The 55,790-nt window shown below is 66.7% G+C and carries 51 protein-coding genes, 2 tRNA genes, 2 rRNA genes and 1 riboswitch (2 of these 56 only partly in view); of the genes, 24 read left to right on the plus strand and 31 right to left on the minus strand.

Going from position 1 to position 55,790, the window contains the following annotated elements:
- The 5 genes from O5M90_RS12885 to ptsP all read right to left on the minus strand — a co-directional run.
- Window positions 1-932: ribosomal RNA gene (locus O5M90_RS12885) — 23S ribosomal RNA — on the minus strand (it extends 1,949 nt beyond the left edge of the window).
- Window positions 933-1,267: 335 nt separating this feature from the next.
- Window positions 1,268-1,343 (minus strand) — tRNA-Ala (locus O5M90_RS12890).
- Window positions 1,344-1,361: 18 nt separating this feature from the next.
- A tRNA-Ile gene (locus tag O5M90_RS12895) sits at window positions 1,362-1,438 on the minus strand.
- A gap of 195 nt (window positions 1,439-1,633) precedes the next feature.
- Window positions 1,634-3,157, minus strand: a 16S ribosomal RNA gene (locus O5M90_RS12900).
- The 16S and 23S rRNA genes sit together here with 2 tRNA genes alongside, the layout of an rRNA operon.
- 446 nt (window positions 3,158-3,603) lie before the next feature.
- On the minus strand, window positions 3,604-5,385 hold the full coding sequence (gene ptsP / locus O5M90_RS12905) for a phosphoenolpyruvate--protein phosphotransferase (protein WP_137944124.1): 1,782 nt from the start codon (window positions 5,383-5,385) through the stop codon (window positions 3,604-3,606).
- 111 nt (window positions 5,386-5,496) lie between these two features.
- Here ptsP and O5M90_RS12910 point away from each other — a divergent pair, with 111 nt between their 5' ends.
- The gene (locus O5M90_RS12910; RefSeq protein ID WP_269839074.1) at window positions 5,497-6,330 is read left to right on the plus strand and encodes a GNAT family N-acetyltransferase; all 834 of its coding nucleotides are present in this window, start codon (window positions 5,497-5,499) and stop codon (window positions 6,328-6,330) included.
- A gap of 21 nt (window positions 6,331-6,351) precedes the next feature.
- Here the strand turns inward: O5M90_RS12910 and O5M90_RS12915 are convergent, their stop codons facing one another.
- Genes O5M90_RS12915 through O5M90_RS12925 form a run of 3 tightly spaced genes read right to left on the minus strand, consistent with a single transcriptional unit; the run spans window position 6,352 to window position 7,572 of the window.
- Window positions 6,352-6,621 (minus strand): HPr family phosphocarrier protein, encoded by a 270-nt coding sequence (locus O5M90_RS12915; protein ID WP_137944126.1) that lies wholly within the window; start codon window positions 6,619-6,621, stop codon window positions 6,352-6,354.
- 5 nt (window positions 6,622-6,626) lie between these two features.
- Complete coding sequence (locus O5M90_RS12920) at window positions 6,627-7,040, minus strand: PTS sugar transporter subunit IIA (protein WP_137944127.1); 414 nt, start codon at window positions 7,038-7,040, stop codon at window positions 6,627-6,629.
- 43 nt (window positions 7,041-7,083) lie between these two features.
- Window positions 7,084-7,572, minus strand: coding sequence for a hypothetical protein (locus O5M90_RS12925; protein WP_269839075.1), 489 nt, complete (start codon window positions 7,570-7,572; stop codon window positions 7,084-7,086).
- 38 nt (window positions 7,573-7,610) lie between these two features.
- Between O5M90_RS12925 and O5M90_RS12930 the strand changes: the two genes are divergently transcribed.
- The 8 genes from O5M90_RS12930 to mdoH all read left to right on the plus strand — a co-directional run bounded on the left by O5M90_RS12930 (window position 7,611) and on the right by mdoH (window position 17,626).
- The gene (locus tag O5M90_RS12930) at window positions 7,611-8,855 is read left to right on the plus strand and encodes a CaiB/BaiF CoA transferase family protein (protein ID WP_440402071.1); all 1,245 of its coding nucleotides are present in this window, start codon (window positions 7,611-7,613) and stop codon (window positions 8,853-8,855) included.
- A 198-nt stretch (window positions 8,856-9,053) separates the two neighbouring features.
- Window positions 9,054-10,211, plus strand: a complete 1,158-nt coding sequence (locus tag O5M90_RS12935; protein WP_269839077.1) for a hypothetical protein — start codon at window positions 9,054-9,056, stop codon at window positions 10,209-10,211.
- A gap of 36 nt (window positions 10,212-10,247) precedes the next feature.
- Window positions 10,248-10,757, plus strand: a complete 510-nt coding sequence (locus O5M90_RS12940; protein ID WP_269839078.1) for a TlpA disulfide reductase family protein — start codon at window positions 10,248-10,250, stop codon at window positions 10,755-10,757.
- Between the two features lie 18 nt (window positions 10,758-10,775).
- Window positions 10,776-12,200, plus strand: a complete 1,425-nt coding sequence (locus O5M90_RS12945; RefSeq protein WP_269839079.1) for an ATP-binding protein — start codon at window positions 10,776-10,778, stop codon at window positions 12,198-12,200.
- Window positions 12,201-12,225: 25 nt separating this feature from the next.
- Entirely contained in the window at window positions 12,226-12,735 is a 510-nt protein-coding gene (locus O5M90_RS12950) for a hypothetical protein (RefSeq protein WP_269839080.1), read from the plus strand.
- A complete protein-coding gene (locus O5M90_RS12955) occupies window positions 12,732-14,099 on the plus strand; it encodes a sigma 54-interacting transcriptional regulator (RefSeq protein WP_262969141.1) in 1,368 nt (455 codons plus the stop codon). The genes O5M90_RS12950 and O5M90_RS12955 overlap by 4 nt, the downstream gene beginning before the upstream one ends.
- A 159-nt stretch (window positions 14,100-14,258) precedes the next feature.
- On the plus strand, window positions 14,259-15,770 hold the full coding sequence (locus O5M90_RS12960) for a glucan biosynthesis protein G (protein WP_269839081.1): 1,512 nt from the start codon (window positions 14,259-14,261) through the stop codon (window positions 15,768-15,770).
- Window positions 15,743-17,626 (plus strand): glucans biosynthesis glucosyltransferase MdoH, encoded by a 1,884-nt coding sequence (gene mdoH, locus O5M90_RS12965; protein WP_440402072.1) that lies wholly within the window; start codon window positions 15,743-15,745, stop codon window positions 17,624-17,626. The genes O5M90_RS12960 and mdoH overlap by 28 nt, the downstream gene beginning before the upstream one ends.
- Here mdoH and lipA read toward each other — a convergent pair.
- Window positions 17,602-18,591 (minus strand): lipoyl synthase, encoded by a 990-nt coding sequence (gene lipA, locus O5M90_RS12970; protein WP_269839083.1) that lies wholly within the window; start codon window positions 18,589-18,591, stop codon window positions 17,602-17,604. The two genes, mdoH and lipA, sit on opposite strands and share 25 nt — an antisense overlap.
- Before the next feature lie 17 nt (window positions 18,592-18,608).
- Window positions 18,609-19,277: a lipoyl(octanoyl) transferase LipB gene (lipB, locus tag O5M90_RS12975; RefSeq protein ID WP_269839084.1), complete on the minus strand. Its 669-nt coding sequence runs from the start codon at window positions 19,275-19,277 to the stop codon at window positions 18,609-18,611.
- 93 nt (window positions 19,278-19,370) lie between these two features.
- Here lipB and O5M90_RS12980 point away from each other — a divergent pair, with 93 nt between their 5' ends.
- Complete coding sequence (locus O5M90_RS12980; protein ID WP_269839085.1) at window positions 19,371-20,006, plus strand: tetratricopeptide repeat protein; 636 nt, start codon at window positions 19,371-19,373, stop codon at window positions 20,004-20,006.
- On the opposite strand, the gene O5M90_RS12985 is transcribed toward O5M90_RS12980, so the two are convergent.
- Genes O5M90_RS12985 through O5M90_RS13015 form a run of 7 tightly spaced genes read right to left on the minus strand, consistent with a single transcriptional unit; the run spans window position 20,003 to window position 24,938 of the window.
- Window positions 20,003-20,290, minus strand: a complete 288-nt coding sequence (locus O5M90_RS12985) for a DUF493 family protein (RefSeq protein ID WP_269839086.1) — start codon at window positions 20,288-20,290, stop codon at window positions 20,003-20,005. The two genes, O5M90_RS12980 and O5M90_RS12985, sit on opposite strands and share 4 nt — an antisense overlap.
- A gap of 14 nt (window positions 20,291-20,304) precedes the next feature.
- On the minus strand, window positions 20,305-21,180 hold the full coding sequence (locus O5M90_RS12990; protein ID WP_137944141.1) for a D-amino acid aminotransferase: 876 nt from the start codon (window positions 21,178-21,180) through the stop codon (window positions 20,305-20,307).
- 38 nt (window positions 21,181-21,218) lie between these two features.
- Window positions 21,219-22,367, minus strand: a complete 1,149-nt coding sequence (locus tag O5M90_RS12995; RefSeq protein WP_262969135.1) for a D-alanyl-D-alanine carboxypeptidase family protein — start codon at window positions 22,365-22,367, stop codon at window positions 21,219-21,221.
- 29 nt (window positions 22,368-22,396) lie between these two features.
- Window positions 22,397-23,014 (minus strand): alpha/beta hydrolase, encoded by a 618-nt coding sequence (locus tag O5M90_RS13000; RefSeq protein WP_137944143.1) that lies wholly within the window; start codon window positions 23,012-23,014, stop codon window positions 22,397-22,399.
- 4 nt (window positions 23,015-23,018) lie between these two features.
- Window positions 23,019-23,345, minus strand: coding sequence for a (2Fe-2S) ferredoxin domain-containing protein (locus O5M90_RS13005; RefSeq protein ID WP_137944144.1), 327 nt, complete (start codon window positions 23,343-23,345; stop codon window positions 23,019-23,021).
- 25 nt (window positions 23,346-23,370) lie between these two features.
- On the minus strand, window positions 23,371-24,510 hold the full coding sequence (locus tag O5M90_RS13010; RefSeq protein ID WP_269839087.1) for a VanZ family protein: 1,140 nt from the start codon (window positions 24,508-24,510) through the stop codon (window positions 23,371-23,373).
- Entirely contained in the window at window positions 24,510-24,938 is a 429-nt protein-coding gene (locus O5M90_RS13015; protein ID WP_137944145.1) for a CopD family protein, read from the minus strand. Before O5M90_RS13015 ends, O5M90_RS13010 begins: the two co-directional genes overlap by 1 nt.
- A 294-nt stretch (window positions 24,939-25,232) precedes the next feature.
- On the opposite strand from O5M90_RS13015, the gene hemB reads away from it, so the two are divergent.
- Window positions 25,233-26,249: a porphobilinogen synthase gene (gene hemB / locus O5M90_RS13020; RefSeq protein ID WP_269839088.1), complete on the plus strand. Its 1,017-nt coding sequence runs from the start codon at window positions 25,233-25,235 to the stop codon at window positions 26,247-26,249.
- Window positions 26,249-27,313, plus strand: a complete 1,065-nt coding sequence (locus O5M90_RS13025) for a magnesium transporter CorA family protein (RefSeq protein WP_269839089.1) — start codon at window positions 26,249-26,251, stop codon at window positions 27,311-27,313. The genes hemB and O5M90_RS13025 overlap by 1 nt, the downstream gene beginning before the upstream one ends.
- 3 nt (window positions 27,314-27,316) lie before the next feature.
- Here the strand turns inward: O5M90_RS13025 and ybeY are convergent, their stop codons facing one another.
- Both ybeY and O5M90_RS13035 read right to left on the minus strand, forming a co-directional pair.
- The gene (gene ybeY, locus O5M90_RS13030) at window positions 27,317-27,763 is read right to left on the minus strand and encodes an rRNA maturation RNase YbeY (RefSeq protein WP_269839090.1); all 447 of its coding nucleotides are present in this window, start codon (window positions 27,761-27,763) and stop codon (window positions 27,317-27,319) included.
- Window positions 27,760-28,728, minus strand: a complete 969-nt coding sequence (locus O5M90_RS13035; RefSeq protein WP_269839091.1) for a PhoH family protein — start codon at window positions 28,726-28,728, stop codon at window positions 27,760-27,762. The genes ybeY and O5M90_RS13035 overlap by 4 nt, the downstream gene beginning before the upstream one ends.
- Before the next feature lie 95 nt (window positions 28,729-28,823).
- Here O5M90_RS13035 and O5M90_RS13040 point away from each other — a divergent pair, with 95 nt between their 5' ends.
- The 4 genes from O5M90_RS13040 to ruvB all read left to right on the plus strand — a co-directional run bounded on the left by O5M90_RS13040 (window position 28,824) and on the right by ruvB (window position 32,615).
- Window positions 28,824-30,170 (plus strand): sensor histidine kinase, encoded by a 1,347-nt coding sequence (locus tag O5M90_RS13040; RefSeq protein ID WP_269839092.1) that lies wholly within the window; start codon window positions 28,824-28,826, stop codon window positions 30,168-30,170.
- Between the two features lie 91 nt (window positions 30,171-30,261).
- Complete coding sequence (locus O5M90_RS13045; RefSeq protein ID WP_137944150.1) at window positions 30,262-30,915, plus strand: response regulator; 654 nt, start codon at window positions 30,262-30,264, stop codon at window positions 30,913-30,915.
- Between the two features lie 72 nt (window positions 30,916-30,987).
- Window positions 30,988-31,557 carry a Holliday junction branch migration protein RuvA gene (ruvA, locus tag O5M90_RS13050; RefSeq protein WP_269839093.1) on the plus strand — a complete coding sequence of 190 codons (570 nt, stop codon included), beginning with the start codon at window positions 30,988-30,990 and terminating at the stop codon, window positions 31,555-31,557.
- A complete protein-coding gene (gene ruvB, locus O5M90_RS13055; RefSeq protein WP_262969126.1) occupies window positions 31,554-32,615 on the plus strand; it encodes a Holliday junction branch migration DNA helicase RuvB in 1,062 nt (353 codons plus the stop codon). Before ruvA ends, ruvB begins: the two co-directional genes overlap by 4 nt.
- Before the next feature lie 62 nt (window positions 32,616-32,677).
- Here the strand turns inward: ruvB and O5M90_RS13060 are convergent, their stop codons facing one another.
- From O5M90_RS13060 to O5M90_RS13080, 5 genes are all read right to left on the minus strand, one after another.
- Window positions 32,678-33,613 carry a porin gene (locus O5M90_RS13060; protein ID WP_269840070.1) on the minus strand — a complete coding sequence of 312 codons (936 nt, stop codon included), beginning with the start codon at window positions 33,611-33,613 and terminating at the stop codon, window positions 32,678-32,680.
- A gap of 183 nt (window positions 33,614-33,796) precedes the next feature.
- Window positions 33,797-34,444 carry a histidine phosphatase family protein gene (locus O5M90_RS13065; protein ID WP_269839094.1) on the minus strand — a complete coding sequence of 216 codons (648 nt, stop codon included), beginning with the start codon at window positions 34,442-34,444 and terminating at the stop codon, window positions 33,797-33,799.
- On the minus strand, window positions 34,445-34,768 hold the full coding sequence (locus O5M90_RS13070; RefSeq protein ID WP_262969124.1) for a DUF1840 domain-containing protein: 324 nt from the start codon (window positions 34,766-34,768) through the stop codon (window positions 34,445-34,447).
- Window positions 34,769-34,825: 57 nt separating this feature from the next.
- Entirely contained in the window at window positions 34,826-36,949 is a 2,124-nt protein-coding gene (locus O5M90_RS13075; RefSeq protein WP_269839095.1) for a putative bifunctional diguanylate cyclase/phosphodiesterase, read from the minus strand.
- Window positions 36,946-38,223, minus strand: a complete 1,278-nt coding sequence (locus tag O5M90_RS13080) for an HD-GYP domain-containing protein (protein WP_137944155.1) — start codon at window positions 38,221-38,223, stop codon at window positions 36,946-36,948. Before O5M90_RS13080 ends, O5M90_RS13075 begins: the two co-directional genes overlap by 4 nt.
- 223 nt (window positions 38,224-38,446) lie before the next feature.
- Between O5M90_RS13080 and O5M90_RS13085 the strand changes: the two genes are divergently transcribed.
- The 5 genes from O5M90_RS13085 to pobA all read left to right on the plus strand — a co-directional run bounded on the left by O5M90_RS13085 (window position 38,447) and on the right by pobA (window position 43,588).
- On the plus strand, window positions 38,447-39,148 hold the full coding sequence (locus O5M90_RS13085) for a 3-oxoacid CoA-transferase subunit A (RefSeq protein ID WP_269839096.1): 702 nt from the start codon (window positions 38,447-38,449) through the stop codon (window positions 39,146-39,148).
- A 1-nt stretch (window position 39,149) separates the two neighbouring features.
- Window positions 39,150-39,803 carry a 3-oxoacid CoA-transferase subunit B gene (locus O5M90_RS13090; protein WP_269839097.1) on the plus strand — a complete coding sequence of 218 codons (654 nt, stop codon included), beginning with the start codon at window positions 39,150-39,152 and terminating at the stop codon, window positions 39,801-39,803.
- Window positions 39,804-39,829: 26 nt separating this feature from the next.
- Window positions 39,830-41,032 carry a 3-oxoadipyl-CoA thiolase gene (gene pcaF / locus O5M90_RS13095; RefSeq protein WP_262969120.1) on the plus strand — a complete coding sequence of 401 codons (1,203 nt, stop codon included), beginning with the start codon at window positions 39,830-39,832 and terminating at the stop codon, window positions 41,030-41,032.
- A gap of 450 nt (window positions 41,033-41,482) precedes the next feature.
- Window positions 41,483-42,316: an IclR family transcriptional regulator domain-containing protein gene (locus tag O5M90_RS13100; protein WP_137944159.1), complete on the plus strand. Its 834-nt coding sequence runs from the start codon at window positions 41,483-41,485 to the stop codon at window positions 42,314-42,316.
- Between the two features lie 93 nt (window positions 42,317-42,409).
- Complete coding sequence (pobA, locus tag O5M90_RS13105) at window positions 42,410-43,588, plus strand: 4-hydroxybenzoate 3-monooxygenase (RefSeq protein ID WP_269839098.1); 1,179 nt, start codon at window positions 42,410-42,412, stop codon at window positions 43,586-43,588.
- Window positions 43,589-43,595: 7 nt separating this feature from the next.
- Here the strand turns inward: pobA and O5M90_RS13110 are convergent, their stop codons facing one another.
- Together O5M90_RS13110 and O5M90_RS13115 are read right to left on the minus strand one after the other, a co-directional pair.
- Window positions 43,596-45,071, minus strand: coding sequence for a M20 family metallopeptidase (locus tag O5M90_RS13110; RefSeq protein ID WP_269839099.1), 1,476 nt, complete (start codon window positions 45,069-45,071; stop codon window positions 43,596-43,598).
- Window positions 45,072-45,108: 37 nt separating this feature from the next.
- Window positions 45,109-45,972, minus strand: a complete 864-nt coding sequence (locus O5M90_RS13115) for an alpha/beta hydrolase (RefSeq protein WP_269839100.1) — start codon at window positions 45,970-45,972, stop codon at window positions 45,109-45,111.
- Window positions 45,973-46,122: 150 nt separating this feature from the next.
- Here O5M90_RS13115 and O5M90_RS13120 point away from each other — a divergent pair, with 150 nt between their 5' ends.
- On the plus strand, window positions 46,123-46,953 hold the full coding sequence (locus O5M90_RS13120; RefSeq protein ID WP_269839101.1) for an enoyl-CoA hydratase-related protein: 831 nt from the start codon (window positions 46,123-46,125) through the stop codon (window positions 46,951-46,953).
- An 8-nt stretch (window positions 46,954-46,961) separates the two neighbouring features.
- Entirely contained in the window at window positions 46,962-47,942 is a 981-nt protein-coding gene (locus O5M90_RS13125) for a succinylglutamate desuccinylase/aspartoacylase domain-containing protein (protein ID WP_269839102.1), read from the plus strand.
- 9 nt (window positions 47,943-47,951) lie between these two features.
- On the opposite strand, the gene O5M90_RS13130 is transcribed toward O5M90_RS13125, so the two are convergent.
- The 5 genes from O5M90_RS13130 to sppA form a co-directional block, all read right to left on the minus strand.
- On the minus strand, window positions 47,952-48,731 hold the full coding sequence (locus O5M90_RS13130) for a substrate-binding periplasmic protein (protein ID WP_269839103.1): 780 nt from the start codon (window positions 48,729-48,731) through the stop codon (window positions 47,952-47,954).
- Between the two features lie 33 nt (window positions 48,732-48,764).
- Window positions 48,765-49,349 carry a methionine biosynthesis protein MetW gene (gene metW / locus O5M90_RS13135; protein ID WP_137944167.1) on the minus strand — a complete coding sequence of 195 codons (585 nt, stop codon included), beginning with the start codon at window positions 49,347-49,349 and terminating at the stop codon, window positions 48,765-48,767.
- Entirely contained in the window at window positions 49,346-50,476 is a 1,131-nt protein-coding gene (metX, locus tag O5M90_RS13140) for a homoserine O-succinyltransferase MetX (protein ID WP_269839104.1), read from the minus strand. The genes metW and metX overlap by 4 nt, the downstream gene beginning before the upstream one ends.
- A 48-nt stretch (window positions 50,477-50,524) precedes the next feature.
- Window positions 50,525-50,600: riboswitch (SAM riboswitch) on the minus strand.
- 25 nt (window positions 50,601-50,625) lie between these two features.
- The gene (locus O5M90_RS13145; protein ID WP_137944169.1) at window positions 50,626-52,197 is read right to left on the minus strand and encodes a methyl-accepting chemotaxis protein; all 1,572 of its coding nucleotides are present in this window, start codon (window positions 52,195-52,197) and stop codon (window positions 50,626-50,628) included.
- Between the two features lie 97 nt (window positions 52,198-52,294).
- Complete coding sequence (sppA, locus tag O5M90_RS13150; protein ID WP_269839105.1) at window positions 52,295-54,148, minus strand: signal peptide peptidase SppA; 1,854 nt, start codon at window positions 54,146-54,148, stop codon at window positions 52,295-52,297.
- A 137-nt stretch (window positions 54,149-54,285) separates the two neighbouring features.
- Between sppA and O5M90_RS13155 the strand changes: the two genes are divergently transcribed.
- Window positions 54,286-55,790: the 5' portion of an FMN-binding glutamate synthase family protein gene (locus tag O5M90_RS13155; protein WP_269839106.1), read on the plus strand. Its footprint extends 139 nt past the window's final position; 1,505 of the gene's 1,644 nt are visible here — the first part of the coding sequence; the start codon lies at window positions 54,286-54,288; the stop codon falls past the right edge of the window.

The following is a 55,790-nucleotide window of genomic DNA, read 5'->3' on the forward strand; positions in this document are numbered from 1 at the left end:
CCCAAGCTGTACTCATCGGTATTCGGAGTTTGCAATGGTTTGGTAAGTCGCCATGACCCCCTAGCCATAACAGTGCTCTACCCCCGATGGTAATACTTGAGGCACTACCTAAATAGTTTTCGGAGAGAACCAGCTATTTCCAAGTTTGTTTAGCCTTTCACCCCTATCCACAGCTCATCCGCTAATTTTGCAACATTAGTCGGTTCGGACCTCCAGCACCTGTTACGGTACCTTCATCCTGGCCATGGATAGATCACTTGGTTTCGGGTCTACACCCAGCGACTAATTCGCCCTATTCGGACTCGATTTCTCTACGGCTTCCCTATTCGGTTAACCTCGCCACTGAATGTAAGTCGCTGACCCATTATACAAAAGGTACGCAGTCACCCTTGCGGGCTCCTACTTTTTGTATGCATGCGGTTTCAGGATCTATTTCACTCCCCTCCCGGGGTTCTTTTCGCCTTTCCCTCACGGTACTAGTTCACTATCGGTCGATTACGAGTATTTAGCCTTGGAGGATGGTCCCCCCATATTCAGACAGGATTTCACGTGTCCCGCCCTACTCTATTTGCGCTTAGTTCCACAATCAACATTTTTCATACGGGGCTATCACCCGCTATGGCCGGACTTTCCATTCCGTTCTGATATGCCAACTGCTAAAACGCAAGGGCTACTCCGATTTCGCTCGCCACTACTTTCGGAATCTCGGTTGATGTCTTTTCCTCGAGCTACTGAGATGTTTCAGTTCACCCGGTTCGCCACGCATACCTATGTATTCAGTATGCGTTACCCCTCGCGGGGTGGGTTTCCCCATTCGGAAATCTCCGGATCAAAGCTAATTTGCCAGCTCCCCGAAGCTTATCGCAGGCTATCACGTCCTTCGTCGCCTGTAATCGCCTAGGCATCCACCACATGCACTTAGTCACTTGACCCTATAACTTTGACAGCGCTGACTGCACTGTCGGTCAAGAACTCGTACAGACCCGTTTCATCGGTCCATACGTTATTGAGTATTCACGCGTTACGCCGTTCTTCATACCTAAACAATTTCTTGCTCAGTTGAAGTCTATGTTGACGCAATCAAAATGCTACTAGCGGCACGGTGCTCAATCCCCTTTACGAGATCTCGCTTTCCGCTAGCAGCGCTGATTCGACTCTACAAATTGTTAAAGAACAACAGCCAATATTGACTGACAAACCACAACAACCCCCTCGCCTTGCGGCAACTTGGATGCTTTGGTTTGTCAACCAGATCGTTCAGAGTGAATGGTGGAGGATGACGGGATCGAACCGACGACCCCCTGCTTGCAAAGCAGGTGCTCTCCCAGCTGAGCTAATCCCCCGGGATCTTTTCAAATCCGTGGTGGGTCTGGCTGGATTCGAACCAGCGACCCCCGCCTTATCAAGACGGTGCTCTAACCGACTGAGCTACAGACCCACGCGTTATTTCGCATGGCCCGTCTCAGTCTCGCTTGCCCCGTCTCTCACTGACCAGGCCAGCTCGGCAGGCTCACGCTTTATTCACTCTTGCAGTTGAATTACAGCCGATAAGTGTGGGCGCTTAAAAATGAGTCATGTGGATCTCGCTCATGCTCAGTCACAAGTGACTCAACCGTGGCTCGATCTCTTCTAGAAAGGAGGTGATCCAGCCGCACCTTCCGATACGGCTACCTTGTTACGACTTCACCCCAGTCACGAACCCTGCCGTGGTAATCGCCCTCCTTGCGGTTAGGCTAACTACTTCTGGCAGAACCCGCTCCCATGGTGTGACGGGCGGTGTGTACAAGACCCGGGAACGTATTCACCGCGGCAAGCTGATCCGCGATTACTAGCGATTCCGACTTCACGCAGTCGAGTTGCAGACTACGATCCGGACTACGACCGGTTTTCTGGGATTAGCTCCCCCTCGCGGGTTGGCAGCCCTCTGTACCGGCCATTGTATGACGTGTGTAGCCCTACCCATAAGGGCCATGATGACCTGACGTCATCCCCACCTTCCTCCGGTTTGTCACCGGCAGTCTCATTAGAGTGCCCTTTCGTAGCAACTAATGACAAGGGTTGCGCTCGTTGCGGGACTTAACCCAACATCTCACGACACGAGCTGACGACGGCCATGCAGCACCTGTGTTCTGATTCTCTTTCGAGCACTCCCAAATCTCTTCAGGATCTCAGACATGTCAAGGGTAGGTAAGGTTTTTCGCGTTGCATCGAATTAAACCACATCATCCACCGCTTGTGCGGGTCCCCGTCAATTCCTTTGAGTTTCAACCTTGCGGCCGTACTCCCCAGGCGGTCAACTTCACGCGTTAGCTACGTTACTGAGAAGAAACCCTCCCAACAACCAGTTGACATCGTTTAGGGCGTGGACTACCAGGGTATCTAATCCTGTTTGCTCCCCACGCTTTCGTGCATGAGCGTCAGTACAGGTCCAGGGGATTGCCTTCGCCATCGGTGTTCCTCCGCATATCTACGCATTTCACTGCTACACGCGGAATTCCATCCCCCTCTACCGTACTCTAGCCATGCAGTCACAAATGCAGTTCCCAGGTTGAGCCCGGGGATTTCACATCTGTCTTGCATAACCGCCTGCGCACGCTTTACGCCCAGTAATTCCGATTAACGCTTGCACCCTACGTATTACCGCGGCTGCTGGCACGTAGTTAGCCGGTGCTTATTCTTCAGGTACCGTCATTACCCCAGGGTATTAGCCCAGAGCGTTTCTTCCCTGACAAAAGCGGTTTACAACCCGAAGGCCTTCTTCCCGCACGCGGCATGGCTGGATCAGACTTGCGTCCATTGTCCAAAATTCCCCACTGCTGCCTCCCGTAGGAGTCTGGGCCGTGTCTCAGTCCCAGTGTGGCTGGTCGTCCTCTCAGACCAGCTACAGATCGTCGCCTTGGTGGGCTTTTACCCCGCCAACTAGCTAATCTGATATCGGCCGCTCCAATTGCGCGAGGTCTTGCGATCCCCCGCTTTCACCCTCAGGTCGTATGCGGTATTAGCTGCTCTTTCGAGCAGTTATCCCCCACAACTGGGCACGTTCCGATATATTACTCACCCGTTCGCCACTCGTCAGCTTAACCTGTTACCGTTCGACTTGCATGTGTAAGGCATGCCGCCAGCGTTCAATCTGAGCCAGGATCAAACTCTACAGTTCGATCTTGATTTACTCAACGGAATCGACTTAAACCATTTGCATAGTTCAAATCTATTTTCCGTGAGCGTTTAAAGTCTAAGAGACTTGATACTCGTCACCGAGCATCAAAACTCACCTTCAAACGCCCACGCTTATCGGCTGTGAATTATTAAAGAACTTCAAACAACCTACTCAAAACCCACCGGGCTTCTTTCCCTTGTCTGGCACCGATCAGTGATCAGCACAGAAGCGAGATTATGACTTGTTTTCCTCAAACTCGTCAAGTGCTTTCAAACATTTTGTTTTCAGCAATCTTGCTTTCTTCACCGCCTACCCGCTTTGCTTCAGACTTTCGTCTCAAACAAATTTGCTAGCAGCGAAGCCCTCGACTGTAGCACAGGTTTTTTAGGGCTTGCAAGTACTCGGCGGCAATTTCTTGTGAAGCGAGTACCAACGGCGGCTTGCTACTACTGCATCAGGTGAGACAGCTTGCTCGCCGAGAAGGCGAGATCCGCGGCGCGCTGCGGATCTTCGCTGCTCAGTACCTCGGGTAGTGCAGCGGCCAGACGCGCCGCGTCGGCCCTGAGGATGCGTTGCTTGACCGAGGGGATCTGCGAGGGGTGCATAGAGAAATTGCGCAAGCCCATCGCCAGCAGCAAATCGGTGAAGGCAGCGTCGCCCGCCATCTCGCCACAGACACTGACCGATTTGCCGGCTGCTGTCGCCTGCGCAATCGAGGTCGAGATCAGCTGCAGCACCGCCGGGTGCCAGGGGTCGTAGAGATGGGCCACCGCCTCATCGGCCCGGTCGATGGCCAGCGTGTACTGGATCAGGTCGTTGGTGCCGATGGATACAAAGTCCACATGGCGCAGCAGCAGCGGCAGCATGACGGCAGCGGCCGGTATCTCGATCATCACGCCGATATCGACTCGCGTGAACGCTTGGCCGGCATCCGTCAGCTGCTGCTGCACCCGTTTGACGGCCTCCAGCACCTGGCGAATCTCGCCCAGGTGCGCCACCATCGGAATCAGCAGGCGCAGCTTGCCGTAAGCGCTAGCGCGATAGATGGCGCGCAGCTGCTGCCTAAACATACTGGGCTCGGCCAAACTCCAGCGGATCGCCCGCAAACCCATCGCCGGGTTCAGCACATGCTCATGCCGGAGCTCGCTGGCCGACATCCGGTCCAGCGGCTTGTCGGCCCCAATGTCCACCGTGCGAATCGTCACGGGCATGCCGCGCATCGCCTCGACCGCCGCACGGTAGGCCTCGAACTGCTCATCCTCGCCGGGCAGTTCGCCCTCTCTATTCATGAACAGGAACTCGCTGCGGAACAGCCCAACGCCGGTGGCGCCCGCCTCGACGGCTGCCGGCGCATCGGCCGGCAATTCGATATTGGCCTGCAACTCGACCCGCTCGCCGTCCAGAGTGACGGCCGGCGTGTGCCGCAGCCGCGCCAGCCGGGCACGCTCCAGCTCGCTCTGGCGCTGCCGGAAGCGGTACTCTTCCAGCACGATGGGTGACGGATCGACGATCACCGCACCGGCATCGCCGTCGATGATGACCCAGTCGTCCTGGCGAATCAGGCGCGAAGCCTCGCGCGTGCCGACCACCGCCGGGATGTCCATGCTGCGCGCGACGATGGCCGTGTGCGAGGTCTTGCCGCCGATGTCGGTGATGAAGCCGTGGAACACGCTGCGCTTGAACTGCATCATGTCGGCAGGCGCGATATCGGCCGCCACCAGCAGCAGCGGGTCCTCGCCGGCAAAGTCGCGCTGCACAACGCTGGCCGCACCGCCCGCCTTGCCCTGCTGGCGCGCCAGCACGCCCAGGATGCGCTCGACCACCTGCTCCAGATCGGCCTTGCGCTCACGCAGGTAGTCGTCCTCCATCTCGTCGAACTGGCGTGCCAGCACCTCGAGCTGGGCCGACAGCGCCCACTCGGCGTTGTAGTGCCGCTCGATGATCCATTGCTTGGTGGCGCCGGTCAGCGCCTCGTCGTGCATCAGCATCAGATGCACATCCAGCAAGGCCGCCAGCTCATGCGGCGCATCGTCAGGCAGATCCCGCTTGAGCGTCTCGAGCTCCTGCGCGACCTCGTCGCGCGCGCGCATGCAACGCTGGATCTCGCTCTCGACACTGGCCGCATCGATGAAGTAATGCGCCACATCGACGCGGCTGGATGCCACCAGCACGGCGCGGCCGATCGCCACACCGCGTGAGACAGGAATGCCGAAGACCTGAAAGCTCATGCGTCGACTGTAGCAGCGAGGAAGCGGGTCACGGATTCGTCATTCGATCGTCACCGGCGCGTCACTGCCAGGCCCGAGCATGGGGCTCGTCAACCAACGACGAGGCCATCCATGAGGGATCTTCCGCTGCCCACCCTGCCCTTCTCGGATCTGCGCCCGCCCCTGGCGGAACGGAGGTCACTTCCACTGGAGCCGCAAGCTTCTGCACGGGCTCGCCTGGACGTGGCCTGGGCGCGCACGGAAGACGAAGTCCGCGAAGCACAGCGCCTGAGGTACCAGGTCTTCGTCGATGAGATGGGCGCCCGGCTGAGCGTCCCCAAGGGCGCGCCGGCCGGCCATGACATCGATATGTTCGACCCCTTCTGCGAACACCTGCTGGTACGTACCGTCGAAGCCGACGGCCGCCCCGGCCCGGTCATCGGCACCTACCGGGTGCTGACCCCGGCGGCGGCCAAGCGTGCCGGCGGTCTCTACAGCGAGACCGAGTTCGACCTGACCCGTTTGCGCGGACTGCGCTCGCGCATGGTGGAGCTGGGCCGTTCCTGCGTGCACCCCGAGCACCGCTCCGGCGGCGCCATCATGGCGCTGTGGGGCGCTTTGGCCGAGTTCATGGTGCGCAATGAACTGGACACGATGATTGGCTGCGCCAGCGTAAGCATGCGGGACGGCGGCCACTATGCCGCAGCGCTGTGGAAACAGCTGGAGCAAAGCCATCTGGCCGGCATCGAGTGGCAGGTGCGGCCACGTCTGCCCTTGCCGGTCGAGGAGCTGCACCGCAGCGAGACGGTGGCCGAGGCGCCGCCGCTGATCAAGGGCTATCTGCGTTGTGGCGCCCGCATCCTCGGTGCGCCGGCCTGGGATCCGGACTTCAACACCGCCGACCTGCCGATGATGATGCGCATCGCCGACCTGCCGGCGCGCTATCGTCGACACTTCCTCGGCTGATCCGGGACGAGCCGGAGGGCCTTACTGCCCTTCGCCGAACTTGTCGTTCACCAGCGCGGTGATCGCCTCCTGGGCGGCCTGCTCGTCGGGGCCTTCGACCTCCAGCTCGACCTGCGACCCCATGCCGGCCGCCAGCATCATGACCCCCATGATGCTCTTGGCGTTAACGCGGCGGCCGTTGCGGCTCATGAACACTTCACATTGAAAACCGCCTGCCAGCTTGGTCAGCTTGGCCGAGGCGCGGGCATGCAAGCCCAGTTTGTTGCTGATGGTGAGGGTCGATTTGAGCATCGGCACTAGCTAGTCTTGTCGTTGATGGGTTCGGGCGCATGGCCCAGCACAATGCCCTTGGATCCGCCCTCGCTGGCGCGCTCGACCAAGGCGTCGATCGGCTCGGCCGCATAGCACAGCGAACGCCACAGCATCGGCACATTGACGCCGGCGATCACCCGCACATGGCCCTGCACATCCAGCAGCCGCTGGGCCGCATTGCAGGGCGTGGCACCGAACACATCGGTCAGCACCAGCGAGTCCTCATGCCCGGCGGCGGCCAGCAGCGCGCGCGCCTGGGCCTCCACCGCCTCGACCGACATCTCCGGCGTCACATCCAGCACCGCGAGCTGGGGCGCGCAGTTGGGGAAGGTGTGCTCGGCTACCGCCTTGAGGGCGGAAGCCAGAGGGGAATGGGCAATCAGCAGGAGGCCGGACATAGCCCCATTATCAGGGCTTCGCCGGCAGCGGGCCGAGGCGGGTCTAGATGTCGAGCCTGAAGCCCGTCAGAAAGGCCTCCCAGGCCGCCTCATCCGGCCGGGCCCCCAGCATCACCGCCTGGTAGACCCGCATCCCGCGCGCAAACACCGCGACCCGGGCCTGCTGCTGCTCGGCTTGCAGCCCCTGCTGCAAGGCCTGCGGATTGGGCGTCATGCCCCTGACCTGCACCGCCTGGGCCGGCGCCGCACGGGCCTGCAGCCGTGCGGCCAGCGACTCGCGCATCTGTTGCAGGGCCGGAGTGACCTGGGCCGGATCATCGAGCTCGGCCCAGGTCAGCGAGAAGCTCAGCCCCGCCGCCTTGCAGGCCGCCAGACCCATGCGGACCGGCTCGCGCCGTTCGACCTCGGGTTTGCAGGGGAACAGGGCCAGCACGCCGGCACCGTCCGGCCGCAGCTCGCGCCAGTCCAGGCTCGGGCTGCAGGCACTCACAACGGCAAGCAGGGCGAGCAGCAGGGCAGGGGCGATTCTCATCGCCTCATTATCCAGGGGTGCTGTCGCACAATGTGCGCATGCAAGCCACCCCCTCACTCCCCCCGGGCGCGCTCCATGGCGTGCGCGTGCTCGATCTGTCCCGCGTGCTGGCCGGGCCCTGGTGTACCCAGACCCTGGCCGATCTGGGCGCCGACGTGATCAAGGTCGAACGCCCCGGCAGCGGTGACGACACCCGCGCCTGGGGCCCGCCCTATCTGAAGGACCGCGAGGGCAAGGACAGCAGCGAGGCCGCCTACTACCTGGGCGCCAACCGCAACAAGCGCTCGATCACGATAGACATCGCCCACCCCGAGGGTCAGGCCTTGATACGGGAGCTGGCCGGCAGCGTGGACGTGGTGGTGGAGAACTTCAAGGTCGGCGACCTGGCCCGCTACGGCCTGGACGCGGCCAGCCTGCGCGCCCTCTACCCGCGCCTGGTGTTCTGCTCGATCACCGGCTTCGGCCAGACCGGCCCCTACAAGGACCGCGCCGGCTATGACTATGCGGTGCAGGGCCTGGGCGGGCTGATGAGCGTGACCGGCGAACGCGACGAGCTGCCCGGCGGCGGACCGCAGAAGGTGGGCGTCGCGGTGGCCGACCTGTTCACCGGCCTGTATGCGACGGTGGCCATCCTGGCCGCGCTGCGCCATCGCGACGCCACCGGTGAGGGCCAGATCATCGACATGGCCCTGCTGGACACCCAGCTGGCCATGCTGGCCAATCTGGGCTCCAACTATCTGTGCACCGGCCAGGCGCCCGGCCGCATGGGCAATGCGCACCAGAACATCGTGCCCTACCAGGTCTTCGAGGCCGCCGATGGCCATCTGATCCTGGCCGTCGGCAATGACAGCCAGTTCGCCAAGTTCGCCGAGATCGCCGGCCGCCCCGACTGGGCGGCCGATGCGCGCTTTGCAAAGAATGCGGATCGGGTCCGCAACCGTGAGCTGCTGGTGCCTGAGATCGCCGCCCTCATCAAGACCCGGCCCCGCAACAGCTGGCTGGCCGCGCTGGAGGCCGCCAAAGTGCCTTGCGGCGCGATCAACAATCTGGCCGAAGCCTTTGCCGACCCGCAGGCCCAGGCCCGCGAGATGACGGTGGCGATGGCTCACCCCTTGAGCGAGCAGCTGCGCCTGGTGGCCAGCCCGATGCGCTTGTCGGCCACCCCGGTCAGCTATCGCCGGCCGCCGCCGCTGCTGGGCCAGCACAGCCAGGACATCCTGGCCGAGGCCGGGCTGGACGGGGCCAGGATCGCCGCGCTGCGGAGCGCGGGCGTTCTGGGCTGAAGTAGGCGCATCAGCGTGAGAAAGTTCTCGAATCGTCGCCAAATAGCTGCCAACATGCGCCAGCCATCCGCGTTTCCCCCGAGACGGGGGATGGACGCTGCCGCGGTGCCCCCGGACCATGGCGACCGCTCCCGGCCACGGTCCGGGCCCTGAACCCACACGACTTTGCAGTACCCGTCCTGCCCCTCACCCGCCCTCATGCCCAGCCACACGCCCGCCCCGCCCGCTCCGGGCGCCGCCAACGACGCGGCGCAGGGGCCCAGCCATGCGCAATGGGCCGAGATCGTGCAGCAGCTGGGCGCCGAGATCGCCGGGCCGCTGAGCGCCGCGCTGGAGCGCATCCACAATCTGGTGGCCACCGGCCAGATCGATCGCCAGGGCCTGCGCTCGCTGCGCGAGAGCGTGACCCAGGCCCGCGAGGCCGGCATGATGGGGCAGCAGCTGGCCCGGTTGGCCTCGGGGCGGCTGCGGCTGTCGCGCGAGCGCCTGCAACTGGCCCCGCTGCTGCGCAGCGTGCTGGCCCATCGCAGCCGCGAGACCCAGGCACGCGGTATCCAGGTGCGCCAGGTGCTCAAGCCGGTCGAGGTGATGGCCGACGGCTCGCTGATGTTCGCCCTGCTCAATGCCTTGATGGACTGGGCGCTGGCCAGCACCCATTCCTCGATCGACCTGAAACTCGATCTGACGCCCTGGCCGGCCAAGGCCCGCCTGGTCTGCCGCTTTGCCCATCGTTCGCTCGATCTGCTGGACGAGCAGCGCAGCGCCGAGCTGCCGCCGGCGCTGAACTCGCTGGCCTGGCGCCTGGTCGAGCAGACCGCGCTGACCCTGGGCGTGCTGCCGCTGCGCGAGGACGCCAGCGGCATCACGGTGCTGACGCTGGAGTTCCCGCAGACCGTCGGCGACGAGCCCGGCACCGTGGCGCTGGACCCGCAGGTCGAGCCGGAGCGCGGCGCAGACACGCAACAGCCCTCGCTCAACTCCAAGCCGCTGGCCGGCAGCCATCTGCTGATCGTCTCGCCGCGCCGCGAGCTGCGCGCCCAGCTGCAGGACGCGGTACGGCATATGGGCCTGATCGTCGATCTGGTCAACAGCATCGACGAGGCCGCGCAGTTCTGCCTGGAGGGCCTGCCCCATGGCCTGGTGTTCGAAAGCGGCCTGCGCGGCGCGGCGTTCGACCAGCTGCGTGCCGAACTGCTGCGCGAGGTGCCGCAGTTCAGCTTCATCGAGGTGCTGGACGGCGAGCACCTGACTCAGCTCTCCACCGCCACTGCCGACGGCATGGCACGCATCTCGCGCCAGCACCTGACCGACGCGCTGCCCTCGGTGCTGCTGTTCGAGTTGTCCAAAACCCTCTGACGCCGCCCATAGCGGCGCTGCACTAAACTGCGGCGCATGAAGCTGCCTCGATTCCTCGCTCCTGCCGTGCTGCTGGCCGCCCTGGCCGGCGGCGGTTTGCTGGCCTACCAGAGCCTGCTGCAGCGCGAGACCGCGCCGGCGCTGAGCTATGTGCTGCTGGACGGCGCCAAGGTCGAGACCCGCCAGTGGCAAGGCAAGGTGATGCTGGTGAACTTCTGGGCCACCAGCTGCACCACCTGCGTGGCCGAGATGCCCGAGATCGTCGCGACGCACCAGAAGTTCAAGGCGCGCGGCTTCGACACGCTGGCCGTCGCGATGAGCTACGACCCGCCGGCCTTCGTCGCCAATTTCGCGCAGAGCCGCCAACTGCCCTTCGGCGTCGCAATCGACAACACCGGCGAGATCGCCAAGCAGTTCGGCCGCGTCCAGCTGACGCCCACCACCTTGCTGATCAACAAGCGCGGCGAGATCGTCAAGCGCTATGTCGGCGCGCCCGATTTCGCCGCCCTGCACCAGTTGGTGGAACAGCTGCTGGCCGAAGCCTGAGTCGGGCGGCACCGCCGCATGTCCCACCGCCTGTATCGCGCCTCCTTCCGGCAACTGCTGCTGCTGGGCTTTCTGCTGATCGCCGGCCTGCTGGCCGCCGCCTCGCTGGGCGGCCTGTTCACCTTGGAGCGCCTGACGGTGCAAAGCCGCAGCGCCGCCGAGCGCGCGGTGCAGCTGAGCAGCGCCGTGCAGCAGCTGGCCGAGCGCAGCGTCGCGATGGAGCGGGCCGCGCGACAGTTCCTGGTGCTGGAAGACCAGCTGCTGCGCCGGCGTTTCAACGAGGCGGCCAGCGATGCCGAGGCCGTGCTGCAAGAGCTGCAGGGCCAGCGGCTGATTCCCGAACAAGCGCAGGCCTGGCGGGCCCAGCTCGATCTGATCCGCCGCCAGCTCGATGCCGCCTGGCGCAGCCGCAAACGCGAGCAGGATCTGACGGCGCAGTTTCGCGAGCTCGAGGCGCAGACCGTGGCCATCGCCGAGCAGGTGCGCCTGCACACCGAGGCGCGCAACCGCAGCCTGCAGGAGCAGCTGGAGCAGGGCCGGGTCCGGCTGGGCCAGCAGGTGCTGGGGGCGATTGCGCTGGCGGCGCTGCTCTCGCTGGCCTTCGGCTTCTGGCTGACCCGGCCGCTGCGCCGGCTGGAGCAGGCCATCGTCGGCCTCGGCGAGAACCGGCTCACCGAGCCCATCAGCATCCAGGGGCCGAGCGACTTGCGCTCGCTGGGCCAGCGCCTGGATTGGCTGCGCCTGCGCCTGGGTGAGCTGGATGCCGACAAGGCACGCTTTCTGCGTCATATCTCGCATGAGCTGAAGACGCCGCTGGCGGCGCTGCGCGAGGGCGTGTCGCTGCTGGAAGACGGCGTCACCGGCACGCTGAGCCCGGACCAGCGCGAGGTCGCCCGCATCCTGCGCGACAACACGGCCACCTTGCAGCAGCAGATCGAGGCCTTGCTGCGCTTCAATGCCGCCGCCTTCGAGGCCGGCCGGCTGCAACGCCGCCGCACCGAGCTCGGCGCGCTGATCCAGGCCCTGGTCGAAGCCCAGCGCCTGCAGTGGCAGGCACGGCAATTGCTCATTGAGATCGACGGCGGTCCGCTGGAGGCCGAGGTGGACCCGGACAAGCTGGGCACGGCCCTGGGCAATCTGCTGTCCAATGCGATCCGCTTCAGCCCGCCGGGCCGGGGCATCCGTTTCCATTTGTCGCAACAAGCCGGCCAGGTCTGCATCGACATTACCGACCAGGGCCCGGGCGTGGCGCCCGCCGACCGTGCCCGGGTGTTTGAGCCCTTCTACCGCGGCGAGCGCCAGCCCGACGATGCCATGCGTGGCAGCGGGGTCGGCCTGTCCATCGTGCAGGAATACATTGCCGCCCATGGCGGGCAGATCACGCTGCTGCCCACCGAGCCCGGCGCCCATTTCAGAATCACGCTACCGCATGCCAGTCCCTGACGCCCGCTTACTGTCCGCCCTCGCCATGAGCCTGCTGCTGGGCGCCTGCGCCCAGCCCAAGCCCGAGATCCGCGAAGTGCGGGTGCCGGTGCCCGAGGTCCTGCCCGCCGACGCCGCAGCCCGGCTGCTGCTGGCCCAGCATGAGCGCCTGCTGAAGCTGAGCGCGGCCGAGCTGGGCCAGGAGGTGGCGCCCCGCGACGACACCAAGCTGACGCCGGCCGCCGCCACCCAACTGGCCCTGGCCCTGGCCCTGCATCGCGGCAATGGCGATCTGGCACGCGCCCAGGGCCTGCTCGACCAGGTGCTGCGCGACCCCACGCCCGAGGCCCTGCCCTGGCAGCCGCTGGCGCGGCTGCTGCAGGGCCGTCTGGCCGAGCAGCGCCGGCTCGAAGAGCAGATCGACAAGCTCAACCAGCAGGCCCGCGACAGCCAGCGCGACAACCAGCGCCGGCTCGACCAGCTCAATGAAAAGCTCGAGGCGCTGAAGGCCATCGAACGCAGCCTCAACACCCGGCCGGCGGCCACCAAGCCATGAACAACGGCGCCCGCCTGTTGCTGGTCGATGACGACGCCGACCTCTTGAAGCTGCTGTCGATGCGATTGAGCGCCGCTGGCTACCAGGTCACGCCGGTGGGCAGCGCGGAGGCCGCACTGGCCCAGATCGCGGTGCAGCGCCCGCATCTGGTGCTCAGCGATGTGCAACTGCCGGGCAAGGACGGTCTGGCCCTGTTCGACGCGATCCGCGAGCGCCACCCGGCGCTGCCGGTGATACTGCTGACGGCGCACGGCACCATCCCCGACGCGGTCGAGGCCACCGCGCGCGGCGTCTACACCTATCTGACCAAGCCCTTCGACGGCAAAGCGCTGCTGGACACCATCGCCCAGGCGCTGGCGCTGGCCGCGCCCGAGGTCGACGCGCCCGAGCAGGACAGCGCCGCCTGGCGCGCCCCCATCGTCAGCCGCTCCAATGTGATGGCCGAGCTGCTGGCCGAAGCCAAGCTGGTGGCCGCCTCGCAGGCCAGCATCCTGATACGCGGCGAGAGCGGCAGCGGCAAGGAGCTGCTGGCCCGCGCCATCCACAATGCCAGCCCGCGCGAGGGCCGGCCCTTTGTCGCGGTCAACTGCGGCGCGATCCCCGAGCCGCTGCTGGAATCCGAGCTGTTCGGCCACGTCAAGGGCGCCTTCACCGGCGCGGTGGCGAATCACCGCGGCCTGTTCCAGGCGGCCCATGGCGGCACGCTCTTCCTCGACGAGATCGGCGACATGCCACTGCCGCTGCAGGTCAAGCTCCTGCGCGTGCTGCAGGAGCGGCTGGTGCGGCCGGTCGGCGCCAGCGACGCGATCCCGGTCGATGTGCGCATTCTGTCGGCCACGCACCGCGACCTGGACGCGGCGATGGCCGAGGGCTTGTTCCGCGAGGACCTGTACTACCGGCTCAATGTCGTCACGCTGGCGCTGCCGACCCTGGCCGAGCGGCGCGAGGACATTCCGCTGCTGGCCCAGCACTTCCTGAGCAAGCTGGCCGACAAATACGACAAGCGTCTGAACGGCTTCGCGCCCGAGGCGCTGAAGGCGCTCAGCACCGCCGCCTGGCCCGGCAATGTGCGCCAGCTGCACAACGTCGTCGAACAGGTCAGCGCGCTGGCCACCACGCCGCTGATCCCGCTGTCCCTGGTACAGCGGGCCTTGCGCGTGCCCAGCATGGAAGTGCTGAACTATGCCCAGGCGCGCCAGCGCTTCGAGCACGAGTACCTGGTCGGCCTGCTGAAGCTGACCGACGGCAATGTGGCCGATGCCGCCCGCCTGGCCGACCGCAACCGCACCGAGTTCTACCGCCTGCTGCAAAAGCATGGGCTGACGCCGGGCCTGTTCCGCACGGATGGCCCGGTCGCTGAATAGCGACAGCGCTTTTCCCTTGTGAATCAATCACTTGGCGAATAGACCCCGGGTCTTGTCGCTGCCCGGCGACACATCGGCCGCCCAATTTCGGGCAAGCAAATTTAAGCTGTTGATTTAAAAGGAAATTTTCCTTGGTACGGGTCTTGCAAAGAGACCCGTATGCAGATTTCTTTTTCCCTACGCCACGCACTGGGCCTGTCGGCCCTGCTGGCCCTGGGTTCGGCCCAGGCTTTCGACTTCGAGGACGTCGCGGCCCAAGCGAAGCAGCTGGCCGGCAAGCCCTACCAGGCGCCGGCCGACACGCTGCCCAGCGAGCTGAAGACTCTCAGCTACGACCAGATCCGCGATATCCGTTTCAAACCCGAGCGCGCGCTGTGGCGCGGCGAGAAGCTGCCCTTCGAGCTGGCCTTCTTCCATCTGGGCAAGTTCCAGACGCAGCCGGTGCGCATCAACGAAGTCACGCCCCAGGGCGCGCGCCCGGTCAGCTTCAAGCGCGAGGACTTCGACTACGGCAAGAACAAGCTCTCCTACCAAGGCTTTAGCGATCTGGGCTTTGCCGGCTTTCGCGCCCATTACGCGTTGAACAATCCGCAGTACAAGGACGAACTGGTCGTCTTCCTGGGCGCCAGCTATCTGCGCGCGCTCGGCGCCGGCCAGCATTACGGCCTGTCGGCACGCGGCCTGGCGCTCGACACGGTCGGTGGCAAGGGCGAGGAGTTTCCCCGCTTCACCGAGTTCTGGATCGAGCGTCCCAAGGCCGATGCCAAGTCGCTGACGGTCTACGCGCTGCTCGACTCGCCACGCGCCAGCGGCGCCTACCAGTTCACGATACGTCCCGGCGGCAACACCGTGATGGACGTGCGCAGCCGCCTGTTCCTGCGCGGCCCGGTTGCGACCCTGGCGCTGGCGCCGCTGACCAGCATGTATATGTTTGGCGAGAACCAGCCGCACCGGACCGACTTCCGCCCCGAGGTGCACGACTCCGACGGCTTGATGGTGGCCACGGCCGAAGGCGAATGGATCTGGCGCCCGCTGATCAACCCGGCTGGCACGCTGACCACCTCGTTTGCGATGAAGGGTCTGCGTGGCTTCGGCCTGATGCAGCGCGACCGCGCCTTCAGCAACTACGAGGACACCGAGGCCCGCTACGAGCAGCGGCCCAGCGCCTGGGTCGAGCCGGTCGGCGACTGGGGACCGGGCCGCGTCGAGCTGATGCTGCTGCACACGCCGGACGAGACCAATGACAACGTGGTCGCCTACTGGGTGCCCGAGAAGACGCCGGCCCCCGGCCAGGCGCTGGACTTCAGCTACCGCCTGCATATGCAGGGCGAGGCCCAGCAGCGCCCGCCCGGCGCCTGGGCGACGCAGAGCCGGGCCGGCCGCGGCTTCGCCGAGCTGGCCGCCAACGAGCAGCAGTTCATCGTCGATTTCCAAGGCCCGTCGCTGGCCAAGCTGCCGCCCGACGCCACCGTGAAGGCCGTGCTCAGCAGCGATGCCAACGGCCGCATCACCGAGAGCAATGCCTACCGCAACCCGGTCACCGGCGCCTGGCGCATGACCGTGCGTGTCCAGCAACTCCGCCCCACGCAAGCCACCGAGCTGCGCGGTTTTCTGCAACACGATGACAACGTACTGACGGAAACATGGAGCACCATTCTTCCCCCTCGCTGATGAGCAGCCGAGCGCTGCCGCTGAGCCAGACCGCCCCGCCCATGCTGCGCGGCTCGATGGCTCCCCGCCCCTGGGGCCAGCCCCAGCCCGCCACCGCTGCGCCCGTGATCGAGGCCGCACCCTGGGAAAAAGCCGCACAGCGGCGCCGCCGCGCGCTGATGTTCAGCACGCTGGTGGCCACCGCGCTGGCCACCACGGTGCTGGCCCGTTCGCAACCGGCGCTGGCCGAGTCCGGCTGGCACTGGCTGCATATGGGTCTGTTCGCGCTGCTGTTCGCCTGGGTCAGCGCCGGCTGCGTCACCGCCGTGATGGGCTTCTGGGTGACGCTGCACGGCGACCCGCATGCGATGTCGCGCCAAGGCACGGGCCTGCAACCGATCTCGGCCGATGCCAAGACCGCGCTGATCATGCCGATCTGCAACGAGAACGTTGCCACCGTGGTCGCCGGCTTGCGTGCCACCTGCGAATCGCTGGCGGCCTCGGGTGCGCTGCGCTTGTTCGACGTCTTCCTGCTGTCCGACAGCAGTGACCCGGCCGTGCGCGCCGAGGAGCAGCGGGCCTGGGCCCAGTTGCGCGAGCGCTTCGCCGGCCAGGGCCGCATCCACTACCGCTGGCGCGCCCGGCGCACCAAGAAGAAGGCCGGCAATGTGGCCGACTTCTGCCGCCGCTGGGGCCGGCTCTACCGCTATATGGTGGTGCTGGACGCCGACAGCGTGATGAGCGGCGACTGCCTCCTGAGCCTGGTGCGCCTGATGGAGGCCCACCCGAGCGCCGGCATCATGCAGGCCGCCCCGCAGGCCTGCGGCCATGACACCTTGCACGCCCGCGCCCAGCAGTTCGCCGGCCGCGTGACCGGCCGCTTGTTCACCGCCGGCATGCAGTACTGGCAGCTCGGCGAGGCGCACTACTGGGGCCACAACGCCATCATCCGCGTCGAGCCTTTCATGAAGCATTGCGGCCTCGCGCCGCTGAACGGTCAGCCGGTCATGTCGCACGACTTCGTCGAGGCCGCGCTGATGCGCCGCGCCGGCTATCACGTCTGGCTGGTACATGACCTGCAGGGCAGTTATGAGCAGCAGCCGCCCCATCTGCTGGCCGAGCTGCAACGCGACCGCCGCTGGTGCGGCGGCAATCTGCAGAATGCGCGCCTGATCAGGGAGCCCGGCCTGCACCCCGTGCACCGCGCGATGCTGCTGACCGGCGCGATGGCCTATGCCTCCGCCCCGCTGTGGCTGCTCTATGTGGGCCTGGGCGCGGTGTTGTGGATGAATGGTGGCAATGACAGCTTTGTGCCACCAGGCGGCTTCGGCATCGGCGTGCTGGGTCTGTGGACCGGCACGATCGCGATGCTGGTGCTGCCGCGCGTGCTGGGCGTGCTGGCGGTGTTGCTGAAGGGCGAGCAGTCGCAGTTCGGTGGCACGGCGGCGCTGCTGGGCAGCACGCTGGTCGAGGCCGGCATGTCGGTGCTGCAGGCACCGCTGCGCATGGCCGCACACACCGTCTTCGTCATCGGCGCCCTTGTTGAAAAATTCGCGGGCCTGAAGCTGGAATGGAAATCGCCCCCGCGCGAGGCCAGCGACGTCAGCTGGCGCGAGGCCGCCGCGAGCTTTGCGCTGCCCGGCACCGCCGTGCTGGGCTTGTGCGCGCTGCTGGCCGCGCTGCAGCCGAGCACCTTGCTGTGGATCGCGCCGATGGCGCTGCCGCTGCTGCTGGCCGTGCCGATCACGGTGTTCAGCAGCCGGGTCAAGCTCGGTGCGCGCTTGCGCGAGGCCCGCCTGCTGCTGATCCCGGAGGAGACCCGCGCGCCGACGGTGCTGCGGCGCGCCTGGACTTATGCGCTGAGCCCAGCCGCGTGAGCCTGCTGGTCGGCGTGGTAGCTGGAACGCACCATCGCGCCGACAGCGGCATGGCTGAAGCCCATCTTGTAGGCTTCTTCCTCGATCATCTTGAAGGTGTCGGGGTGCACATAGCGGCGCACCGGCAGGTGGTGGCCCGAGGGGGCCAGGTATTGCCCGACGGTCAGCATGTCGATGTTGTGGGCGCGCATATCCCGCATCACCTGCAGGATTTCTTCATCGGTCTCGCCCAGCCCGACCATGATGCCGCTCTTGGTCGGCACGCCGGGCACGGCTTCCTTGAAGCGCTTCAGCAGATCAAGGCTGAACTGATAGTCCGACCCGGGACGCGCTTCCTTGTACAGGCGCGGCGCGGTTTCCAGGTTGTGGTTCATCACATCAGGCGGTGCGGCTTTCAGGATGTCCAGCGCGCGGTCGGCGCGGCCACGGAAGTCGGGCACCAGCACCTCGATCTGGGTAGAGGGGCTCAGCTCGCGGACCTTGGTAATGCATTCGGCGAAGTGACCGGCGCCGCCATCGCGCAGATCGTCGCGGTCGACGCTGGTGATCACGACGTACTTCAGCTTCAGCGCGGCAATGGTCTTGGCCAGGTTCAGCGGCTCGTCGACATCGAGCGGATCGGGCCGGCCATGGCCGACATCGCAGAAGGGGCAGCGCCGCGTGCACTTGTCGCCCATGATCATGAAAGTGGCCGTGCCCTTGCCGAAGCATTCACCGATATTCGGGCAGGAGGCTTCCTCGCAGACCGTGTGCAGCTTGTGCTCGCGCAGGATCTGCTTGATCTCGTAGAAGCGGGTGCTCGGCGAGCCGGCCTTGACGCGTATCCAGTCGGGCTTTTTCAGCATCTCGCCGACCGGCACGATCTTGATCGGGATGCGCGCGGTCTTGGCCTGGGCCTTTTGCTTCGCGGTGGCGTCGTAGTCGGCGGCGTCCTGCGCCTGGTGAATCACATTCTCGGTTGCCATGGCCTTAGCTCTTGTTATCAGCGCGACAACTGGGCGGCAAGCCGCTCGCCGAAGCGCTGGGCCACCGTGGGCCAGTCCGTAGAAACCCCGATTCTAGCGAGGTCGACCGTCTCGAGCCCGGCATAGCCACAGGGGTTGATGCCCAGGAAGGGTCGCAGGTCCATCGCCACATTGAGCGCGGCCCCGTGGTAGGTGCAGTGCCGGCTGACCTTCAGCCCCAGCGCCGCGATCTTGCCCAGGCCCTTGAAGGGGTCCAGCGGGTCGGCCGGGCCGGTCAGCGCGCCGTGGGCGCCGGGGTCGTCGAGCCGCACATAGATGCCCGGCGCGCCGCCGACGCGGTGGCCGGTGACGCCAAAGCTGTCCAGGGTCTGTATCAGCGCGGCCTCCAGCCGGAACACATACTCCTTGACGAAGATGCCCAGGCGCTTCAGGTCCACCAGCGGATAGGCCACCACCTGGCCGGGGCCGTGATAGGTGACCTGGCCGCCGCGATTCGTCTGCACGACCGGAATGCCGCCGGGGTTCAGCAGATGGTCGGCCTTGCCGGCCAGGCCTTGCGTATAAGTGGGCGCGTGCTCACACAGCCACAGCTCGTCGTCGGTGTCGGGGCCGCGCGCCTCGGTGAAGTCGCGCATCGCCTGCAGGGTGCTCTCGTAGTCCACCCGGCCCAGTGTTTTCACAATCATGGAGGGATGGTAGCGCCGGGCCGTAAGGCCTGGCTGCAGTCAGGCGACTGCATTTGAGTTAGGGTTGCTGCATCCAGCCCTGGAGATTCACTCATGCGACTCATTGCTGCCCTGGTGCTGGCCCTGATCGGGCCGGTTCACGCGAACACGCTGGACCAGGCCCTGGCCGCCTACGAGCGCGGCGAGCTGGAGACGGCGGCCAAGGGCTTTGCCGAGCTGTCGCGCCAGGGCCTGCCGCTGGGCGACTACAACCTGGCGATGATGCATATCCGCAGTGAGCTGCCCCAGCCCGACCTGCCCGAGGCCAAACGCCTGCTGGAACGCGCGGCGTCACAGCGCCTGGTGCGGGCCCAGCTCGCGCTGGGTCAATGGCATGAGCAGGGGCTGCAAGGCAAGGCCGATCTGCGCGCCGCCGCGCATTGGTACGGGTTGGCAGCGGCCTCGGGCAGCGTCGACGGCCAGGTGCAGCTGGCCACCGCCTATTACCTGGGTCGTGGCCTGGCCAAGAACATGGCCCAGGCCGCGCACTGGTATCGCGAGGCGGCCAAGGGTGGCGATGTCGGTGCACAGTACCTGATCGCGTCGATGTACGAGAAGGGCCTGGGGGTGAGCGCCGATCTGCGGCTGGCGCGCTACTGGTACGACATCGCCGCGCGCAATGGCGACGAGGCCGCGCCGGCCAAGCTCAAGGAGCTCGATCAGCGCCTGGCAGCGAAGCCAGCCGCCTAGAGAACCACCTTCACCATCGGATGCGTAGTCAAGGTCCGATACAGCTCATCGAGCTGCTCGCGGCTGGTCGCGGTGACGGTGATCGTCAGTCCCAGATAGTTGCCGCCCTTGCTGGGCCGCTGCTCGACGGTGGCGGCATCGAACTCGGGGTCGAAGTTTCTCGCCACCATCACGATGGCCTCGACAAAGCCCTCGACATGGGCCCCCATCACCTTGATCGGAAAGCGCGAGGGGTATTCGATCAGCGACTGCTCGGGCGGGATGTCGGGCGGGGTGAAACTCATGATGGCTGCTCTTCTCAGATCGATTGCAATGGCTTGGCGCGCTGATAGGCCTCGTACAGGCGGGCATAGACCGGCCCGGGCTTGCCGCGCAGCGCGCCATGGCCGACCGGCTCATGGTCCAGCGTCGTCACAGGCAGCACTTCCTTGGTGGCCGAGCTGAGGATGATCTCGTCGGCGGCGAAGACCTCGGCTTCCGAGATCGGGCGCAGGTTGTAGCCGATGCCGCAGTCCTCGCAGAGTTCGCGCAGCAGTTCGACGCGGATGCCCTCCAGCACCTGCTCGCTCTTGGGCACGCCCAGCAGCGCACCTTCCTTGACGATCCAGACATTCGAGGACGAGGCCTCGGTCAGGTGGCCGTCGCGGAACATGATGGTCTCCAGCGCACCCTGGTCGGCCGAGATCTGGCGTGCCAGCACATTGCCCAGCAGCGAGATGCTCTTGATGTCGCCACGCTCCCAGCGGAAGTCGCGGGCCGACAGGCAGGCCACGCCCTGATGGCGCTCCTCGGCCGACACCAGTTTGGCCGGCGCGCTGTAGGAAAAGGCGGTGGGCGCGATGTCCTTGGGCATCACATGGTTGCGCGGTGCGACGCCGCGGGTGATCTGCAGATACAGCCACTGATCGTCGGCATCGACCGAGGCGATCAGCTGCCGCCCCACCGCCAGCCATTCGGCGCGGGTCAGCGGGTTCTCGATGCGCAGCTTGGCGAGGCTGCGATCCAGCCGGTCCATATGCGAATCAAAGCGGAACAGGCGCCGGCCATAGACCGGCACCATTTCGTAGACGCCGTCGCCGAAGATGAAGCCGCGATCCATCACCGAGATCTTGGCCTCGGCCAGCGGCGTGTACTCACCATTCAGATAACAGCGGACATCGGGCAGTGCGTGCATGGCGTTCTCCTCGGACCCATCAAGAGCTTACGCCCGAATCACTTGATCCAGAGCCGGATCGCGTCCCAGGCGCGGCCGAAGATGCCGGCCAGCGCCACCTCCTGCTGCACCACCAGCGGCACCTCGGCCACCGGCGTGCCGGCGGCTGTCATCACCTTCAGCGTGCCGACGCGCTGGCCCTTGGCCAGCGGCGCGACCAGCGGGTCGGTGCGCTCGACCTTGGTCTGCAGCTTGCCGCCCTCGCCGCGCGGCACGGCAATGAACACCGCGCCCGCCGCGCCCAGCTTGGCCTCGGGCACGGCGCCCTTCCAGACCGGCACGGTGGAGACGGCCTGATCCTTGTCGAACAAGCGCACCGCGTCATAGGCCGAGTAGCCCCAGTTCAGCAGCTTCTGGCTTTCGCTGGCGCGGGCCTGCATCGAGGCCGTGCCCATCACGACACTGATCAGGCGGCGCTTGCCGTTCGGGAACTCGCGCTGGGCGCTGGTGACCAGGCAATAGCCGGCCGCCTCGGTGTAGCCGGTCTTCAGGCCGTCGACGCTGGGATCGCGGCCCAGCAGCAGATTGCGGTTGGGCTGGCGGATCTTGTTGTAGGTGTATTCGCGCTGCGAGTAGTAGCCGTAGTACTCGGGGAAATCGCGGATCAGGCTGGCGGCGATCACCGACAGATCGCGCGCGCTGCTCTTGTGGCCCGGCTCGGTCATGCCGGTGACATTCTTGAACTGGGTGTTCTTCAGGCCCCAGGCCTGGGCCTGGCGGTTCATCATCGCGACGAACTGCTCGACCGTGCCGCCCACGCCCTCGGCCAGCGCCACCGAGGCGTCATTGCCCGACTGGATGATCATGCCGCGCAGCAGCTCGTCGACCTTGGGCGTCATCGTCGTGTCGATGAACATCAGCGAGGGATCGCCCTTGCGCTCGTCCCAGGCACGCTGGGACACCGTCAGCGTCTGCTCCAGCGTCAGGCGCTTTTCCTTCAGCGCGCTGAAGACGATATAGGCCGTCATCAGCTTGGTCAGCGAGGCCGGGTCCTGCGGCTGGTCGGCTTCGCGCTCGGCCAGCACCTTGTTGGCCGTGACGTCGAACAGGATGAAATTGCGCGCGGCAATCTCGGGCGGCTGCGGCGCCTGGGCCAGGGTGTTGAGGGCGCTGGCGGCGGCCAGCACGAAGGCAATCAATCGCTTCATCGGAACAGGGTCTCAGGGAAAGTGGCGGATCAGGCTGGGTGCCAGCCGCGCAGAACAATGTCCTTGAGCAGCGGCAGCTGCCCATGGAAGAAATGGCCGACGCCGGGCACCACGGTGACCGGCAGGGCCTGCGGCCGGGCCCAGTCCAGCACGGCGGCCAGCGGCACGACATCGTCGGCCTCGCCATGGATCACCAGGGTATCGGCCGGCACCGGCGCGGTGTCGAAACGGCTGGTGGCCGGGCCGACCAGACACAGGCGCTCGGCGGCGACCTCCAGGCGGCGCGCCGCCTGCGAGGCGACAAAGCCGCCGAAGGAGAAGCCGGCCAGCGCCAGCGGCAGCGCGGCATCGCGGGCATGGGCGATCACGGCCAGCGCATCGTCAACCTCGCCGCGCCCCTCGTCCCAGGCACCGGCCGAGCGGCCGATGCCACGGAAGTTGAAGCGCACCGCGCGGTAGCCCAGCTGCACAAAGGCACGCGCCAGCGTTTGCACGACCTTGTTGTCCATCGTGCCGCCCTGCGTCGGGTTCGGATGGCAGATCACCGCGACGCCGCGCAAGACCTGACCCTCGGCGGGCAGATCCACCGCGCACTCGATCTCGCCGGCCGGGCCGGCGATCAACAGCTTCTCGGTTCGCGAGTTCATCGCCTCAGCGCCCGACGTTGTCCGGCAGCAGCAGGCGCTCGACCACCCGGCCCTGCTGCAGATGCTGCTCGACGATCTCGTCGATATCGCTGGCATCGACATAGCTGTACCAGACGGCGTCCGGATAGACCACGGCCACCGGGCCGCCGGCGCAGCGGTCCAGGCAACCGGCCTTGTTGACGCGCACGCCGCCGGGGCCGGCCAGGCCCAGGGCCTTGACCCTGGACTTGCAGTGATCGAAACCGGCCTGCGCACCATGCTGGGCGCAGGCGTTGTCGCCGCTGTCGCGCTGGTTCAGGCAGAAGAAGATGTGGCGCTGGAAATAACTCATAGCGGCGATTGTAGGCAGTGCGGGTTTATCCGGAGGTCTCGCGCCGCGCCAGCAGCGCCAGCAACCAGGCCAGCACGCCGAATGGCCAGAGCCAGCCGACCCATTGCGCCAGGCCGTAGAAGCTGATGAAGCGGCCCTGCTCCCAGGCTTGCAGGCTTTGCGCCAGATAGGGATCGGTGGGCGCCTCGCTGACCATCGCGATCAGCGCGCTGGTCACGACCAGACCCCAGGCCGCGCAGGCGCGGCGCGAAAACGCGCAGAGGATGCAGGCCAGCCCCAGGCCCAGCGCCAGCCCCGGCCAGGTGCTCAGGGTCAGCCAGGCCCAGGCATGCTGGGGGCCGAAATTCAGCGCGGTCGACAAGGCCGTGCTGAGCACACCCAGCGCGGCCGCGCCGAACACCAGGGCCAGGCGCTGCCAGCCGGGCCGCGCCACCGACAGGGCCAGCAGGCAGGGCGCCAGCAAGCCCAAGGCGATCGTGATGCCCTCCAGACCCGGCGGCAGCGCGCGCTGCAGCGCCGGCTCGGCCAGTTCCTCCCATTGCAGCGCCCAGGGCGTGCCTTCCAGCAGGCTGGCGGCGAGTTCCTGCAACCGGGGCAAGACCTGGCCCAGGCCCAAAGGCACCGGCGCCGGGAACAGCAGGGCCACCGGCCACAGCGCCAGCAAGGCCAGCGCACCGGCGCTGTGCGGCACAAACCAGTGCTCGCGCCGGCCCTGCCAGCGGGTCAGGCCGCCGACGATATAGAGCACCAGGCCCAGCAGCAGACCGGCCGCCGCGCCCGCGCTATTGAGCAGCCAGTCGACCAGGGAGGGCACCCGCCGCGGCAGGAAGTACTGCAGGCTCTCCATGCCGAAGGACAGCAGCGGCGGCAGCAGCAGACCCAGCAGCAGGCAGCGACGCAGCCGCTGCCCGCTGCGCACGGCGGCGGCAAACACCAGCAGGCCCAGCGGCATATAGCCGAGCAGATTGGCGTGCACATCGAAGCCGCCCCAGTACTTGGGCCAGGGCAGACCGATCAGCCCCCAGGCATCGACCGTCGGCGGCAGGGTCCAGGGCCAGAACGGATAGAGGCTGGCGTAGACCACCAGGCCGGCATAGGCCAGGGCCAGCAGCGTGGCCGAGCTGCGGCGGCGCGGCAGCGGCTGCGGCAGCCAGCGCGCCATCATCAGAAAGGCTTGACCACCACCAGGATCACGATGGCGGCAAAGATCCCGATCGAGACCTCGTTGAAGACGCGGAACCAGCGATGGCTGCGCTTGTTGGCCATCTGCTCGAAGCGGCGCAGCTGAGCGCGGCAGACATGGTGGTAGCCGACGGCCAGCAGCACCAGGCTCAGCTTGGCGTGCATCCAGCCATTGCCGGGGCCGCGGCCGATGCCGTAGTAAAGCCACAGCACCAGGCCCAGGGCCAGGGCCGGGATCATCAGCAGGCTCATGAACTTGTAGAGCTTGTGCCCCATCAGCAGCAGGCGTTCGCGCTCGGCGTGGCTGTCGGCGGGCACCATGGCCAGGTTGACGAACAGCCTGGGCATATAGAACAGGCCGGCAAACCAGGCGGCCACGAAGACGATGTGAAAGGCTTTGATCCAGAGCATCGGGCCATCATACGGCCCGGGTCCGGAGGCCCCGCTGGCGCGGATGGCAGAGTTGCAAGCAAAAACCGCAGGCAAAAAAAACCCCGGCTGAAGAGCCGGGGTTGGAAAGCCTTTTCGCTGTCATCACGTCAAGGCTCCTGCTCAGGGAGGAAAAGCAGGGGACGACCACCTTGCGGCTATCATCCGTTGGCAATTTTAACAGAGCCGTCGCAATCGCGTCTCTACGGGATGTTGCGTAGAGTGAGCAGATTGGCACGCTGGCGGCCCTCACCCCCTCATTCTCGGAGCCTGCCCTTGTCGTCCCGCGCCCAGATTCCCGCCCCTTTTCCGGCCAGCCGCCCGCGCCGCCTGCGCCGCGATGCCTTCACCCGCGAGCTGGTGCGCGAGCACCACTTGCGGACCAGCGACCTGATACTGCCGGTGTTCGTGCACGAGGGCGTCGACAGGATAGAGCCGGTCGCCTCGATGCCCGGCGTCGCGCGGCTGAGTCTGGACCGGCTGCTGGGCGTGGCGGAGGAATGCGTCGCACTGGGCATTCCGGTGCTGGCCCTGTTCCCGGTCATCGACGCCTCGCTGAAGACGCCCGATGGCCAGGAGGCCACCAACCCCGACGGCCTGGTGCCGCGCGTCGTGCGTGCCTTGAAAGAGAACTTCCCGCAGCTGGGCGTGCTGACCGATGTGGCACTGGACCCATTCACCAGCCACGGCCAGGACGGGGTGCTGGACGAGCAGGGCTACATCATCAATGACCGCACGGTCGAGATCCTGGCCCGGCAGGCCCTGGTCCAGGCCCAGGCCGGTGTCGACATCGTCGCGCCCAGCGACATGATGGACGGCAGGATCGGGGCGATTCGAGCCGCCCTCGAATCGAGCGGCGCGATCCATACGCGCATCATGGCCTACAGCGCCAAGTACGCCAGCGCCTTCTACGGCCCCTTCCGCGACGCGGTCGGCTCGGCTGCCAATCTGGGCAAGGCCGACAAGAAGACCTACCAGATGGACCCGGGCAATAGCGACGAGGCCTTGCGCGAGGTAGCGCTGGACCTGGCCGAGGGCGCCGATATGGTGATGGTCAAGCCCGGCATGCCGTATCTGGACATTGTGCGGCGCGTGAAGGACGAGTTTCGCGTGCCGACCTTCGCCTACCAGGTCAGTGGCGAGTACGCGATGCTGAAGGCCGCCGCCGCCAATGGCTGGCTTGATCATGACGCGGTGATGATGGAATCGCTGCTGGCCTTCAAGCGCGCCGGCGCCGATGGCGTGCTGAGCTATTTCGCGCTGGAAGCTGCCCGCCTGCTGAAGAAGGGCTGATGCGGGTCTTTCACATCCATGGCGAGCAGTTCATCGAGCTGCAGATGCTGCCGGCGGATCTGCCACCGGAAGGCTTTCTCTGGGTGGGCTGCGCACGCCAGGAATTGCCGGAGCGTATCGGCGACCTGCAGCAGCATCTGCAAGGCTGGGGCTGTGGCCCGCTGGTCGATCTGCATGTCTCCGACCTGCTGAACAGCCAGCTGCCCTCGCACTACGACTACACCTCCTGGTACGACCTGCTGGTGTTCCGTCGTCTGGCGGCGGCCGGCAAGGCGGGCGAGGCCTCGCCGCCCGCGCTGCTGAGCATAGACACCAGCCCGGTCGGCTTTGCGCTGTTCGACCGCGTGCTGATCAGCATCCATCCGGACGACTGCGCGGTACGCGAGTACTTCGCGGCCCGCATGGGCCAGCTCACGCAAGCATCGGACTTCCGCGGCTCGGCCCGACTGCCCAGCAACACCAGCGATCTGATGCTGCGCATGGTCAACCATATGGTGGACAGCTATCTGGAGCTGCGCCGCCAGCTGACCCGGCAGCTGGTGGGCCTGCAGCAGGCCTTGATGGACCCGCGCAGCCGCTTCAGCGACTGGCAGCTGCTGCTCGATGCGCGCAACAGCCTGCATCTGCTGGAAGACACTTGCGAGGACCAGCGCAGCGCGATCCAGGAATGGCTGGACGCGCTGGAGGACTGGCCGATGCCGGCCGAGCCGCAGGGCCAGCGCGAGCGCGAGCTGCTGAGGGTGCGCTCGCGCGATGTGTTGGAGCATGTGGAGCGGGTGCTCAGCCATGTGCGGCGGCTGGAGTCTTCATCGGAATCGGCAGTGCAGATGCATTTCTCGGCGCTGAGCCACCGCACCAACGCCATCATGCGCACGCTGACCGTGCTGACCGCGATCTTTCTGCCGCTGAACCTGATCACCGGCATCTTCGGCATGAACTTCGATGCGCTGCCGCTGATCCACAACGCCAAGGGCGTGTGGATCGCCTTGGGACTGATGCTGGCGCTGGCCCTGGCTCTGGGCGCCTTCTTCTGGCGCAAGCGCTATCTGGGCACCCAGCGCTAGCGCTCAATCCTTCAGATAGGGATCGGCGAAGCCGAGCGAGACCATGATCTCGCTCTCGCGCGCCTCCATGCACTCGGCCTCGTCGTCCTCTTCATGGTCGTAGCCCTGCGCATGCAGCGTGCCATGCACCAGCATATGGGCATAGTGGGCGACCAGGTCCAGCCCCATCTCCTGCGCCTCGCGCTCGACCACCTCGGCACAGATCACCAGATCGGCACCGACCACCGGCTCATGGCTGTAGTCGAAGGTCAGCACATTGGTCGCGTAGTCCTTGCTGCGGAAGTCCTTGTTGAGCTGGCGACCCTCCTCGGCATCGACGATGCGCACCGCGATCTCGCCCGGCAACTCCAGCGCCGCGCGTATCCAGCGCGCCACCTTGTGGCGCGGCAGCAGGGCCTTGTGGCGCGGGTCGGCGAATTGCAGCGACAGACTCAGTTCGGGGCGGCTCATGACTTGGCTTTCTCGTAGGCCTCGACGATGCGGGCCACCAGCGGGTGGCGCACGATGTCTTGCGAGGTGAAGCGCGTCATCGCAATGCCCTTGACCTTGGCCAGCACGCACTCGGCATCGACCAGCCCGCTGCTCATCCCCTTGGGCAGATCGATCTGGCTGGTGTCGCCGGTGACCACGCATTTGCTGCCGAAGCCGATGCGGGTCAGGAACATCTTCATCTGCTCGGGCGTGGTGTTCTGCGCCTCGTCGAGGATCACAAAGGCATGGTTCAAGGTGCGCCCGCGCATAAAGGCCAGCGGCGCGATCTCCAGCTGACCTTTCTCGAAGGCCTTGCTGACCCGGTCGAAACCCATCAGGTCATAGAGCGCGTCGTAGAGCGGGCGCAGATAGGGGTCGACCTTTTGCGTCAGGTCGCCGGGCAGAAAGCCCAGGCGCTCGCCGGCCTCGACCGCGGGCCGGGTCAGGATGATGCGCTGCACCGTCGAGCGCTCCAGCGCATCGATCGCGCAGGCCACCGCCAGAAAGGTCTTGCCGGTGCCGGCCGGGCCCAGGCCGAAAGTGATGTCGTGGGCCAGGATATGGCGCAGATACTCGTGCTGGCGCGGCGTGCGGCCGGCCAGGTCGGCGCGGCGGGTGCGCAGCACGATGGCATCGGCGGCGGGCGTGGCGACCGCTGCCGGCTTGGCTTTCGCGACCGGGCCCAGGTCGGCGACGGCCTCGGCCAGCGCCAGCTGCAAGGTCTCGGCCGGGATGGTTCGCCGGGCCCGCTCGTACAAGGCGATCAGCAGTTGCTGGCAGCGCTGGGCGGCGGCCTTCGGGCCCTCGATGCGGAATTGCTCATTGCGGCGCGTGATCTTCACGCCCAAGACGGCCTCGATCTGGCGCAGATGCTCGTCCAGCATGCCGCACAGATGGGACAGGCGGCTGTTGTCGGTCGGGGTGAAGAGCTGTCGGATGATCAAGGCGGGACTTTCGCAGGAGCTGCAGGCAAGGTGCGCATTGTCGCCGGTACATGCCCCAGGGCGGCGGCCCGCCGCCTCCTGCACAATCGCGCCCCATGCGATTCAGAACTCCATTGATGCCGGGTGGCGGCGCGCTCGCCCTGCTGCTGCCGACCTGGGCCCTGGCACAGCCGGACCAGGCGCCTGTGGCCGCCCTCTGGCAGACGCTGCTGCCGCAGCTGCTGTGCGCGATGTTAGTGCTGATGGGGCTGACCCTGGCCCTGCTGTCACGCATCCATGCGCGCGAGCGCCATCTGGTCTTTCTGGCCGCCCTGATGGGACTGTGGGTGCTGCGCTCGGCGCTGGATTGGGTGACGCTGCCGCAGCTTGGCGAGGACCGGCGCCTGCTGCTCTCGACCGCCTTGCTGCCCTGGCTGAGTCTGTGCCTGATCCAGTTTCTGCTGCGTCCCACCGGTGGCCAGCGGCCCTGGCTGGACCTGGCTCTGCCGCTGCAGGCGGTGCTGGTGCCGCTGAGCCTGCTGCTCTTGCCGGCGCAGATGTCCCTGCTGAGCCAGGCCTGGTCGGCCCTGCTGGTCCTGCAGGTGCTGGCCGCCATGGCCTGGCATCTGCGCGAGCGCCGCGGGCTCAGGACTCCGGTGCTGCTCGGATTGGGTGCCATCGCGCTGCTGCTGGAGCTGGTGACGCCATGGCGGCCGGCGGCCCTCGTGCTGCCGCTGCTGCTGCTGGCGCTGGGCCTGCAGATCATCCTGAACATCGCCCATGCCCGCGTCAACGCCGAGCACCTGCAGCTCGAACATGAGCAGCATGCGCAGGCCAAGGTGGCCGATATCGAGCGCAGCTTCAGCGAGATGGCCGAGCAGAAGCTGGAGCAGGTGACCGAGCGCGAGCGCAAGCGCATCGCCGCCGATCTGCACGACGATCTGGGCGCCAAGCTGCTGACCATCGTGCACACCAGCGAGTCCGACCGCATCTCGACCCTGGCGCGCGAGGCGCTGGAGGAGATGCGCCTGTCGGTGCGCGGCCTGACCGGCAAGCCGGTGCAACTGCTGGACGCTTTGGGCGACTGGCGCGCCGAGGTCGTCTCGCGCCTGGGTCAGGCCAATATCCTGGCCGAGTGGAAGGCGCCCGCCGAAGAAGTGATCCACACCTTGCAGGCGCGCGCCTATGTGCAGACCACGCGCATCTTCCGCGAGGCCGTCAGCAACATCATCAAGCACAGCGGCGCCACCCATTGCGTGGTCAGCTGCACGGTGCTCGACGGTGATTTCCTGGTCGTGATCCAGGACAACGGCCAGGGCATCACGACCGAGCTGGACGGCCGGCTCGACAAGGGCCACGGCATGGCCAGCATGAAATCACGTGCCAAGCAGATGCATGGGCAGTGTCTTGTCGAGTCAGGTCCGGGCTGGGGAACCGTGATCCGCCTCACGATTCCGCTCTGAACAGGCCCTGCCAAGGATTGAGGCATTGGCTTTTGCGCCGATAAAGGCTAAGTTGTCCCCCATCGGGCCACCGTCCACACCGTACAAAACCATGAACCATATTCTTTTGCTGGAAGACATTCCGGAGATCCGCGCCTGGCTCAAAGCCCTGGTCAAGCAGATCTTCGTCAACGCCCAGATCACCGAATGCTCGCGGGTGCAGGACGCGCTGAAGCAGGTGCAGACCCAGCGCTTCACGCTGGCCCTGCTGGACCTGGGCCTGCCGGACGGTTCCGGCGTGGACGTGGTGGCGGCCTTGCGCGAGCAGCAGCCGGAGGTGCAGTCGGTCATCGTCACCATCCACGACGACGACGAGCACCTGTTCCCGGCCCTACAGGCCGGCGCCTTCGGCTATCTGCTGAAGGAGCAGTCACGCGAGCTGCTGGCCGAGCAGTTGCAGCGCATCAGTCAGGGCGAGCCACCGCTGTCGCCGTCGATCGCGCGCAAGGTGATCGCCTATTTCGCCGCTCAGCGTCGGCCCCAGGCCGCGGCCCTGCTGCACGAGGTCTCGCTGACCGACCGGGAGACCGAGGTGCTGCTGCGCGTGGCCAAGGGCTACACCCTGCCCGAGATTGGTGTGCAGTTGGGTCTGAGCCGCCACACGATTGCCGACTATGTGAAGCAGATCTACCGCAAGCTGAATGTCAGCTCGCGCGCGGAAGCGGCACTGGAGGCGCAGCGCCTGGGGCTGTTCGGCAGGAATTGATGCCCCTCGCTCGCGGGTACGCGAGCGATCCCCCGAGGGGATGCGCGCGCAATGCGCGTTGATAATCCTCCGATGATCGGAAGACTCACAGGCGTCATCGCGGAGAAATCGCCCCCGCAAATCCTCATCGATGTGCAGGGCGTCGGCTACGAGGTCGACGTGCCGATGAGCACCTTCTACAACCTGCCTGGCCTGGGCGAGCGCGCCAGCCTGCTGACGCATCTGAGCATCCGGGAGGATGCCCATGTGCTGTTCGGTTTTCTGAGCGCCGAGGAGCGCAGCACCTTCCGCCAGCTGATCAAGATCAGCGGTGTTGGCCCCAAGATGGCCTTGTCGCTGCTGTCCGGCCTGTCGGTCGGCGAGCTGGCCCAGGCCGTCTCCAAGCAGGAGACCGGCCGCCTGGTCAAGGTGCCCGGCATCGGCAAGAAGACCGCCGAGCGCTTGCTGCTGGAACTCAAGGGCAAGCTCGGCCCCGATCTGGCGCTGCCGGTCAGCGTCGCCAATGACGCCCATGGCGACATCCTGCAGGCCCTGGTCGCGCTGGGCTACTCCGACAAGGAAGCCGGTCTGGCGCTGAAATCGCTGCCGGCCGAGATCGGTGTCAGCGAAGGCATCAAGCTGGCGATGAAGAAACTCACATGAGCATACAGACCGACAAGTTCGGCGACGCCCCTACGCCGCCGCGCGTGGTCAGCGCCGCCCCGAGCTCACCCAATGAAGAGGCGATCGAGCGCGCGCTGCGGCCCAAGCTGCTGGACGACTATGTCGGCCAGACCAAGGCGCGCGAGCAGCTGGAGATCTTCATCGGCGCGGCCCGCAAGCGCGACGAGGCCATGGACCATGTGCTGCTGTTCGGCCCGCCGGGCCTGGGCAAGACGACATTGAGCCACATCATCGCGGCCGAGTTGGGCGTCAATCTGCGCCAGACCTCGGGCCCGGTGCTGGAGAAGCCCAAGGACCTGGCCGCCATCCTGACCAATCTCGAGAAGAACGATGTGCTCTTCATTGACGAGATCCACCGGCTCTCCCCGGTGGTCGAGGAAATCCTCTACCCGGCGCTGGAGGACTACCAGATCGACATCATGATCGGCGAGGGCCCGGCCGCGCGCTCGATCAAGCTGGATCTGCAGCCCTTCACGCTGGTCGGCGCGACCACGCGGGCCGGCATGCTGACCAACCCGTTGCGCGACCGCTTCGGCATCGTCGCCCGGCTGGAGTTCTACACATCCGCCGAGCTGCAGCGCATCGTGACCCGCTCGGCCGGCCTGCTGAATGCACCGATCGATACCGAGGGCGCGCTGGAGATCGCACGCCGCTCACGCGGCACGCCCCGCATCGCCAACCGGCTGCTGCGCCGCGTGCGCGACTATGCCGATGTCAAAGGCGATGGCCGCATCAGCAAGAAGATCGCCGATCTGGCGCTGGCGATGCTGGATGTCGACCCGCAGGGCTTCGATCTGATGGACCGCAAGCTGCTGGAGGCGGTCGTGCATCGCTTCGATGGCGGCCCGGTCGGCCTGGACAATGTGGCCGCCGCGATCGGCGAAGAGCCCGGCACGATCGAGGACGTGATCGAGCCCTATCTGATACAGCAGGGCTTTCTGCAGCGCACGCCGCGGGGCCGCATCGCGACCCTGGCCGCGTTCCGGCATCTGGGCGTGGCGCCGCCGAAGCAGGCCGGGCAATTGTTCGAAGAGTAGATCCGCACCCAACAGGCGTAAAAAAACCACCCGAAGGTGGTTTTTTGCTTTTGATCCGGAGATCAGAAGTTGTGGCGGATGCCGGCTGCCAGCGAGCTGAAGTCCTTGGACTCGAGCTTGGCGTTCTGAGCGGTGTAGAAGCCATACACCTTGGTACGCTTGCTCAGGTTGTAGTTGTAGCCCAGCGTGAACTGGGTGGTCTTGCCACCGCCGCCATTTGCAAAGGCGAAATCACCCTTGCCTTGGGTAGCGCCGAAGTTCGCGTGGAACTCGGAAGCACCCAGGGTGTACATGCCCGACAGGCGATAGACGTTGCGGTTCTGAGCGCCGTCGTCGGCGCGCTGGTAGTAGGCACCCACGGTGAAGGCACCCAGCTCGTACAGGCCGCGCACGGCGATTTGCTTGACGTCGCCTTCCTTGCTGAAGCCGGCACCCAGGTGCAGCGGACCGCCGACATAGTTGGCTGCCAGGTCGAACAGCTTTTCACGGCCCGCAGCGCCTTCACCGGCCGAGACCGAAGCGCTACCGCTGAAGCCACCAACGGTCGGCGTGAAGTAGCCGATCTTGTTGCTCGAACGGTAGGTCTTGAAGGCGTACAGCTCGTCTTGCGACGAGCCGGTGTCGTGGTTGTGCATGCTGATGTAGTCAGCAGTAGCGAAGTAGGACTCGGGCGTGAAGTTGCCCAGACGGACGGCACCGAAGGAGCCAGCCAGTTGCACCCAGGCCTCACGACCCCAGAAAGTGGGTGCAGCCCGGCCGTCGTCGGAGTTCAGGCCGCTTTCCAGGTTGAACGAGGCCTTCAGACCGCCGCCCAGATCTTCCTGGCCCTTCAAGCCGAAGCGCGAGGAATTGTTGGCAACCACAACCTTGCGGTCGCCGTTGCCAACCTTCTGGCTTTCAACGGTGGTGTTGATACGACCGTACAGGGTCACCGAGCTTTGCGCGAAAGCGGAGGCCGACACGGCGGCCAGTGCAGCGACGAGAGCAATCTTTTTCATCATTTGCCTTTTAGGAGTTGAAGAGTTGCCGGACTGGATCACCCGGTCTTGTTCGCAATGTGGCCGCAGTATAAAAGTCCTAGGGTTTGACCGAGTGGCGAGCGACGCTAAATTGCAACAGTCCTGTGGTAAAGCTGCAAACGTACAGACTGGCACTTGCGCAAGCGACGCTTTTCCTTGCGCTCAGGCCGTCGTCTCGTCCAGGCTCAGGCCGTCCAGATGACCGTCGTCGTTCCAGCCGACCACGCTCAGCCCGGCCGCCGAGTAGAGCAGGCGGTTGATGGTGGCATTGCCCAGCACCCAGCTGCGCGGCGCCTGCAGGCTCAACCGCCGACCGGCGCGGTGCAGACAGTCCATCACCCCGCCATGGGCGACGATCACGACGGTCTGCCCGGGATGGGCCTGGGCCAGGCCTTCGACGGTGGTGACCGCACGCTGATAGAAGTCCTGCAGGCTCTCGCCGCCCTCGGCCGCGAAGTCGGGATCACGCCGCCGCCAGCGCTCACTTTGCGCCGGCCACTGCTGCTCGATCTCGCGCCAACTCAGACCCTGGAAGATGCCAAAGCTGCGCTCCCGCAGCGCCGGCTCGGCCCGCAGCGGCAGGCCCGTGGTCGCCGCGATCGCCTCGGCCGTCTGCCAGGCGCGCGCCAGATCACTGCTGTAGATCGCGTCCAGGCGCTCGCCGGCCAGCGCTCGCCCGAGTCGCTGCGCCTGAGCCTGGCCCAGGGCATTCAGCGGGATATCGAGCTGGCCCTGGATGCGACTCTCGCGGTTCCAGGCCGTCTCGCCATGGCGCACCGCCAGAATCGTCGTGACGCTGTCCAGGCCCATTCAGGCGCCCCAGACCACGTCGTGCCGCTCCGCCAGGCTCAGCCGCATCATCTCCAGCAAAGGCCAGGCGCGCTGGCGCAGGCTGATGCCTTCGCGCTTCGGAGCCGGCTCGCCGGCCGCCTGGGCCTCGGCCTGCAGCCGTGCGAACTCGGCCTCATCCTCGGCCACCGCCTGCTCCAGCGCCGAGATCGCGGCGCCGAGCTGGGCCTGGGTCACGATGCCCTGGGGTGCGGGCTCGCGCCCGATCAGGCGCAGCAGCTGCTCGCCGTTGGGGCCCATCATGATCACGTCGGCCGCAGCCGCAGATTTGAATTTGTAGATCACGGCCATGCTCCTTGTGTCAGAGCCGACCATTGTGCCGTTTGAAATGGAACCGCCGTCTCAGCCGCCTCGCACCAGACGCATCGGCGGCACCACCGGCCGTGGTGGGGGCGTCAGCGGACGCCAGACCTTTTCCTCGAACGCGCGTGGATCGAGCGCCGGCGCATAGAGAAAGCCCTGGAACTCATGACAACCGGCACGCGCCAGGCAATCGCGCTGGGCCTCGGTCTCCACCCCTTCGGCAATCACCTGCAGGCGCAGCGCCCGCCCCATCTGAACCACCGCGTTGACGATGCCGACATCGCTCTCATCCGCGGGTAGACCCTGGACAAAGCTGCGATCGATCTTCAGCCGCTGGATAGGGAAGCGCTTCAGATAGCCGAGGCTGGAGTAGCCGGTGCCGAAGTCGTCAATAGACATGCACACGCCCAGCTCCGACAAGGCCTCGAGCCGGCGCAGCGCTTCCTCGGCATCGCGCAAGAGGATGGATTCGGTCAGTTCCAGCTCCAGCAGCGACGGCGGCAGCTCATGCGCCTTCAGCGCCAGCGCCACCGTGTCAACGAAATGCGCCTGCTGGAACTGCAGGGCCGAGACATTGACGGCCACCGGCATGCGCCAGCCCTGGCGCAGCCAGGCCGCCGCCTGGGCCACTGCTTGCTGCAAGACCCATTCGCCGATCGCGACGATGAAGCCGCTCTCCTCGGCCACCGGGATGAACTCGGCCGGCGAGACCTCGCCACGCAGCGGGTCGCGCCAGCGTATCAAGGCCTCGGCGCCGATCACCGCGCCGCTGGCCAGGTCGATCTGCGGCTGGTAGTGAAGCCGGAATTCACGCTGCTGCAGGGCCTGGCGCATCGCATGGTCCAGGCGCATGCGCGACAGCAGGTCCACATCCTTGCGCGGCTGGTGAAAGCGGAAGGTGCCGCGACCGCTCTCCTTGACCCAGTGCATCGCCCGCTCGGCGCTGACCATCAGCTCCTCGGCGCTGCTGCCGTCGCTGGGGAACAGCGCGATCCCGGTGCTGCAGGTGACGGTGAAACTCAGCGTATCGAAACTGAAGGGGCGCGACATCGCCTCCTGCACCCGCCGCGCCGCATGCTCGGCGCCCCGCGCATCGGCCTGATGGACCAGCAGCGCGAAGTCGTCGCCACCCAGACGGGCCACGGTATCGACCTCGCGCAGGCACTCCCTCAGGCGCTGGGCCACCTCCTTCAACACCCGGTCACCATAGGCATGACCCAGGGTGTCATTGATCTGCTTGAAGCGGTCCAGATCGACATTCAGCAACGCGAAGCTCGTGCCCTCGCGGCGCGCCATCGCCTGGGCGTACTCGGCCCGCTCGGCCAGCGCCCGCCGGTTCGGCAGGCCGGTCAGCATATCGGTGTGCGAGAGCTCCTCAATGCGCTGGCTGGCGGCCAGCTTCTCGCTGAGGTCGCGGTAGGAGTAGACCCGGCCGATCGGCCGGCCGCGGCTCCACTGCGGCAGCGAGACCCGCTCCAGCACCCGGCCGTCCAGCAGCTTGATGACGTCGCTGGTCTGCAGCAGCGGCGCCTCCTGGATCGCGCTCAGCCGCATCGCATAGGCGGCCCCGTCGACCACGCTGCGCCGCATCCAGGCCTGCACCGCCTCGTCATTGCGCTCGGTCAGCAAGTCCTCGGGCAGGCCCCAGAGCGACGCGAAGCGCTGATTGAAGCTGCGCATGCGGCCGGCCAGATCGGTGACCAGGATACCGTCGGCGGTCGACTCCAGCGTGGCCTTCAGTTCGGCCAGCAGGGTTTCGCGCTCCTCGTCATGCTGGCGCTGCTTGCTCAGATCGGCCATCGCCACCAGCCACAGGCCGGCGCTGCCGGCCTGCGCCACATGGCTGATGCGCCGGGTCACCCAGATGGCCTGACCATCGGCGCGGCGCATCAAGGTGTCGGTATGCAGGCCTTCACGGCCGCCGCCCGCAGCCTCGGCCCAGAACAGCGCGTCCTCGGCCGTGCTGGACAGCGATTCCATACCGCAGCCCAGCAGCTGGTCCGGCCCCATGCCCAGCAAGCGCGAGGCCGCCTGATTGACGGCCACCACCTCCAGCGTGGCCGCGTCCACCAGCCAAACCGCCTCCTGCAGCCCTTCGAGAAGGGACTGGTAGAGATCGACGGCGGGGGGAGCGGTGGGCGGATTGAAGCTGACCAGCCTCACGCAGCCAACTCCCCGTTGCCTGTCACCGCGCTCTCGAAGAAATAGGCCACCCGCGTGCGCGGACTCAGATAGTCCAGCGAGGCGCGCGGCAGCAGATTGGGTTTCAAGCTGCGGCGTATGCCCAGGTCGGAGTGCTGCTCCAGATTCAGGATCAGGGCCTCCTCGCGCGGCACCTTGGCGTCATGCACCATCACCTTGGGCTTGAGCGGCCGCGAGGAGTTGACCGCCACCACCAGGGCATAGCGGTCGTCGGTCAGTTGCACCGCCGAGCCGGGCGGGTAGACGCCCATCATGCGGATGAAAGCATTCAGCATGGTCGCGTCGAAGCGGTTGCGGCCCTGGGCGAACATCAGCGACAGCGCCTCGTGCGGGGTCATCGCCTTGGAGGCCAAGAGCGGATTGCACAGGCCGTCAAAGCGGTTGACCAGCGCAACGATGCGCGAGGCCGCGCTCATGCGGTCGACATTGATGCGCTGCGGGAAGCCGCTGCCATCGGCATTTTCATGGTGCTGGGCGATCACCAGCAGCGGGCCGGCCGCCAGCCCCATGCCCTGGGCCAGGGCCACGCCCTTGCTGACGTGCTGCTGGTAGAGCTGGGTCTCTGCCATCGTGAAACTGTCGTCACGATTGCGCACCCGGGCCGGCAGTTCGGTCTTGCCGATATCGTGCAGCAGGGCGCCAACGCCCAGATCCATCATCTCGTCGCGCCCCAGGCCGAAGGCCCGGCCCAGCAGCAAGGAGATGATCGCGACATTCAGCGCATGGGCGGTGCTGCGGTCGCCCGCCCCTTCGTTGAGCAGGCGGATGTTCAGGTCGCCCTCGATCAGCATCTTGTCCAGCAAGGCGCTGGTCAGCGCGATCGACTGGTCGCGTGTGCTGCGCGGCTCGCGCGGCAGCAATTCCATCAGCTCGCGGAAGGCGCCGGCGGCTTCGCCGTACTGCCGCTCGCACAAGGACAGGGCCTCGCGCTGGGCGGCCAGCGCGCGCCGATGCGCCTCCTTGGCCTGCTGCTCGGGGCTTTGCTGATCGGCGCCGGCGGCTTCCGCCACGGCGACCTGCATCGGCGTCGCCTCGGTCTGCAACTCGCTGCGGCCGGGGCTCCAACGAACCTGCTTGAGGCCCAGGCGGCGCAGGATCAGCAACTGATCTTCCGAGCTCAGTTTGAAGCTGCTGAGCGGAAACGGATGCGACATCCAGCCCAGATCCAGATGGATGAACATGCCCACCTTCAACTGGCCCACGTCGATCAAAGGATCGGAAGATCTGTCCTTCATTGGATTCCTTCGCCCTGTTTTTGAGGCGCCCTCGCCACCAGCATCGGCACGAGCGCCCGCCGACTTAAGTAAAACAGGCTCTGTTATTTGGCGACAAGCGATACAAACACTTTCATGTGCGAATTGTCACGCCATCGGCTTGACCGCCGCCAAGCCAGCACCGTAGCATGTTCAATTCAGGAACTCGGGTTCTATATATGAACTTTTTCGAGACTTGCCGCCGATGATCAACAAGCTACAAGACTCCGCCGCCCAGGCCTTGCGCGATGTCGCCGATGGCGCGACGGTGATGATCGGCGGCTTCGGCACGGCCGGCCTGCCCACGGAGCTGGTCGAGGCGCTGCTGGAGCAGGGCGCGCGCGAGCTGACTGTTGTGAACAACAATGCCGGCAATGGCGATACCGGCCTGGCCGCGCTGCTGGCCGCCGGCCGGGTGCGCAAAATCATCTGCTCCTTCCCGCGCCAGACCGACTCCCATCATTTCGACGCGCTCTATAGAAGCGGCAAGATCGAGCTGGAGCTGGTGCCGCAGGGCAATCTGGCCGAGCGCATCCGCGCCGCCGGGGCCGGCATCGGCGCCTTCTTCACCCCCACCGGCTACGGCACGGCGCTGGCCGAGGGCAAGGAATGCCGCCTCATCGACGGTCGCGGCCAGGTGCTCGAGTACCCGATCCGGGCCGATTTCGCACTGATCAAGGCCGAGCGCGGCGACCGCTGGGGCAATCTGGACTACCGCATGACCGCACGCAACTTCGGCCCCATCATGGCCATGGCCGCCAGGATCACCGTGGCCTCGGTTCACGAGGTGGTGGAGCTGGGCCAGATGGACCCCGAGGCCGTCGTGACACCCGGCATCTTTGTGCAGCGCCTGGTCCGGGTGCCACGCCAGAGCACCCGCAGCGGCGGCTTCAAGCCGGGAGCCTGATATGAGCCACTCAAGCTACAAGAAATGGACCCGCGAGCAGATGGCCGCGCGCGTCGCCCGCGACATCCCCGAGGGCGCGGTGGTCAATCTGGGCATCGGCCTGCCGACCCTGGTGGCGGCCCAGATCCCGGCCGGGCTGGAAGTGATTCTGCACAGCGAGAACGGCGTGCTGGGCATGGGCCCGCCACCGCCCGCCGGCGCCGAGGACTACGACCTGATCAATGCCGGCAAGCAGCCGGTCACACTGCTGCCCGGCGGCTGCTTCTTTCACCATGCCGACAGCTTCGCGATGATGCGCGGCGGCCATCTGGACATCTGCGTGCTGGGCGCCTTCCAGGTTTCGGTCCGGGGCGATCTGGCCAACTGGCATACCGGCGCGCCCGACGCGATCCCTGCGGTCGGTGGCGCGATGGACCTGGCCATCGGTGCCAAGCAGACCTTTGTGATGATGGAACACCTGAGCAAATCCGGCGAGAGCAAGATCGTCGCCCAGTGCAGCTACCCGCTGACCGCGCCGGCCTGCGTAAGCCGCATCTACACCGATCTGGCCGTGCTGGCCGTCACGCCCCAGGGCTTGCAGGTGCTGGATCTGGTCGAGGGCCTGAGCGTCGACACCCTGCAAGACCTGACCGGCCAGCCGCTGCTGCGCCCCTGAACCGATAACAAACCCACGGAGATTTCATGAACCACGCCTTCATCTGCGACGCCCAGCGCACCCCCTTCGGCCGCTACGGCGGTGCGCTGTCCTCGGTGCGCGCCGACGACCTCGGTGCGATCCCGCTGCGGGCGCTGATGGCCCGCAACCCCCGGGTCGACTGGGAGGCCGTCGCCGATCTGCTGTATGGCTGCGCCAACCAGGCCGGCGAGGACAACCGCAACGTCGCCCGCATGGCCGGCTTGCTGGCCGGCCTGCCCATCGCCGTGCCTGGCGCGACGATCAACCGCCTGTGCGGCTCCGGCATGGACGCGGTGGGCAGCGCCGCCCGCGCGATTCGCGCCGGCGAGGCCGAGCTGATGCTGGCCGGTGGCGTCGAGAGCATGAGCCGCGCGCCCTTCGTGATGCCCAAAGCCGAGTCCGCGTTCTCGCGCAGCAATGCCGTCTATGACACGACGATAGGCTGGCGCTTCATCAACAAGCTGATGAAGGAGCAGTACGGCGTCGACTCGATGCCCGAGACGGCCGAGAACGTCGCCACCGATTTCAAGATCGAGCGCGAGGCCCAGGACCGCATGGCCCTGGCCAGCCAGCTGAAGGCCGTGGCCGCGCAAAAGGCCGGCGTCTTCGATGCCGAGATCACGCCGGTGACGATTGCACAGAAAAAGGGCGAGCCCATCGTCGTCGCCAAGGACGAGCATCCGCGCGAAACCAGCCTGGAAGCCCTGGCCAAGCTCAAGGGCGTGGTCCGCCCCGACGGCACGGTCACCGCCGGCAATGCCTCGGGCGTCAACGACGGCGCGGTGGCACTGCTGCTGGCCAGCGAGGCCGCCGCCGCCCGCCACGGCCTGAGCCCGCGCGCCCGCGTCGTCGGCATGGCCACCGCCGGCGTCGCGCCGCGCATCATGGGCATAGGCCCGGCGCCAGCCGCCCGCAAGGTGCTGGCGCTGACCGGGCTGAGCCTGGCGCAGATGGATGTGATCGAGCTCAACGAGGCCTTCGCCGCCCAGGGCCTGGCGGTGCTGCGCGATCTGGGCCTGCCCGACGACGATGCCCGCGTCAACCCGAACGGCGGCGCCATCGCGCTGGGCCACCCGCTGGGCGCCAGCGGTGCCCGCCTGGTGATGACGGCCGTCAACCAGCTGCAGCGCAGCGGCGGTCGCTACGCGCTGTGCACCATGTGCATCGGCGTCGGCCAGGGCATCGCCCTGGTGCTTGAACGCGTCTGAGCAACAGGGATTGCCGCTGGCCACGAGGCCAGCCATGACAAAAACTCAAGCCCTGCTGAATATTTGTCATGGACAAGGGTGCCGAAAGGCACCCTTTTTTGTGCGCGTCGCGTGGGATACTGGATCCAGTCTTATTTCGCAACTCGCACATATACCGCGCAAAAACCGCGCAAATATCGCACCGCGCCCGGATGTCCCGGGAAGCAGCGACACCCATCCTCAAAATACACCGCTCAGAGACCTCGGTTCGCACATCCCTTGCCGCACACCCGCCTCGCCAAGGCCGTGGGCTGAGCCCTATCCGAAACGCACCAAACAAGTGCATTGATGTGCGTCAATCGCCCAAAATGCCAGGTTTGGCTTGGACAGGCCCCGATGGCCTCCCTATAGTCGGCGTTTCCCTGCTTGCGCCCAGCCGATTTGGGCGCCATTCGCACAAAACACGCCACCATGTCTGCTGCCCGCGCACTCGATGATTTGGCCGCCCTCGCGGTCCCTGCCCCAGCTCCCGCCAGCCCCGCCGAGAGCGGCCCGCTCAAGCGCGATCTGGTGGCCGGCCTGGAAAAAGGCCTGGCCGTGATCGAAGCCTTCGACCAGGAGCGTCCCCGCCTGACCATCTCGGAAGTGGCGGCCCGCACCGGCCTGACCCGCGCCGCCGCCCGCCGCTATCTGCTGACGCTGACCCATCTGGGCTTTGTCTCCCAGGACCGCAAGATGTTCGCGCTGACGCCCAAGGTGCTGCGCCTGGGCCAGAGCTATATGCACTCGGCACGCCTGCCGCGCATCGTCGAGCCCGAGCTGCACAAGCTGGCCTATGCGCTGAAGGAAGCCAGCTCGGCCGGCGTGCTGGACGGCAATGATGTGATCTGCATCGCCGCCACCAGCGCCGGCCGGGTCGTCTCGCCCACGCTCCAGCCCGGCACCCGGGTGCCGGCGCACTGCTCGGGCAATGGCCGGGTGCTGCTGTCGGCCATGCCCCAGGCCGAGGTCGACGCCTGGATCGCCCGCCAGGAGCTCGCCGCGCTGACACCCCACACCATCGTCCATCCCGAGCGCCTGCGCATCGAGATCGCCCGCGCCCGCTCGCTGGGCTATGCCTGCATCGACCAGGAGCTGGAGCTGGGCCTGCGCACCGTGGCGGTGCCGCTGAAGAATTACCGCGGCGATGTGGTGGCGGCGATGAATATCAGCGTGCACGCCTCGCGCATGAGCATGGACCAGTTGGTCGAGCACTGCCTGCCGCCGCTGCTGCAGGCCCAGGCGCATCTGCGCATGCTGCTGTAAGAGTTAACGGGACCCGCCGCCGTCAAGCGGTGGCAAGCTCCGTCCCTGGACAGGCCGTTGCCCGGCCTGTCATCCACACAGGGAGGGACAACAATGCAGCGCACCCAGGTTGCCATCATAGGCGCCGGCCCGGCCGGTCTTTTGCTCGGCGCCTTGCTGCACAAGGCCGGCATCGCCAACACGATTCTCGAGCTGCACAGCGGTGAACAGGTGCTGGCCCGTGTGCGCGCCGGCATTCTGGAGCGCGGCAGCGTCGAGCTGCTGGACGAGGCCGGGGTCGGCCAGCGCATGCATGCCCAGGGCCTGGTCCACCAGGGCATACAGCTGAGCTTCGGCGGCCAGCGCCAGCGTATCGATCTGCAGGGGCTGACCGGCCAGTCGGTGCTGGTCTACGGCCAGAACGAGCTGTGCCGCGACCTGATGGACGCCCGCAAGGCCGCCGGCCTGACCACGCATTACGAGGCCCGGCATGTCAGCCTGCATGGCCTGGGCGAGCCCCGGGCGGTCGTGCGCTACCAGCATCTGGGCCAGGACCACGAGCTGGCCTGCGACTACATCGCCGGCTGCGACGGCTTTCACGGCGTCTCGCGCGCCGGCCTGCCGGCCAGCGCCTACCACTGCTACGAGCGTGGCTACCCCTTCGGCTGGCTGGGCGTGCTGGCCGACACCACGCCACCCGCCGACGAGCTGGTCTACGCCCAGCATGAGCGCGGCTTCGCGCTGTGCAGCATGCGCAGCAGAACGCGGGTGCGCTGCTACATCCAGTGCAGCCTCAGCGACCGGCTCGAGGCATGGAGCGATGCGCGCTTCTGGAGCGAGCTGAAAAGCCGGCTCGACCCGGTCACCGCCGCCGCGCTGGAGCCGGCCCCCTCCCTGGAGAAAAGCATCGCGCCGCTGCGCAGCTATGTGACGGAGCCGCTGCGCTTCGGCCGCCTGTTCCTGGCCGGCGACGCCGGCCATCTGGTGCCGCCGACCGGGGCCAAGGGATTGAACCTGGCCGCTTCCGATGTGCGCTATCTGGCGCGCGCGCTGACCGAGTACTACCGCGACCGCAGCGACGCCGGGCTGGCGCGCTATTCGGAACAGGCGCTGCGGCGCGTCTGGCGCGCCGAGCGTTTCTCCTGGAGCCTGACCCAGCTGCTGCACAACTTCCCGGACCACAACGGCTTCGACCAGCGCATCCAGCAGGCCGATCTCGACTATCTGATGAGCTCGCGCGCCGCCCAGACGGTGTTGGCCGAGAACTATGTCGGCCTGCCCCTGAACGATTGACGCGTGCTCAAGGATGGGCGGCCATCACCTGGGCTACCGCCGCCGTCAGCCGCTTGCCATAAGGCACATGCAGGAATTCGTTGGGGCCATGGGCATTGCTCTTCGGGCCCAAGACGCCGCAGACCATCATCTGCGCCTTCGGAAAGCCCTTCTGCAGCATGCTCATCAGCGGGATCGTGCCGCCCTGGCCGATGTAGCCGACCGGGGTGCCGAACTGGGCCAAGCTGGCCTGGTTGAGCGCGGCATCCAGCCAGGGTGACAGGTCCGGCGTGTTCCAGCCGGTGGCGCCGTAGGCGCCGGCGCGGCCATCGGGCACAAAAGTGACCTTGGCGTTGTAGGGCGCGTTGTCCTCCAGCAGGGCCTTCAGGCGCAGCGCCGCCTCGTTGCCGTCCACCAGCGGCGGCAGGCGCAGCGAGAGCTTGAAGGCGGTGTAGGGACGCAGCACATTGCCGGCGTTCTTCAGCTCGGGAAAGCCATCGACGCCCACCACCGACAAGGTCGGCCGCCAGGTGCGGTTCAGCAGCACCTCGACCGGATCCTGCGTCACCGGCAGCACCGCGCCGCCGTCGGCGCCGCAGGCCCAGGGGTAGCGCTTCCAGACCTCGTCCTTCAGGATGGCGGCGGTGGCCTGGGCCTGCGCGATCCGGTTGCCGGGAATGTCGCAATGGAAGCTTTCGGGCAGCAGGCGGCCGGTCTTGCTGTCCTCCAGCCGGTCCAGCACCTGGCGCAGGATGCGGAAGCTCGACGGCACCAGGCCGCTGGCGTCGCCCGAGTGGATGCCTTCGGTCAGCACCTCGACCTTCAGCACGCCGCTGACCATGCCGCGCAACGATGTGGTCAGCCACAGCTGATCGTAGTTGCCAGCGCCCGAGTCCAGGCAGACCACCAGGCTGACATTGCCCAAGCGGTCCTTCAGCGCGTCGATATAGGCAGGCAGATCGTAGGAGCCGCTTTCCTCGCAGGTCTCGATGATGCCGACGCAGCGCGGCCGCGGAATGCCCTGGCGGTCCAGCGCCATGATGGCGGTCAGCGAGGCATAGACCGCGTAACCGTCATCGGCGCCACCGCGGCCGTAGAGCTTGCCGTCCTCGTACTTGGGCGTCCACGGGCCCAGATCGTTGCGCCAGCCATTGAACTCGGGCTGCTTGTCCAGATGGCCGTAGACGACGATGGTGTCATCGCTGCCGGCCTTGGTGGCCGGCACCTCGAAGAAGATGATGGGCGTGCGGCCCTCGATGCGGATGACCTCCAGCTTCAGCCCGGCGACCTTCTTGCCCTCGACCCAGCTCGCGGCGTCGCGTATCACCTTCTCGATATGGCCGTTCGCCGCCCAGTCGGCATCGAACATCGGGCTCTTGGCCGGGATCGCGATGTAGTCGGTCAGCGCCGGGACGATTTCCTCGTCCCAGACGCGGGCGGCATAGTCGCCCAGCGCGGTGGCTTCATCGGGTTGCAGGGGCAATGACGGGTCGCGAGCATTCATGATGGGGGTCCGGCTTGTGGCTGGTGAGGCCCCGATCTTAAAACTTGTCGTCCAGCCAGGCCTGCAGGCGGGCAAACACCTGTTCGCGCTCCGGCTCGTTGAAGAGCTCATGGAACAGGCGCTCGAAGCACTGCGACTGCACCACCGTCGCCGGCGCCTCGGCGGCAAAGGCCTCGCTGCCGGCCGGGTCGACACAGTGATCGCTGCCGGCCCACATCAACAGGGTCGGCAGCAGCCACTGCCCCGCCCGATCCAGCACCTCGGCGCCGCCCTCGGCAATCATGCTGGCCAGGGCCGGCGTGATGCGGTCATGGACCAACGGGTCGTTCTCGTAGGCCGCGACCACGGCCGCATCGCGCGAGATCCAGGCCGGCTTGAGCCCGTTGCCGACCGCCAGATGCGGCAGCAGCGGCAGCGCCACCGTCAGCAAGACCTTCTGGATGCCCGACATGCCGGCATCCAGCGCCGGCGAGCTGAGCACCAGGCCGTCAACCGGCCGGAACCAGGCCGGCAGCACGCCGCCGCTGCTGGCGCACAGGCCGCCGGCCACGAAGCGCGCCGCCACCAGGCCACCCATGCTGTGGCCCAGCAGCAGCAGCGGGCCCTTGTTCAAGGCTGCGTCGGCTCGCAGCTCGTCGATCACCAGGGCCAGGTCTTGCAGCAGCCGCTCGGGCCCGGCGACATCGCCGCGCGCCCCGCCCGAGGCGCCGTGGCCGCGCTGGTCATGGCCCACCACCTGCCAGCCCCAGCTGTTCAGCCGTGCCGCCACATGCTCGTAACGACCGATATGCTCGCCCAGCCCATGGACGATCAGCACCGTGCCGCGCGCGGGCTGCGGCCCGGGCAGCCCCCATTGCCGCCAGTGCAAGGGCAGGCCGTCATCGGTTCGAAGCGTTCGCATGCGAGCAGTGTAGGGAGCGCTCCGGAGCGCCCGCCCCAGGGCTTCCCCGGTCGGTGAAAGTACGCAAGCCATGGGGCCATATCGGCTGTCGCCCATCGGATAGACAGGGTCTGTCCCTTGATTAAGCTACTCGCCACCACAGGAGCCGCGATGAACGAATTCTTCAGCCTCGCCACCGATGCCCAGGGCATCAGCCATCTCAGCCTGAACCGGCCCGAGCGCATGAACACCATGAGCCCGCCCTTCTTCCCGGCGCTGCGCGATGCGGTACGCGGCCTGCACGACGCCGGCCGGACCCGCGCGCTGGTGATCTCATCGACCGGCAAGCATTTCAGCGCCGGCATGGCGCTGGACACCTTTGCCACCGACGACGCCATGCTGGACACGCGCAGCGCGCGCAGCCGGCTGAGCTTTCAGGACTCGCTGCGCCGCTTGATGGACTGCTTCACCGCGCTGGACGAGGCGCGCTTCCCGGTGCTGGGCGCAATCCAGGGCGGCTGCATCGGCGGCGCGCTGGACCTGGCCGCCGTCTGCGATATGCGCTACTGCACGGCCGACGCCTTCTTCTGCGTGCAGGAGATCAATATCGGCATGGCCGCCGACCTGGGCGTGCTGCAGCGCCTGCAACATCTGATGCCGGCCGGTCTGGCCCGCGAGCTGGCCTATACCGGCGAGCGCCTCGGTGCCGAGCGCGCGCTGGCCTGCGGTCTGGTCAACGCCGTGCTGCCGGACGCCGATGCGCTGCTGGCCCATGTGATGGGCCTGGCCCGCAGCATCGCCGACAAATCGCCGCTGGCCGTGGCCACCAGCAAGCTGGCTTTGAACCATGCCCGCGACCACAGCACGGCCGCCGCACTGGCCCAGATGAGCCTGCTGCAAAGCGCCGTCTTCGACACCGCCGAGATGGGCCAGGCCATCTCGGCCTGGAAGAGCAAGCGGCCGGCGGACTTCGAGCCCTTGAATCCGGTCGCCGGGCTCTGAGCCGGGGCATGATGGCCACACCTCATCTGCCCAGCCCCACCATGCAGCCCCTGATCGAACTGACCCCACCGGATATCAGCCGCTACCGGCACGGCAATAGCGGCGTGGACTATGTCCATGTGCTGGACTCCGGCCACGCCGGGCCCACCGTGATGATCCAGGCCCTGACCCATGGCAACGAGCTGTGTGGTGCGATCGCGCTGGATTGGCTGTTCCAGCAAGACCTGGCCCTACGAGCCGGCAAGCTGATCCTCAGCTTTGCCAATGTCGAGGCCTACCGGCGTTTCGACCCGGCCGATCCGAATGCCTCGCGCTGCGTCGACGAAGACCTGAACCGCGTATGGGCCGACGCCACGCTGGACGGCCCGCGCGACTCGCTGGAGCTGCGCCGAGCGCGCGCGCTGCGGCCCTTTGTCGACGCCGCCGATCTGCTGCTGGACATCCATTCGATGCAGGATGCCTGCCGCCCGCTGATGGTCTGCGGCCTGCTCGACAAGGGTGCCGCCTTTGCGCGCCAGCTGGGCATGCCCGGCGATCTGCTGATCGACACCGGCCATCCCTCGGGCCTGCGCATGCGCGACCGCGGCGGCTTCGGCGACCCGGCCAGTGCGAAGAATGCCCTGCTGATCGAATGCGGCCAGCACTGGGAAGCCGCCTCGGCGGCGGTGGCCATCGACAGCGTCGTGCGCTTCCTGCGCCTGACCGGCATCGTCGACGCCGCCTGGGCCGAGCCGCGTCTGCGCCTGCCGCTGCCCGAGCGCCAGCACCTGATACGCGTCAACGAAGCGATCACCGCACTGAGCGGCGACTTCCATTTCCTGTTCCCGGTGCGCGGGCTCGACGTGATCCCGAAAGCCGGCACCGCCTTCGCGCGGGACGGCGACACGGTCTTCAAGACCGCCTACGACAACACCGTGCTGGTGATGCCGACGCAAAAGCACGGCAAGCCGGGCAACACGATGGTGAGGCTGGGGCGCTTCGAGGATTGAGGAGGTGGCTCAGGGCTGGTTCAGATCCGCCACCTCGGGTGGGTAGTAGCGCAGGAAGGCGCGACGCACCTGGCCCTCGCGAGCCGAGCGCGACAACGCGTCGCGTAGCAGACTCAGATCGGCAGGCGCCAGATTCAGGCGCGAGAGGTAGAGCCCGACCTCCATCAGCGGCAGCCCGTCAAAGCGCTGGAACACCAGCCCATCCGTGGCCGCGGCCTGGGCCTGCGGTGGCGACAGCAGTGCGAAGTCCACGCGCCCGGCACGCAGCATGCGTCCGACTGCATCGATGTCATTGACCGTATCGATGCGGCGCTCGGCCTCCAGCTCAGCGACCAGGGCGCGGTACTCGGCACTGAAGGGGAAGCCGCGAGGCACGGCCATGCGCCAACTGCTCTTGCGCAGCGCGGCCAGGTTGCCGACGCGGCCGGCGTCGGTGCTGCGCGTCAGCAGCACCATCGGCTGATGCAATAGCGGCACGAACAGGCCGCGCAGGTCGCGCTCCTCGGTGCGGGTGGCCGAGATCAGCAGGTCGAGCTGCTGGCCTTTCAGGAACTCCAGTTCCAGCCGCGCTCGCGGCATCGGCGTCATTTCGAAGCGACAGCCGACGGCCTCGCCGACCTGGCGCAACAGATCGGGCCAGACCCCATCGACCTGCCCGTTCTCCACGATCACCAAGCGCCCCGACGCGGCCATCGGTGCGCGGATCGCGCGCGTGCAACCGGCCTCGGCAGACTGCGGTGGCAGCAGCAACAAGAGCAGAGATGCAGCCAAGCGCACGGCGCCGCCCATCGAAGTCTCCTTATCAGGAGCCCCCAGTATCTGCTAGCCGCGATCGAACTTGAACACCGCCATGCTGGCCAGCAGATTCGGCCGGCTGCGCACCGCGCGGCCCTGCTGGATGCCGAAGCTGTCGAGGATGCGCAGGCGGTTCTTGCGTGCCAGCACCTCGAAGTCCGCATAGGTGCCGACGCGGATATTGGGCGTGTCGTACCACTCGTAGGGCAGCACCTTGGTCACCGGCATACGGCCGAACAGCACCTGCAGCCGGTTCGGCCAATGCGCGAAGTTCGGGAAGCTGACGATGCCGATGCGACCCACCCGCGCGGTCTCGCGCAGCATCAGCTCGGTATTGCGCAGATGCTGCAGGGTCTCCAGCTGCAGCACCACATCGAAGCTCTGGTCCTCGAAGATCGACAGGCCCTCTTCCAGATTCAGCTGGATCGCGTTGACACCGCGCTTGACGCATTCCAGCAGATTGGCGTCATCGAGCTCGACGCCATAGCCGGTGCAGCCGCGCGTCTTCTGCAGATGCGCCAGCAGCTCGCCGGTGCCGCAGCCCAGGTCCAGCACCCGCGAGCCCTCGGGCACCAGGGCCGCAATCTGTTCCATCACCCCTTGCGCGCTCATTGCAGCTCTCCCGCGATGCGCTGGAAATAGGCTTTCAGCACCCCGTGATAGCGCGGGTCCTCCAGCAGAAAGGCATCATGCCCATGCGGCGCATCGATCTCGGCATAGGACACATCGAGCTTGTTGTCCAGCAGCGCCTTGACGATCTCCCGCGAGCGGGCCGGCGCGAAGCGCCAGTCGGTCGTGAAGCTGGCCAGCAGGTATTTGCAGCGCGCACTGGCAAAGGTGCGGCTCAGATCGCCGCCGTGCTCGCGCGCCGGGTCAAAGTAGTCGAGCGCACGGGTGATCAGCAAGTAGGTGTTGGCGTCGAAATACTCGCTGAACTTGTCGCCCTGGTAGCGCAGATAGCTCTCGATCTGGAACTCGATGTCCTGGGTCGAATAGCCCAGCTCGGCGGCCCGCATCTGGCGGCCGAATTTCTGCTCCATCACATCGTCGCTCAGATAGGTGATGTGGCCGATCATGCGCGCCACCCGCAGGCCGCGCTTGGGCAGGACGCCATGCTGGTAGAAATGCCCGGCGTGGAAATCGGGGTCGGTGATGATGGCGCGGCGCGCCACCTCGTTGAAGGCGATGTTCTGTGCCGACAGGCTGGGCGCGGTGGCGATCGCGATGCAGTGGCGCAGGCGCTCCGGGTAGCGCAGCGACCAGTCCAGCGCCTGCATGCCGCCGAGCGATCCGCCCAGCACGGCGGCCAGCTGCGTGATGCCCAGCGTGTCCAGCACGCGGGCCTGGGCATCGACCCAGTCCTGTACGGTGACGACCGGGAAGTCGGCGCCGTAGACGCGGCCGGTGGCCGGGTTGACATGCATGGGCCCGGTCGAGCCGAAGCAGGAGCCGAGGTTGTTGATGCCGATGACGAAGAAGCGCTCGGTGTCCAGCGGCTTGCCCGGGCCGATCAGGTTGTCCCACCAGCCCTCGCTCTTGTCCTGGCCGGCATAGCTGCCGGCCACATGGTGGCTGGCGTTCAGCGCATGGCAGACCAGCACCGCATTGCTCTTGTCGGCATTGAGCCGCCCATAGGTCTCGTAGACCAGTTCATAGTCGCGCAACTCGGCGCCGCTGCGCAGCGGCAGCGGCTGGGCAAACGACAGCCGCTGCGCCTCGACCAGACCGACACTTCCCATCAGAACTCTCCAAAAAACAAAACCGGCGCCGCTAGCTGTGACGGACGCCGGTGGTCTGGAGCGCCCTGTTTAGCTGCATTTGTAAAGCGCCCGCAATCCGGAACAAATCGGCGCTATCGCTGCGAAGTATAAATAATGCGCCGGGCGGCTCAAGTGGCGTCGAGATGAAACTGCGATACCGCCGCGCCCAGGCGCTGCGACTGCTCGCGCAGGCTCTCGGCGGCGGCGGCCGACTGCTCGACCAGCGCGGCGTTCTGTTGCGTCATCTGATCGAGCTGGTTGACGGCCTGGTTGACCTGGCCGATGCGCTGGCTCTGGTCCGAGGTGCCGGCTGCGATCTCGCCGATGATGTCGCTGACCCGCTGCACCGACGCAACGATCTCGCCCATGGTCTTGCCGGCGTCCTGCACCAGCTGCGAGCCGGCATCGACCTGGTCGACGCTGGCGCCGATCAGCTGCTTGATCTCGCGGGCCGCCTCGGCACTGCGCTGGGCCAGGCTGCGCACCTCGCCGGCCACCACCGCGAAGCCGCGGCCCTGCTCGCCGGCGCGTGCCGCCTCGACCGCCGCATTCAGCGCCAGGATATTGGTCTGGAAGGCGATGCCGTCGATCACGCCGATGATGTCGCCTATGCGGCGCGAGCTCTGGTTGATGCGGTCCATCGTCGAGACCACCTCGGACACCACCGTGCCGCCGCGTTGCGCGACCTCGGCGGCCGAGGTCGCGAGCTGCTTGGCCGTCATCGCCGCATCGGCGCTCTGGCGCACGCCGCCGGTCAGCTGCTCCATCGAGCTGGCGGTGCTCTGCAGATTCGAGGCCGCCTGCTCGGTGCGCTCGCTGAGGTCCTGGTTGCCGGCCGCCACCTCGACGCTGGCGCTCTCGATGTGCTGGGTGGACTCGCGCACCTGGCCCACCAGGCGGCGCAGCGAGTCCTGCATGCTGTTGAGCGAGCCGAGCAGTTCGGCCGCCTCGTCGCGGCCCTCGACCCGGATCTGCCGGTACAGATCGCCCGCCGCGATCGCCTGCGCCACCGTGCGGGCATAGCTGATCGGGCTGGTGATGGTGCGCGAGTTCAGCAGGGTCAGCGGCACCACCAGCAGCACCACGACCGCCAGCACGCCCAGGAACACATAGCTGATCTTCAGCATCGCCGCGTTGAACTCGACCTGGGTGTCCTGCGCCTCCTGCTCGATGATGGCGGCGATCTTGCTGACCCGCTCCTCGACGCCGCTCATATGCGTCTTGGCGCGGCCCATCATGCGGTCGGCCACCTTGGCGGTGTCGAAGCCGCCGTCCTGGATCTGGGCCAGAACCGGCTGCGAGGCCTTGTTGTACTCGGCCATCAGCGCGCTCGCCTCGCGCGCCAGCGCGTTGTCCGCATCGTCTTCGCCCTGCTGCAGCGCGGCCAGGCCGGCACTGGTGCGCTTGATCGCCGCCTCCCAGCTCTCGCGCGCCTTCAGCACCGCGACGCCGTCCTCGTAATTGATCACCATCTCCTTTTCCAGCAGGCGCACATCGGCCAGCGCGCTGCGGATCTGGGAGAGCTGGGTCAATTCCTGGACCGCATGCTCCATGAAGTCGGCGTTCAGCGACTTGAGCCGCTGTCCGCCCAGCAAGCCGGTGAGCCCCACCAGGGCAAACATGCCGAGCACCATCGCGATGGCCCCCAGCATGCGCGTGCGGATCGTGAAGCTCCGCATCCAGACCGTCAGATCCATCATGTCTGCTCCTCCGAACGATGCCGTCGCTGCCCCGGCGCTGTACCGGCCGGTCGTTGTTTATCGGCCGATCGGCAGCTGCGCTTGAATCCTATCGATCTCAGGGCACCGTGCACAGGCAATGGACGACGGCCGCGAACGGCCGGCCCTGCGTGCCCAGCGTCGCCAGCCAGGCCAATTCGCCCACCGCCGCCTGGGCCGGCAGCGCCAGCCCGCCCAGCTGGGCGCGCACGGCGCCGGCCACCTGTTCGCCGACGACCTCACCCAGCCCATCCAGCAGCCGCTCGATGCGGCCGCGCTCGCGCTCCACATAGCTCAGCCGTGGCTCGCCCTCCAGCTTGGCCAGCGCGGCGGCGGCCTTGACGGCGTCGCCATAGCTGCCGAGCTGGTCGATCAGGCCACGCTCCAGCGCCTGGGCGCCGGTCCAGACCCGGCCCTGGGCCACCGCGTCGATCTCGGCCACCGGCTTCTTGCGCGCGGCGGCGGCCTTGCCGGTGAAGTCGTCGTAGATGTGCTGGATGGCCGATTGCACCGCGGTGCGCATGCGCGGGTCGAGCGGGCGGCGCGGGTCATAGCCGCCGCCGGCCAGCCAGGTCGTCGTGTGGCCGCCGGTGTGGATGGACAGCTTGTCCAGCAGCTTGTCGGCCGTCGGCAGCATGCCGAACACGCCGATCGAGCCGGTCACGGTGCTGGCGTCGGCGATCACGCGGTCGGCCGCCATCGAGATCCAGTAGCCGCCCGAGGCCGCCACATCACCCATCGACACCACCACCGGCTTGCCGGCCTTGCGCGTCAGCTCGAGCTCGCGACGCACGATCTCGGAAGCCACCGCGCTGCCGCCGGGCGAGTTGACGCGCAGCACCAGGGCCTTGATGTCCTCGTTCTCGCGCGCCTGGCGGATCAGCTGGGCGGTCGAGTCGCCGCCGACCTTGCCGGGGCCGGCCTCGCCGTCGACGATCTCGCCCTCGGCCACGACGACACCGATCACCGCGCCCTCGGTCCTGGGCTTCAGCATGGCCTGATAGGCGGCCAGCGAGATCTGGCGGAAGCTTTTGGCCTTCTCGTCGGGCGCGCCGCGCTCGATCAGCATCGCGCGGATCTCGTCGCGGGTCTTCAGGCCGTCGACCAGGCGCTCCTTGAGCGCCAGCTGGGCCGTATCACCCTTGACCGCCTGCAGGCGCTGCGGCAGCTCCTCGATGCCCAGCGCCACCGCCCCCTTGTCGAGCTTGCGGGCCGTCTCGACGGAGGTGGTGTAGCGGGCCCACAGATCGCCGTACAGATAGGCGTCGGACTCCAAGGTCGCCGGCGACGGCGCGTTGGCAAAGTAAGGCTCGCCGAAGTTCTTGTAGGTGCCGACCCGTATCACATTGGGCTCGATGCCGACGCGCTCCAGCGCGTCCTTGTAGTAGTTGCGATAGCGGCCGAAGCCCTCCATCATCGCCATGCCCATCGGGTGCATATAGACCTCGTCGGCACGCGCCGCGAGAAAGTAGCTGCGCTGGTCGTAGCCACCGGCATAGGCCAGCACCGGCTTCTTGCTGTCCTTCTTGAAACGCTCCAGCGCCGCCGCCACCTCGCGCAGCCCGGCCTGGCCGCCGCCGCCAAAGTCGTCCAGCGCCAGCAGCACCGTCGAGATCTTCGGATCGGTGGCCGCCGCCTCCAGCACCTGCAACACATCGCGCAGCCGGGTCTGGGCCTGCGGCGACTGGCCCTGCAACTGGGCCATCGCCTGGTCGCGCGCCGAGCCCGAATACTGCTCGACCAGCCGACCCTTCAGGTCCAGCACCAGCGTGGTCTTGTCCTCCAGCGGCTTCGGCCCGCGGGTCGCGAGCGCGACGATCAGGCCGACCACGAGGGCCAGCAACAGCAGATTCAGCAAGGCCCGCCGGCTGGCGTCGAGCAGCCACCAGAGCTTGGAGAAGAACCAGCCCAGCGGGCGGAGGATGGACATCATGGGGTGGGATCCCTGGTTGCGGGCATGGCCCGGTCGAATTGATTGTAGGCAGGGTGGTCAAAGCCGCCCTGCTCGCGCGATCAGCCGGCACGACAGCGCTTAGCATGCCAGGATTGGCGACTGCAAAGGCTTCCCCCATGCCCGCTTGGCTGCTCCGACTCGATCACCATTTCCCGATCCGCTACAGCGCCTGGCTGCTGTGCATCATCGCCACGCTGATCAGCGCGATCGCCTGGGTGCTGGACGGCGTCGACGGACTGGCCGTCGTGATCTTCGGCTCGCTGAGCCTGGTGGGGCTGGCCGATGTGCGCCAGACCAAGCGCTCGCTGCTGCGCAACTATCCGGTGATCGGCCATCTGCGCTTCATGCTGGAGTTCATCCGCCCCGAGATCCGCCAGTACTTTCTGGAGGCCGACAACGAGGCCGCGCCGTTCTCGCGCCAGCAGCGCTCGCTGGTCTATCAGCGCGCCAAGGGAGAGCCCGACAAGCGCCCCTTCGGCACCCAGCTCGAGGTCGGCGCGCTGGGCTATGAATGGATCAACCATTCGCTGCAACCCACCCAGCTGCCCAGCCACGACTTCCGCGTGCTGATCGGTGCCGACCGCGCCCAGCCCTACGAAGCCAGCGTCTTCAATATCTCGGCGATGAGCTTCGGCGCGCTCAGCGCCAATGCCATCCTGGCCTTGAACGCCGGCGCCCGACGCGGCGGCTTCGCCCACGACACCGGCGAGGGCTCGATCAGCGTGCACCACCGCCAGCACGGCGGCGACCTGATCTGGGAAATCGGCTCCGGCTACTTCGGCTGCCGCAACGAGGACGGCAGCTTCAACGCCGAGCGCTTCGAGCTCAATGCCCGCGACCCGCAGGTCAAACTGATCGAGCTCAAGCTCAGCCAGGGCGCCAAGCCCGGCCATGGCGGCGTGCTGCCCGGCCCCAAGGTGACCGCCGAAATCGCCGCCGCGCGTGGCGTCAATATCGGCGAGGACTGCATCTCGCCGGCCTCGCACAGCGCCTTCGGCACGCCGCTGGAGATGCTGCATTTCATCGAGCGGCTGCGCCAGCTCAGCGGCGGCAAGCCGACCGGTTTCAAGCTCTGCATCGGCCATCCCTGGGAGTGGTTCGCGATCGCCAAGGCCATGCTGGAGAGCGGCATCGTGCCGGACTTCATCGTCGTCGACGGTGCCGAGGGCGGCACCGGCGCTGCGCCGCTGGAGTTCACCGACCATGTCGGCGCGCCGCTGCAGGAGGGTCTGCTGCTGGTGCACAACACGCTGGTCGGCCTGAATCTGCGTGACAAGATCAGGATAGGCTGCGCCGGCAAGGTCATCAGCGCCTTCGACATCGCGCGCATGATGGCGCTGGGCGCCGACTGGTGCAATTCGGCGCGCGGCTTCATGTTCGCCTTGGGCTGCATCCAGGCCCAGACCTGCCACACCGGCCACTGCCCCACCGGCGTCACGACCCAGGACCCACAGCGCCAGCAGGCCCTGATCGTGCCAGACAAGGCCGAGCGGGTGTTCCGCTTCCACCAACTGACCCTGGAAGCCCTGCGCGAACTGGTACAAGCCGCCGGCCTGCACCATCCCAGCGAGATCTGCGCCGCCCATATCGTCCACCGCATCAACAAGCACGAAGTCCGGCT

The organism is Paucibacter sp. M5-1, assembly GCF_027498415.2.
Classification (GTDB): Bacteria; Pseudomonadota; Gammaproteobacteria; order Burkholderiales; family Burkholderiaceae_C; genus Roseateles_E.

Bases quoted from the DNA above. Each gene is read 5' to 3' on its own strand.
- O5M90_RS13110 (WP_269839099.1), bottom strand. From the start codon at position 45,071: ATGAATGCTCGCGACCCGTCATTGCCCCTGCAACCCGATGAAGCCACC.
- O5M90_RS13115 (WP_269839100.1), bottom strand. From the start codon at position 45,972: ATGCGAACGCTTCGAACCGATGACGGCCTGCCCTTGCACTGGCGGCAA.
- lipA (WP_269839083.1), bottom strand. From the start codon at position 18,591: ATGGCAACCGAGAATGTGATTCACCAGGCGCAGGACGCCGCCGACTAC.
- ruvA (WP_269839093.1), top strand. From the start codon at position 30,988: ATGATCGGAAGACTCACAGGCGTCATCGCGGAGAAATCGCCCCCGCAA.
- O5M90_RS13015 (WP_137944145.1), bottom strand. From the start codon at position 24,938: ATGCTCTGGATCAAAGCCTTTCACATCGTCTTCGTGGCCGCCTGGTTT.
- O5M90_RS12980 (WP_269839085.1), top strand. From the start codon at position 19,371: ATGCGACTCATTGCTGCCCTGGTGCTGGCCCTGATCGGGCCGGTTCAC.
- O5M90_RS12960 (WP_269839081.1), top strand. From the start codon at position 14,259: ATGCAGATTTCTTTTTCCCTACGCCACGCACTGGGCCTGTCGGCCCTG.
- ybeY (WP_269839090.1), bottom strand. From the start codon at position 27,763: ATGAGCCGCCCCGAACTGAGTCTGTCGCTGCAATTCGCCGACCCGCGC.
- O5M90_RS13120 (WP_269839101.1), top strand. From the start codon at position 46,123: ATGAACGAATTCTTCAGCCTCGCCACCGATGCCCAGGGCATCAGCCAT.
- O5M90_RS13005 (WP_137944144.1), bottom strand. From the start codon at position 23,345: ATGAGTTATTTCCAGCGCCACATCTTCTTCTGCCTGAACCAGCGCGAC.
- O5M90_RS13085 (WP_269839096.1), top strand. From the start codon at position 38,447: ATGATCAACAAGCTACAAGACTCCGCCGCCCAGGCCTTGCGCGATGTC.
- O5M90_RS13060 (WP_269840070.1), bottom strand. From the start codon at position 33,613: ATGAAAAAGATTGCTCTCGTCGCTGCACTGGCCGCCGTGTCGGCCTCC.
- O5M90_RS13125 (WP_269839102.1), top strand. From the start codon at position 46,962: ATGATGGCCACACCTCATCTGCCCAGCCCCACCATGCAGCCCCTGATC.
- O5M90_RS13080 (WP_137944155.1), bottom strand. From the start codon at position 38,223: ATGAAGGACAGATCTTCCGATCCTTTGATCGACGTGGGCCAGTTGAAG.
- O5M90_RS13025 (WP_269839089.1), top strand. From the start codon at position 26,249: ATGCGGGTCTTTCACATCCATGGCGAGCAGTTCATCGAGCTGCAGATG.
- O5M90_RS12940 (WP_269839078.1), top strand. From the start codon at position 10,248: ATGAAGCTGCCTCGATTCCTCGCTCCTGCCGTGCTGCTGGCCGCCCTG.
- O5M90_RS12920 (WP_137944127.1), bottom strand. From the start codon at position 7,040: ATGTCCGGCCTCCTGCTGATTGCCCATTCCCCTCTGGCTTCCGCCCTC.
- O5M90_RS12930 (WP_440402071.1), top strand. From the start codon at position 7,611: ATGCAAGCCACCCCCTCACTCCCCCCGGGCGCGCTCCATGGCGTGCGC.
- O5M90_RS13090 (WP_269839097.1), top strand. From the start codon at position 39,150: ATGAGCCACTCAAGCTACAAGAAATGGACCCGCGAGCAGATGGCCGCG.
- O5M90_RS12935 (WP_269839077.1), top strand. From the start codon at position 9,054: ATGCCCAGCCACACGCCCGCCCCGCCCGCTCCGGGCGCCGCCAACGAC.
- pcaF (WP_262969120.1), top strand. From the start codon at position 39,830: ATGAACCACGCCTTCATCTGCGACGCCCAGCGCACCCCCTTCGGCCGC.
- metX (WP_269839104.1), bottom strand. From the start codon at position 50,476: ATGGGAAGTGTCGGTCTGGTCGAGGCGCAGCGGCTGTCGTTTGCCCAG.
- O5M90_RS13010 (WP_269839087.1), bottom strand. From the start codon at position 24,510: ATGATGGCGCGCTGGCTGCCGCAGCCGCTGCCGCGCCGCCGCAGCTCG.
- O5M90_RS13000 (WP_137944143.1), bottom strand. From the start codon at position 23,014: ATGAACTCGCGAACCGAGAAGCTGTTGATCGCCGGCCCGGCCGGCGAG.
- O5M90_RS13045 (WP_137944150.1), top strand. From the start codon at position 30,262: ATGAACCATATTCTTTTGCTGGAAGACATTCCGGAGATCCGCGCCTGG.
- lipB (WP_269839084.1), bottom strand. From the start codon at position 19,277: ATGATTGTGAAAACACTGGGCCGGGTGGACTACGAGAGCACCCTGCAG.
- pobA (WP_269839098.1), top strand. From the start codon at position 42,410: ATGCAGCGCACCCAGGTTGCCATCATAGGCGCCGGCCCGGCCGGTCTT.
- O5M90_RS12915 (WP_137944126.1), bottom strand. From the start codon at position 6,621: ATGCTCAAATCGACCCTCACCATCAGCAACAAACTGGGCTTGCATGCC.
- mdoH (WP_440402072.1), top strand. From the start codon at position 15,743: ATGGAGCACCATTCTTCCCCCTCGCTGATGAGCAGCCGAGCGCTGCCG.
- ptsP (WP_137944124.1), bottom strand. From the start codon at position 5,385: ATGAGCTTTCAGGTCTTCGGCATTCCTGTCTCACGCGGTGTGGCGATC.
- O5M90_RS13145 (WP_137944169.1), bottom strand. From the start codon at position 52,197: ATGATGGATCTGACGGTCTGGATGCGGAGCTTCACGATCCGCACGCGC.
- O5M90_RS12925 (WP_269839075.1), bottom strand. From the start codon at position 7,572: ATGAGAATCGCCCCTGCCCTGCTGCTCGCCCTGCTTGCCGTTGTGAGT.
- O5M90_RS12990 (WP_137944141.1), bottom strand. From the start codon at position 21,180: ATGCACGCACTGCCCGATGTCCGCTGTTATCTGAATGGTGAGTACACG.
- O5M90_RS12910 (WP_269839074.1), top strand. From the start codon at position 5,497: ATGAGGGATCTTCCGCTGCCCACCCTGCCCTTCTCGGATCTGCGCCCG.
- sppA (WP_269839105.1), bottom strand. From the start codon at position 54,148: ATGATGTCCATCCTCCGCCCGCTGGGCTGGTTCTTCTCCAAGCTCTGG.
- O5M90_RS12945 (WP_269839079.1), top strand. From the start codon at position 10,776: ATGTCCCACCGCCTGTATCGCGCCTCCTTCCGGCAACTGCTGCTGCTG.
- O5M90_RS12995 (WP_262969135.1), bottom strand. From the start codon at position 22,367: ATGAAGCGATTGATTGCCTTCGTGCTGGCCGCCGCCAGCGCCCTCAAC.
- ruvB (WP_262969126.1), top strand. From the start codon at position 31,554: ATGAGCATACAGACCGACAAGTTCGGCGACGCCCCTACGCCGCCGCGC.
- O5M90_RS12985 (WP_269839086.1), bottom strand. From the start codon at position 20,290: ATGAGTTTCACCCCGCCCGACATCCCGCCCGAGCAGTCGCTGATCGAA.
- O5M90_RS13100 (WP_137944159.1), top strand. From the start codon at position 41,483: ATGTCTGCTGCCCGCGCACTCGATGATTTGGCCGCCCTCGCGGTCCCT.
- O5M90_RS13130 (WP_269839103.1), bottom strand. From the start codon at position 48,731: ATGGGCGGCGCCGTGCGCTTGGCTGCATCTCTGCTCTTGTTGCTGCTG.
- metW (WP_137944167.1), bottom strand. From the start codon at position 49,349: ATGAGCGCGCAAGGGGTGATGGAACAGATTGCGGCCCTGGTGCCCGAG.
- O5M90_RS13040 (WP_269839092.1), top strand. From the start codon at position 28,824: ATGCGATTCAGAACTCCATTGATGCCGGGTGGCGGCGCGCTCGCCCTG.
- O5M90_RS12950 (WP_269839080.1), top strand. From the start codon at position 12,226: ATGAGCCTGCTGCTGGGCGCCTGCGCCCAGCCCAAGCCCGAGATCCGC.
- O5M90_RS13065 (WP_269839094.1), bottom strand. From the start codon at position 34,444: ATGGGCCTGGACAGCGTCACGACGATTCTGGCGGTGCGCCATGGCGAG.
- O5M90_RS12955 (WP_262969141.1), top strand. From the start codon at position 12,732: ATGAACAACGGCGCCCGCCTGTTGCTGGTCGATGACGACGCCGACCTC.